General features: G+C 71.3%; 53 protein-coding genes (1 of these 53 only partly in view). 35 read left to right on the top strand and 18 right to left on the bottom strand.

Annotated elements, in window-relative coordinates; translation table 11 throughout:
* From groL to ACFQPD_RS05465, 5 genes are all read left to right on the top strand, one after another.
* Positions 1-1,536 carry the 3' portion of a chaperonin GroEL gene (gene groL, locus ACFQPD_RS05485; RefSeq protein WP_385899244.1) on the top strand. 48 nt of this gene lie to the left of the window's left edge, so only the last 1,536 of its 1,584 coding nucleotides appear in the window; the start codon falls outside the window, past its left edge; it ends in the stop codon at positions 1,534-1,536.
* A gap of 160 nt (positions 1,537-1,696) precedes the next feature.
* Positions 1,697-3,202: an IMP dehydrogenase gene (gene guaB / locus ACFQPD_RS05480; RefSeq protein WP_068751099.1), complete on the top strand. Its 1,506-nt coding sequence runs from the start codon at positions 1,697-1,699 to the stop codon at positions 3,200-3,202.
* A gap of 16 nt (positions 3,203-3,218) precedes the next feature.
* A complete protein-coding gene (locus ACFQPD_RS05475; protein ID WP_068750751.1) occupies positions 3,219-4,319 on the top strand; it encodes a GuaB3 family IMP dehydrogenase-related protein in 1,101 nt (366 codons plus the stop codon).
* Positions 4,320-4,335: 16 nt separating this feature from the next.
* A complete protein-coding gene (locus ACFQPD_RS05470; RefSeq protein WP_068750753.1) occupies positions 4,336-4,629 on the top strand; it encodes a chorismate mutase in 294 nt (97 codons plus the stop codon).
* A gap of 3 nt (positions 4,630-4,632) precedes the next feature.
* Positions 4,633-5,814 (top strand): flavin monoamine oxidase family protein, encoded by a 1,182-nt coding sequence (locus ACFQPD_RS05465; protein WP_385899241.1) that lies wholly within the window; start codon positions 4,633-4,635, stop codon positions 5,812-5,814.
* Positions 5,815-5,818: 4 nt separating this feature from the next.
* Here the strand turns inward: ACFQPD_RS05465 and ACFQPD_RS05460 are convergent, their stop codons facing one another.
* Positions 5,819-6,652 (bottom strand): NAD-dependent epimerase/dehydratase family protein, encoded by an 834-nt coding sequence (locus tag ACFQPD_RS05460; RefSeq protein ID WP_385899238.1) that lies wholly within the window; start codon positions 6,650-6,652, stop codon positions 5,819-5,821.
* A gap of 67 nt (positions 6,653-6,719) precedes the next feature.
* Positions 6,720-7,649, bottom strand: coding sequence for a cysteine synthase A (gene cysK, locus ACFQPD_RS05455; protein WP_385899235.1), 930 nt, complete (start codon positions 7,647-7,649; stop codon positions 6,720-6,722).
* Positions 7,650-7,760: 111 nt separating this feature from the next.
* Between cysK and guaA the strand changes: the two genes are divergently transcribed.
* Positions 7,761-9,314, top strand: coding sequence for a glutamine-hydrolyzing GMP synthase (gene guaA, locus ACFQPD_RS05450; protein ID WP_385899232.1), 1,554 nt, complete (start codon positions 7,761-7,763; stop codon positions 9,312-9,314).
* A gap of 7 nt (positions 9,315-9,321) precedes the next feature.
* On the opposite strand, the gene ACFQPD_RS05445 is transcribed toward guaA, so the two are convergent.
* The 3 genes from ACFQPD_RS05445 to ACFQPD_RS05435 are packed head-to-tail and all read right to left on the bottom strand — an operon-like array spanning position 9,322 to position 10,909.
* Entirely contained in the window at positions 9,322-9,603 is a 282-nt protein-coding gene (locus ACFQPD_RS05445) for a PspC domain-containing protein (protein WP_068750763.1), read from the bottom strand.
* Entirely contained in the window at positions 9,600-9,794 is a 195-nt protein-coding gene (locus ACFQPD_RS05440) for a hypothetical protein (RefSeq protein ID WP_353081408.1), read from the bottom strand. The genes ACFQPD_RS05445 and ACFQPD_RS05440 overlap by 4 nt, the downstream gene beginning before the upstream one ends.
* Positions 9,795-9,796: 2 nt before the next feature.
* Positions 9,797-10,909 (bottom strand): PspC domain-containing protein, encoded by a 1,113-nt coding sequence (locus tag ACFQPD_RS05435; protein WP_385899228.1) that lies wholly within the window; start codon positions 10,907-10,909, stop codon positions 9,797-9,799.
* Positions 10,910-11,045: 136 nt separating this feature from the next.
* Between ACFQPD_RS05435 and ACFQPD_RS05430 the strand changes: the two genes are divergently transcribed.
* Positions 11,046-12,302 carry a PspC domain-containing protein gene (locus ACFQPD_RS05430; RefSeq protein WP_385899225.1) on the top strand — a complete coding sequence of 419 codons (1,257 nt, stop codon included), beginning with the start codon at positions 11,046-11,048 and terminating at the stop codon, positions 12,300-12,302.
* Entirely contained in the window at positions 12,299-12,958 is a 660-nt protein-coding gene (locus tag ACFQPD_RS05425) for a response regulator (protein WP_385899223.1), read from the top strand. Before ACFQPD_RS05430 ends, ACFQPD_RS05425 begins: the two co-directional genes overlap by 4 nt.
* Before the next feature lie 80 nt (positions 12,959-13,038).
* On the opposite strand, the gene ACFQPD_RS05420 is transcribed toward ACFQPD_RS05425, so the two are convergent.
* The gene (locus ACFQPD_RS05420) at positions 13,039-13,302 is read right to left on the bottom strand and encodes a GlsB/YeaQ/YmgE family stress response membrane protein (protein WP_068750773.1); all 264 of its coding nucleotides are present in this window, start codon (positions 13,300-13,302) and stop codon (positions 13,039-13,041) included.
* A gap of 110 nt (positions 13,303-13,412) precedes the next feature.
* On the opposite strand from ACFQPD_RS05420, the gene ACFQPD_RS05415 reads away from it, so the two are divergent.
* Positions 13,413-13,754: a hypothetical protein gene (locus ACFQPD_RS05415; protein ID WP_385899220.1), complete on the top strand. Its 342-nt coding sequence runs from the start codon at positions 13,413-13,415 to the stop codon at positions 13,752-13,754.
* Positions 13,755-13,757: 3 nt separating this feature from the next.
* Here the strand turns inward: ACFQPD_RS05415 and ACFQPD_RS05410 are convergent, their stop codons facing one another.
* Positions 13,758-14,987, bottom strand: coding sequence for a phosphatidylserine/phosphatidylglycerophosphate/cardiolipin synthase family protein (locus ACFQPD_RS05410; RefSeq protein WP_385899218.1), 1,230 nt, complete (start codon positions 14,985-14,987; stop codon positions 13,758-13,760).
* 56 nt (positions 14,988-15,043) lie between these two features.
* Between ACFQPD_RS05410 and pcrA the strand changes: the two genes are divergently transcribed.
* The gene (gene pcrA / locus ACFQPD_RS05405; RefSeq protein ID WP_385899215.1) at positions 15,044-17,458 is read left to right on the top strand and encodes a DNA helicase PcrA; all 2,415 of its coding nucleotides are present in this window, start codon (positions 15,044-15,046) and stop codon (positions 17,456-17,458) included.
* A gap of 1 nt (position 17,459) precedes the next feature.
* Here the strand turns inward: pcrA and ACFQPD_RS05400 are convergent, their stop codons facing one another.
* The gene (locus ACFQPD_RS05400) at positions 17,460-18,473 is read right to left on the bottom strand and encodes a M23 family metallopeptidase (protein WP_385899212.1); all 1,014 of its coding nucleotides are present in this window, start codon (positions 18,471-18,473) and stop codon (positions 17,460-17,462) included.
* A gap of 323 nt (positions 18,474-18,796) precedes the next feature.
* Here ACFQPD_RS05400 and sucC point away from each other — a divergent pair, with 323 nt between their 5' ends.
* Together sucC and sucD are read left to right on the top strand one after the other, a co-directional pair.
* Complete coding sequence (sucC, locus tag ACFQPD_RS05395; protein WP_068750781.1) at positions 18,797-19,972, top strand: ADP-forming succinate--CoA ligase subunit beta; 1,176 nt, start codon at positions 18,797-18,799, stop codon at positions 19,970-19,972.
* 10 nt (positions 19,973-19,982) lie between these two features.
* Positions 19,983-20,879 carry a succinate--CoA ligase subunit alpha gene (sucD, locus tag ACFQPD_RS05390; protein ID WP_068750783.1) on the top strand — a complete coding sequence of 299 codons (897 nt, stop codon included), beginning with the start codon at positions 19,983-19,985 and terminating at the stop codon, positions 20,877-20,879.
* 15 nt (positions 20,880-20,894) lie between these two features.
* Here the strand turns inward: sucD and ACFQPD_RS05385 are convergent, their stop codons facing one another.
* On the bottom strand, positions 20,895-22,463 hold the full coding sequence (locus tag ACFQPD_RS05385; protein WP_385899208.1) for a hypothetical protein: 1,569 nt from the start codon (positions 22,461-22,463) through the stop codon (positions 20,895-20,897).
* A 97-nt stretch (positions 22,464-22,560) separates the two neighbouring features.
* Here ACFQPD_RS05385 and ACFQPD_RS05380 point away from each other — a divergent pair, with 97 nt between their 5' ends.
* From ACFQPD_RS05380 to ACFQPD_RS05350, 7 genes are all read left to right on the top strand, one after another.
* Positions 22,561-23,763, top strand: a complete 1,203-nt coding sequence (locus ACFQPD_RS05380) for a DUF6350 family protein (protein ID WP_385899205.1) — start codon at positions 22,561-22,563, stop codon at positions 23,761-23,763.
* Positions 23,764-23,782: 19 nt separating this feature from the next.
* A complete protein-coding gene (gene purN / locus ACFQPD_RS05375) occupies positions 23,783-24,358 on the top strand; it encodes a phosphoribosylglycinamide formyltransferase (protein ID WP_385899203.1) in 576 nt (191 codons plus the stop codon).
* Complete coding sequence (purH, locus tag ACFQPD_RS05370; protein ID WP_228383436.1) at positions 24,355-25,914, top strand: bifunctional phosphoribosylaminoimidazolecarboxamide formyltransferase/IMP cyclohydrolase; 1,560 nt, start codon at positions 24,355-24,357, stop codon at positions 25,912-25,914. The genes purN and purH overlap by 4 nt, the downstream gene beginning before the upstream one ends.
* Positions 25,915-25,936: 22 nt before the next feature.
* Complete coding sequence (locus tag ACFQPD_RS05365) at positions 25,937-26,791, top strand: bifunctional methylenetetrahydrofolate dehydrogenase/methenyltetrahydrofolate cyclohydrolase (protein WP_068750792.1); 855 nt, start codon at positions 25,937-25,939, stop codon at positions 26,789-26,791.
* Positions 26,781-27,074, top strand: coding sequence for a DUF3017 domain-containing protein (locus tag ACFQPD_RS05360; RefSeq protein WP_385899199.1), 294 nt, complete (start codon positions 26,781-26,783; stop codon positions 27,072-27,074). The genes ACFQPD_RS05365 and ACFQPD_RS05360 overlap by 11 nt, the downstream gene beginning before the upstream one ends.
* 35 nt (positions 27,075-27,109) lie before the next feature.
* Positions 27,110-27,751, top strand: coding sequence for a vitamin K epoxide reductase family protein (locus ACFQPD_RS05355; RefSeq protein ID WP_385899197.1), 642 nt, complete (start codon positions 27,110-27,112; stop codon positions 27,749-27,751).
* Between the two features lie 83 nt (positions 27,752-27,834).
* Positions 27,835-28,824 carry a malate dehydrogenase gene (locus ACFQPD_RS05350; protein ID WP_228383435.1) on the top strand — a complete coding sequence of 330 codons (990 nt, stop codon included), beginning with the start codon at positions 27,835-27,837 and terminating at the stop codon, positions 28,822-28,824.
* A 75-nt stretch (positions 28,825-28,899) separates the two neighbouring features.
* Here ACFQPD_RS05350 and ACFQPD_RS05345 read toward each other — a convergent pair whose 3' ends face one another.
* Both ACFQPD_RS05345 and ACFQPD_RS05340 read right to left on the bottom strand, forming a co-directional pair.
* Positions 28,900-30,510 carry a cation acetate symporter gene (locus ACFQPD_RS05345; RefSeq protein ID WP_068750800.1) on the bottom strand — a complete coding sequence of 537 codons (1,611 nt, stop codon included), beginning with the start codon at positions 30,508-30,510 and terminating at the stop codon, positions 28,900-28,902.
* Positions 30,507-30,857, bottom strand: coding sequence for a DUF485 domain-containing protein (locus ACFQPD_RS05340; RefSeq protein ID WP_068750802.1), 351 nt, complete (start codon positions 30,855-30,857; stop codon positions 30,507-30,509). The genes ACFQPD_RS05345 and ACFQPD_RS05340 overlap by 4 nt, the downstream gene beginning before the upstream one ends.
* Before the next feature lie 118 nt (positions 30,858-30,975).
* Between ACFQPD_RS05340 and ACFQPD_RS05335 the strand changes: the two genes are divergently transcribed.
* The 13 genes from ACFQPD_RS05335 (at position 30,976) to ACFQPD_RS05275 (ending at position 43,743) form a co-directional block, all read left to right on the top strand.
* Positions 30,976-31,815, top strand: coding sequence for a formyltetrahydrofolate deformylase (locus ACFQPD_RS05335; protein ID WP_385899194.1), 840 nt, complete (start codon positions 30,976-30,978; stop codon positions 31,813-31,815).
* A 16-nt stretch (positions 31,816-31,831) separates the two neighbouring features.
* On the top strand, positions 31,832-33,142 hold the full coding sequence (locus ACFQPD_RS05330) for a hemolysin family protein (protein WP_385899191.1): 1,311 nt from the start codon (positions 31,832-31,834) through the stop codon (positions 33,140-33,142).
* Positions 33,135-34,355 carry a phosphotransferase gene (locus ACFQPD_RS05325; RefSeq protein ID WP_385899188.1) on the top strand — a complete coding sequence of 407 codons (1,221 nt, stop codon included), beginning with the start codon at positions 33,135-33,137 and terminating at the stop codon, positions 34,353-34,355. The genes ACFQPD_RS05330 and ACFQPD_RS05325 overlap by 8 nt, the downstream gene beginning before the upstream one ends.
* Positions 34,356-34,462: 107 nt before the next feature.
* On the top strand, positions 34,463-35,602 hold the full coding sequence (locus ACFQPD_RS05320; protein WP_068750809.1) for a BMP family protein: 1,140 nt from the start codon (positions 34,463-34,465) through the stop codon (positions 35,600-35,602).
* A gap of 71 nt (positions 35,603-35,673) precedes the next feature.
* Positions 35,674-37,230 (top strand): ABC transporter ATP-binding protein, encoded by a 1,557-nt coding sequence (locus ACFQPD_RS05315; protein ID WP_385899185.1) that lies wholly within the window; start codon positions 35,674-35,676, stop codon positions 37,228-37,230.
* Complete coding sequence (locus tag ACFQPD_RS05310; protein ID WP_385899183.1) at positions 37,227-38,414, top strand: ABC transporter permease; 1,188 nt, start codon at positions 37,227-37,229, stop codon at positions 38,412-38,414. Before ACFQPD_RS05315 ends, ACFQPD_RS05310 begins: the two co-directional genes overlap by 4 nt.
* Positions 38,411-39,703 (top strand): ABC transporter permease, encoded by a 1,293-nt coding sequence (locus ACFQPD_RS05305; RefSeq protein ID WP_385899181.1) that lies wholly within the window; start codon positions 38,411-38,413, stop codon positions 39,701-39,703. The genes ACFQPD_RS05310 and ACFQPD_RS05305 overlap by 4 nt, the downstream gene beginning before the upstream one ends.
* Entirely contained in the window at positions 39,703-40,098 is a 396-nt protein-coding gene (locus ACFQPD_RS05300) for a cytidine deaminase (protein ID WP_385899178.1), read from the top strand. The genes ACFQPD_RS05305 and ACFQPD_RS05300 overlap by 1 nt, the downstream gene beginning before the upstream one ends.
* Before the next feature lie 2 nt (positions 40,099-40,100).
* Positions 40,101-41,171, top strand: coding sequence for an adenosine deaminase (locus ACFQPD_RS05295; RefSeq protein WP_385899257.1), 1,071 nt, complete (start codon positions 40,101-40,103; stop codon positions 41,169-41,171).
* Positions 41,168-41,776 (top strand): hypothetical protein, encoded by a 609-nt coding sequence (locus tag ACFQPD_RS05290; RefSeq protein WP_385899176.1) that lies wholly within the window; start codon positions 41,168-41,170, stop codon positions 41,774-41,776. The genes ACFQPD_RS05295 and ACFQPD_RS05290 overlap by 4 nt, the downstream gene beginning before the upstream one ends.
* Before the next feature lie 10 nt (positions 41,777-41,786).
* On the top strand, positions 41,787-41,942 hold the full coding sequence (locus ACFQPD_RS05285) for a hypothetical protein (protein ID WP_385899254.1): 156 nt from the start codon (positions 41,787-41,789) through the stop codon (positions 41,940-41,942).
* Positions 41,939-43,126 (top strand): sensor histidine kinase, encoded by a 1,188-nt coding sequence (locus ACFQPD_RS05280; protein ID WP_385899173.1) that lies wholly within the window; start codon positions 41,939-41,941, stop codon positions 43,124-43,126. Before ACFQPD_RS05285 ends, ACFQPD_RS05280 begins: the two co-directional genes overlap by 4 nt.
* On the top strand, positions 43,123-43,743 hold the full coding sequence (locus ACFQPD_RS05275) for a response regulator (protein WP_385899171.1): 621 nt from the start codon (positions 43,123-43,125) through the stop codon (positions 43,741-43,743). Before ACFQPD_RS05280 ends, ACFQPD_RS05275 begins: the two co-directional genes overlap by 4 nt.
* A gap of 4 nt (positions 43,744-43,747) precedes the next feature.
* Here the strand turns inward: ACFQPD_RS05275 and ACFQPD_RS05270 are convergent, their stop codons facing one another.
* Positions 43,748-44,296 carry a DinB family protein gene (locus ACFQPD_RS05270; RefSeq protein WP_385899168.1) on the bottom strand — a complete coding sequence of 183 codons (549 nt, stop codon included), beginning with the start codon at positions 44,294-44,296 and terminating at the stop codon, positions 43,748-43,750.
* Between the two features lie 90 nt (positions 44,297-44,386).
* On the opposite strand from ACFQPD_RS05270, the gene ACFQPD_RS05265 reads away from it, so the two are divergent.
* Both ACFQPD_RS05265 and metG read left to right on the top strand, forming a co-directional pair.
* Positions 44,387-45,256, top strand: a complete 870-nt coding sequence (locus ACFQPD_RS05265; RefSeq protein ID WP_385899166.1) for an RNase H family protein — start codon at positions 44,387-44,389, stop codon at positions 45,254-45,256.
* A gap of 10 nt (positions 45,257-45,266) precedes the next feature.
* Positions 45,267-47,051, top strand: coding sequence for a methionine--tRNA ligase (metG, locus tag ACFQPD_RS05260; RefSeq protein WP_385899164.1), 1,785 nt, complete (start codon positions 45,267-45,269; stop codon positions 47,049-47,051).
* Here metG and ACFQPD_RS05255 read toward each other — a convergent pair.
* Genes ACFQPD_RS05255 through ACFQPD_RS05240 form a run of 4 tightly spaced genes read right to left on the bottom strand, consistent with a single transcriptional unit; the run spans position 47,017 to position 51,988 of the window.
* Positions 47,017-47,628 carry a uridine kinase gene (locus ACFQPD_RS05255; protein WP_385899161.1) on the bottom strand — a complete coding sequence of 204 codons (612 nt, stop codon included), beginning with the start codon at positions 47,626-47,628 and terminating at the stop codon, positions 47,017-47,019. The genes metG and ACFQPD_RS05255 overlap by 35 nt on opposite strands.
* 31 nt (positions 47,629-47,659) lie before the next feature.
* A complete protein-coding gene (locus ACFQPD_RS05250) occupies positions 47,660-49,477 on the bottom strand; it encodes a DUF2207 domain-containing protein (RefSeq protein WP_385899159.1) in 1,818 nt (605 codons plus the stop codon).
* 43 nt (positions 49,478-49,520) lie between these two features.
* Positions 49,521-51,185 carry a phospho-sugar mutase gene (locus ACFQPD_RS05245; protein WP_385899157.1) on the bottom strand — a complete coding sequence of 555 codons (1,665 nt, stop codon included), beginning with the start codon at positions 51,183-51,185 and terminating at the stop codon, positions 49,521-49,523.
* A 5-nt stretch (positions 51,186-51,190) separates the two neighbouring features.
* The gene (locus ACFQPD_RS05240; protein ID WP_385899155.1) at positions 51,191-51,988 is read right to left on the bottom strand and encodes a purine-nucleoside phosphorylase; all 798 of its coding nucleotides are present in this window, start codon (positions 51,986-51,988) and stop codon (positions 51,191-51,193) included.
* 54 nt (positions 51,989-52,042) lie between these two features.
* Between ACFQPD_RS05240 and ACFQPD_RS05235 the strand changes: the two genes are divergently transcribed.
* Positions 52,043-53,446 (top strand): NAD(P)H-quinone dehydrogenase, encoded by a 1,404-nt coding sequence (locus tag ACFQPD_RS05235; protein ID WP_385899153.1) that lies wholly within the window; start codon positions 52,043-52,045, stop codon positions 53,444-53,446.
* Positions 53,447-53,452: 6 nt separating this feature from the next.
* On the opposite strand, the gene ACFQPD_RS05230 is transcribed toward ACFQPD_RS05235, so the two are convergent.
* Positions 53,453-54,229, bottom strand: a complete 777-nt coding sequence (locus tag ACFQPD_RS05230; protein ID WP_385899151.1) for a hypothetical protein — start codon at positions 54,227-54,229, stop codon at positions 53,453-53,455.
* A gap of 34 nt (positions 54,230-54,263) precedes the next feature.
* Positions 54,264-56,039, bottom strand: a complete 1,776-nt coding sequence (locus tag ACFQPD_RS05225) for a biotin carboxylase N-terminal domain-containing protein (RefSeq protein WP_385899149.1) — start codon at positions 56,037-56,039, stop codon at positions 54,264-54,266.
* Between the last annotated feature and the right edge of the window lie 256 nt (positions 56,040-56,295).

The following is a 56,295-nucleotide window of genomic DNA, read 5'->3' as shown; positions in this document are numbered from 1 at the left end:
CGCGGCGTTGACATCCTCGCCAACACGGTCAAGGTGACCCTCGGCCCCAAGGGCCGCTACGTCGTCCTCGACAAGAAGTGGGGCGCCCCGACCATCACCAACGACGGCGTGACCGTCGCCAAGGAGGTCGAGCTCGACGATCCCTACGAGGACCTCGGCGCGCAGCTCGCCAAGGAAGTCGCCACCAAGACCAACGACGTCGCCGGTGACGGCACCACGACGGCCACCGTCCTCGCCCAGGCCATGGTCCACCAGGGTCTGCGCGCGGTCGCCGCGGGCGTCAACCCCATCGGGCTCAAGCGCGGCATCGACAAGGCCGTGGAGGCCGTCGTCGAGCGGCTGCGGGAGAACGCCCGCCCGGTCGACACCACCGCCGACATGGCGTCGGTCGCCACCATCTCCTCGCGCGACGAGCAGATCGGCGACCTGATCGCCGAGGCGTTCGACAAGGTCGGCAAGGACGGCGTCATCACCGTCGACGAGTCCAACACCATGGGCACCGAGCTCGAGTTCACCGAGGGCATGCAGTTCGACAAGGGCTACCTGTCCCCGTACTTCGTGACCGACGCGGACCGCATGGAGGCCATCCTCGACGATCCGTACATCCTCATCCACAGCGGCAAGATCTCGTCGATGAACGACCTGCTGCCCCTGCTGGAGAAGGTCATCGCGGCCAAGGGCACGCTGTTCATCGTGGCCGAGGACGTCGACGGCGAGGCGCTGTCGACGCTCGTGGTCAACAAGATCCGCGGCACGTTCACCTCGGTGGCCGTCAAGGCCCCCGCGTTCGGCGACCGTCGCAAGGCCATGCTCGAGGACATCGCGATCCTCACCGGCGGCCAGGTCGTGGCGCCCGAGGTGGGCCTCAAGCTCGACCAGGTCGGTCTGGAGGTGCTCGGCCGCGCCCGTCGCGTCGTCGTCACCAAGGACAACACGACCATCGTCGACGGTGCGGGCGACCACGCCGAGGTCACCGGCCGCGTGTCGCAGCTGCAGGCCGAGATCGCGCGCACCGATTCCGACTGGGACCGCGAGAAGCTCCAGGAGCGGGTCGCGAAGCTGGCCGGCGGCGTGTGCGTCATCAAGGTCGGCGCCGCCACCGAGGTGGAGCTCAAGGAGAAGAAGCACCGCATCGAGGACGCCGTGTCCGCGACGCGCGCTGCCATCGAGGAGGGCATCGTCGCCGGTGGCGGCTCGGCCCTCATCCACGCCGGCGCGGTCCTGGGGGACCACCTCGGCCTCGAGGGCGACGAGAAGGCCGGCGTCGACGTGGTGGCCAAGGCCCTCGTCGAGCCGCTGCGCTGGATCGCCGAGAACGGCGGCGTGTCGGGCTACGTCATCACGTCCAAGGTCGCCGAGCTGGAGGTCGGCCACGGCTACAACGCCCGCACCGACGAGTACCAGAACCTCGTCGAGCACGGCGTCATCGACCCGGTCAAGGTGACGCGTTCCGCGCTCGCCAACGCCGCGTCGATCGCGTCGCTTCTGCTCACCACCGAGACCCTGGTGGTGGACAAGCGCGAGGACGAGAGCTGAGTCTCCCGGCCTGACTGCATGCGGGGCCCCGTCTGGTTCGTCCGGGCGGGGCCCCGCCGCGTCCCCGGCGGGCGGAAGCGCGGTCGGCGCGCAGGCGTCGGCGGCGTAGACTGGCCCCCGACGTGCCGGTTGAGTGAAGGGTGGATGCGTGTTCGAGGAACTGACCGGAGCCGGGGTGCCCAGCCCGTTCGCCGCCCTGGGGCTGACGTTCGACGATGTGCTGCTGCAGCCCAACCAGTCCGACATCATCCCCTCGGCTGTCGACACCGGCACCCAGCTGACCCGCCGGGTCCGCCTGGGGGTCCCGCTGGCCTCCGCCGCGATGGACACCGTCACCGAATCCCGGATGGCCGTCGCCATGGCCCGCGAGGGCGGCATCGGCATCCTGCACCGCAACCTCGCCATCGCGGATCAGGCGCAGATGGTGGACCAGGTCAAGCGGTCCGAGGCCGGGATGGTCGGCAACCCCATCACCGTCCGCCCCGACGCCACGCTCGGTGAGGTCGACGAGATGTGCGGCGCCTACCGCATCTCCGGCGCCCCCGTCGTCGACGACGACGGCCGCCTGCTGGGCATCATCACCAACCGGGACATGCGTTTCGAGGACGACCCGAGCCGCCCGGTGTCCGAGGTCATGACCCGCATGCCCCTGGTCACCGCACGAGTCGGAGTCAGCTCCGACGAGGCCCTTGCCCTGCTGGCCCGGCACAAGGTCGAGAAGCTGCCCATCGTCGACGACGAGGGGCGCCTGACCGGGCTGATCACGCTCAAGGACTTCGTCAAGGCCGACAAATACCCCAACGCCGCCAAGGACGACCAGGGCCGGCTGCGCGTCGGCGCCGCCGTCGGGTTCTTCGGGGACTCGTGGGAGCGGGCGATGTCGCTGGTCGAGGCCGGCGTGGACGTCATCATCGTCGACACGGCACACGGGCACAGCAAGGGCGTCGTCGACATGATCAAGCGGCTCAAGGCGGATCCCGCCGCGGCCGCCGTCGACATCATCGGCGGCAACGTCGCGACCTATGCCGGCGCCAAGGCGCTGGTCGAGGCGGGCGCCGACGGCGTCAAGGTGGGCGTCGGCCCCGGCTCCATCTGCACGACGCGCGTGGTCGCCGGCGTCGGGGTCCCGCAGGTCACGGCCATCTACGACGCCGCGCGCGCCTGCCGTCCGGCCGGGGTGCCGGTCATCGGCGACGGCGGGCTCCAGTACTCCGGGGACATCGCCAAGGCCATCGTCGCGGGCGCCTCGTCGGTGATGCTCGGCTCGCTGCTCGCCGGCTGCGAAGAGAGCCCCGGCGAGCTTGTGTTCATCAACGGCAAGCAGTTCAAGAGCTACCGCGGCATGGGGTCGCTGGGCGCCATGGCCGCACGCGGCCGGAAGGCTTCGTATTCGAAGGACCGCTACTTCCAGGGCGACGTCACCACCGACGACAAGCTCATCCCCGAGGGCATCGAGGGGCAGGTCGCCTACCGCGGCCCCCTGGCCGCCGTCGCGTACCAGCTGGTCGGCGGGCTGCGGCAGTCGATGTTCTACTCCGGCGCCGGCACCATCCCCGAGCTGCAGGAGCGGGGCCGGTTCGTGCGCATCACGCCCGCCGGTCTGCGAGAATCGCACCCGCACGACATCCAGCTCACCGCCGAAGCCCCCAACTACTGGTCGCGCTGAGGCCGAAGGAGAACCCATGTACGAGCTTGGGCGCAGCAAGCGCGCCAGCCACGCCTACTCGTTCGACGACGTCGCCATCGCGCCCACGCGGCGCACGCGCGGCGAGGACGAGGTGGACCTCACGTGGAAGATCGACGCGGTGTCCTTCGACGTCCCCATCGTCGCGGCGCCCATGGATTCGGTCATGAGTCCGGCCACGGCGATCCGGATGGGCGAGCTCGGCGGCCTGGGCGTGCTCAACCTCGAGGGCCTCTGGACGCGCTACGAGGATCCGCAGGCCCAGTACGAGCAGATCACGCAGCAGTCGGACCAGGTCGTGGCGACCAAGCGGCTGCAGGAGATCTACGCCGAACCGGTCAAGGCCGAACTGATCCGGGACCGGCTGGCGGAGCTCCGGACGGCCGGCGTCCCGGTCGCCGGGTCCCTGTCGCCCGCCCGGACGCTCGAGTTCGCCCCCGTGCTGGAGAAGGCGGGGATGGACTTCTTCGTCGTGCGCGGCACCACGGTCTCGGCCGAGCACGTCGGTGGCGAGGACACGCTCAACCTCAAGGACTTCATCTACCGCTTCGACGTGCCCGTCCTCGTGGGCGGGGTCGCGACCTACCGCGCCGCACTGCACCTCATGCGCTCCGGCGCGGCCGGTGTGCTGGTCGGGTTCGGCGGCGGAGCCACCCACACCACGGCCTCCGTGCTCGGCATCGAGGTTCCCATGGCGTCGGCGGTCGCGGACGTCGCGGAGGCGCGCCGCGACTACCTGGAGGAGTCTGGCGGTCGCTATGTGCACCTCATCGCCGACGGCGCCGTCGGCCGCTCCGGCGACATCGCCAAGGCCATCGCCTGCGGTGCGGACGCGGTGATGGTGGGCTCGCCGCTCGCGCGGGCGACGGAGGCCCCCGGCCGCGGGTGGCACTGGGGCAGCGAGGCGTGGCACGCCCGCCTGCCGCGCGGTGAGCGCTCCTTCTTCGAGCAGGTCGGGACCCTCGAGGAGGTCGTGCTCGGCCCGTCGCGGGTGCCCGACGGCACGATGAACCTCGCGGGCGGCCTGCGCAAGGCCATGGCGCTGACCGGCTACACCGACATCAAGTCCTTCCAGCGGATCGACCTGATCCTCCACTGAGCCCCGAGGAGCGCCGATGGACGACGCACTGACCGAACTCAACCGCCTGCGCGGCAGCATCGACAACATGGACTCCGCGCTGATCCATCTCCTGGCGGAGCGGTTCAAGGTGACCCAACGCGTCGGCGAGCTCAAGGCCCGCGCCGGGCTGCCGGCCGCGGACCCGGACCGCGAGGCGCGACAGATCTCCCGGCTGCGGGCGCTCGCGGTGGAGGCGGAACTCGACCCGGAGCTGGCGGAGAAGTTCCTCACGTTCATCGTCGCCGAGGTGGTACGGCATCACGAGAAGATCGCCCGAGGGGAGGGCTGACCCATGGGTCGTGTCATCGTGGTGGGCGCGGGGCTCGCCGGGTTGCGGGCCGCCGGCCGGCTCGCCGCGTCGGGGTCAGAGGTGCTCGTCCTCGAGGCAGCCGGCCGCGTGGGCGGCCGGGTTACCACCGAGGAGGTGGACGGTTTCCGCTGTGACCGCGGCTTCCAGCTGCTCAACCCCGGCTACCCGGCCGCACGCAGGGCCCTCGACCTGGCCAGGCTCGACCTCCACCGGTTCGGACGCGGCGCGGTGCTGCGCGCGGATGCGGGGCGCTCCGTCCTGGCGGACCCGACGCGGCACCCGGCCCACGCCGTCGACCTGCTCCGCGGTCCGCTGACGGGCGCCGACCTGGCCGCGGTGGTGCGCTGGCTGCGCGGCGCCGGGGACGACGCGGCCACCCTCGCCGAGGCGGTGGCCCGCGCGGGGTTCTCGCCCGTCGTCGGGCGCGCGCTGCTGACGTTCTTCGCCGGCGTCACGCTCGACCCGACGGGGGCGACTGCGGCGGCGCAGGTGCGCCGCCTGGCCGGCTACTTCGCGCTCGCGACGCCGGGAGTACCCGCGCAGGGCATGGCGGCGGTGCCGTTGCAGCTCGCCGAGCCCCTGGCCGGGCGCATCCAGCTCGGCACGCCCGTGACCGCGGTGGCGCCGGATGCCGCCGGCGTCATCGTGCACCGCGCGGACGGCCGGGAGGAGCGCGCGGCCGGAGTGGTGCTGGCGGCCGGGCCGGTCGGCAACGCGGCCCTGCTGGGGCTGGAGCCCCCGCGCATGCTCGGCGCGACCACCTGGTGGTTCGCGGCGGACGAGGCGCCGAGCAGGTCGCCGTTCCTGCACCTCGACGTGCGGGCCGAGGCGCGGATCGCCAACACCTGCGTGCAGTCGAACGCGGTGCCCTCCTACGCGCCGGCCGGGCGGCACCTCGTCCAGGTCACCGCCGTGGGGGCGCACGGACTGTCCGACGGCGACGCCGCGCGGGAATCCGGCGACGTGCTGGGCGCCGACCCGAGGTCGTGGCAGCTGCTGGTCCGCCACGACGTCACGCACGCCCTGCCGGCCATGGCACCCGGCGCGCACGCGCTGGCTCCCGTGCCGGCCCGGACCGCCGTCGCCGACGACCTGCCGGGGGCGTCCATCCAGGACGCCCTGGCCGCCGGGGAGCGGGCGGCGAGCGCGGTCGCCACCGTCTGACGGGTCAGCCGCCGACCTCGTCGCGCCACGTGTGCTGCGGGTGGAAGCCCATCTGGTCCTTGGCGGCCTGGTTGCTCAGCAGGGTTCCGTACTCCGCGACGGAGTCGGGGACCTCCATGCCCGGGTGAATGACCTCCAGTGCCTCCCGGGTGGGCACGTCGAGGATCGTGTCGTCGGCCGCGATGACGAACGCGTGCGAGCCGGACAGGCTCGCCGTCAGGGCGGCCTCGCACGAGCGGGCGACGTCGCGGGCGTCGATGTAGCCGAACAGGTTCCAGCGCCGGGCCTCCGGATCCCGGGCGAACGCCGGCTGCTGCGCGTAGTCCTCCACGGTGAAGATGTTGCTCAGCCGCAGCCCGATGAACGGGATCCCCGCCCAGCGCGAGAACTGCTCGGCCATCGTCTCGGTCATCACCTTCGACAGCGAGTACGTGGAGTTCGGCAGGGGGTAGTGGCCCTCGTCGACCGGGAGGTAGTTGACCTCGTCGAACGGCAACCCCAGCGTGGTCTCGCTCGAGGCGTAGACGACGCGCTTGAGCTTGAGCTTCCACGCCGCCAGGAACACGTTGTTGTTCATCAGCATGTTCGCGTTGAGGGTGTGCGAGTCCGTGTGGATCCGGTCGGCCGGGATGTTGGCCAGGTGGATGACGGCGTCCGCGCCCGCGAGGACATCCATGGCCTCGCCGAACTGCGTCAGGTCAGCGCGGTAGAAGCGGCCGGCGTACCACGACGGCCTGGCGGCGATGTCCGTGGCGACGATGTCGTGGTCGGTGTCGGAGAAGTGGCGGAGGGTGGCCTGGCCGGCTTTGCCCGAGGCCCCCGTGATGACGATGCGCATGCGCCCAGTCTAGGGAGGCGCATAGCGGGCAGGGGCGCCGCGTCGTGACGCCCCCGCCCGCCATGACTCACTTGTCCAGCAGGCCCTCGAACAGCACGGTCGAGAGGTAGCGCTCGCCGAACGACGGGATGATCACCACGATCGTCTTGCCGGCGTTCTCCGGCCGCGAGGCGACCTCGATGGCCGCCGACAGCGCCGCGCCGGACGACAGGCCGACCAGCAGGCCCTCCTCCTGGGCAGCGCGGCGAGCGAACTCCACCGCCTGGTCGATGTTGCGCGGCAGGACCTCGTCGATGACCGACCGGTCCAGGATTTCGGGCACGAAGTTGGCGCCGATGCCCTGGATCTTGTGCGGGCCGGGTTGCCCGCCCGAGAGGATCGGGGACTCCTGCGGCTCGACCGCCACGATCCGCACCTCAGGCTTGCGCTCCTTGAGCACCTGCCCGACGCCGGTGATCGTGCCGCCGGTGCCGACGCCGGCCACGACGATGTCGACCGTGCCGTCGGTGTCGTTCCAGATCTCCTCGGCGGTGGTCCTGCGGTGGATCTCCACGTTGGCCGGATTGGCGAACTGACGCGCCAGCACCCCGCCGCGCTCCGCGGCGATCTCCTCGGCCTTCTCGACAGCGCCCCGCATGCCCTGCGGGCCGGGGGTGAGGACGAGCTCAGCACCGTAGGCCTTCAGCAGAGCGCGCCGCTCCAGGGACATCGTCTCGGGCATGGTCAGCACCACCTTGTAGCCGCGCGCGGCCCCCACCATGGCCAGGGCGATGCCGGTGTTGCCGGAGGTGCCCTCGACGATCGTTCCGCCGGGCTGCAGCTGGCCCGACGCCTCGGCGGCGTCGATGATGGACACGCCGATGCGGTCCTTGACGGAGTTGGCGGGGTTGTAGAACTCGAGCTTCGCCAGGACCGTGGCGTTGTCGCCGGCGATGCGGTTGAGCTTCACGAGGGGGGTGCGGCCGATCAGGGCGGTCACGTCAGAGTAGATGTTCATGCCGTCGCCAACCTCGCGCGACCGTCGCTTTATTCCCGCGGCGCGCCATGAATCTCACGCGGCGGGGCCGCGGATGGGAGTTCCCGGCGGCGACGCAATAGACTGCCGCGCATGACCGTCCAGCACGAGAAGGTTCTCGTCGTCGATTTCGGCGCCCAGTACGCCCAGCTCATCGCGCGCCGGGTCCGCGAGGCAGCCGTCTACTCGGAGATCGTCAGCTCGAAGATCGACGCCGACGCCATCCTCGCCCAGCGCCCCGCCGCCATCATCCTCTCCGGCGGGCCGTCGTCGGTGTACGAGGAAGGCGCGCCGCAGCTCGACCCGCGGCTGCTGGAGGCCGGCATCCCCGTGCTCGGGATCTGCTACGGCTTCCAGGCCATGGCCCAGGCGCTCGGGGGTACCGTGAACCGGACGGGCCAGCGCGAGTACGGCCGCACGCCGCTGTCGATCCACGACGGCGGGTGCCTGCTCGGCAGCTTCCCCAACACCCTCAACGTCTGGATGAGCCACGGCGACTCCGTCAGCCGCGCGCCCAAGGGCTTCCAGGTCCTCGCCCGCACCGCGGGCGCCCCCGTCGCGGCCTTCGAGGACGTCTCGCGCAAGCTGGCCGGCGTGCAGTGGCACCCCGAGGTGCTGCACTCGCAGTGGGGGCAGCAGGTGCTGGAGCACTTCCTGTTCGACATCGCCCACCTGACGCCCGACTGGACGCCCGCCAACCTGGTGACCGAGACCGTCGACGCGGTCCGCAGGCAGGTGGGGGACCGGCACGTGCTGTGCGCGCTCTCCGGCGGCGTCGACTCGGCGGTGGCGGCCGCCTTGATGCAGCGCGCCATCGGATCGCAGCTCACGTGTGTCTTCGTCGACCACGGCCTGCTCCGCGAGGGGGAGGCCGAGCAGGTCAAGGAGGACTTCGTCGCGGCCACGGGCGTGGACCTGGTCGTCGCCGACGAGCGGGAGCGTTTCCTGGGTGCGCTGGCCGGGGTGACCGACCCCGAGGAGAAGCGCAAGATCATCGGCCGCGAGTTCATCCGCACCTTCGAGGCAGCCGCCCGGGAGCTCGCCGGCGAACGGGGGATCGACTTCCTGGTCCAGGGAACGCTGTACCCGGATGTCGTGGAGTCGGGCGGCGGCGAGGGCGCGGCCAACATCAAGAGCCACCACAACGTCGGCGGCCTGCCCGACGATCTGCAGTTCACGCTCATCGAGCCCCTGCGTCGGATGTTCAAAGACGAGGTGCGGGCGGTCGGTCTCGAGCTGGGCCTGCCGGAAGAGATCGTGTGGCGGCACCCGTTCCCCGGCCCGGGGCTCGCGATCCGGATCATCGGGGAAGTCACCGAGGATCGCCTCACGACCCTCCGCCAGGCCGACGCGATCGCCCGCCACGAGTTGGCGGAGGCCCGCCTCGAGCGGGAGATCTGGCAGTTCCCGGTGGTGCTGCTCGCGGACGTCCGCTCGGTCGGGGTGCAGGGCGACGGGCGGACGTACGGCCACCCGATCGTGCTGCGGCCGGTGGTGTCCGACGACGCCATGACGGCCGACTGGGCCCGGCTGCCCTACGACGTGCTCGAGAAGATCTCCTCACGGATCACCAACGAGTGCGTCGAGGTCAACCGGGTCGTCGTCGACATCACCAGCAAGCCGCCGGGCACCATCGAGTGGGAGTGATACCCGCTCAGATGTCGTAGCGGGGGCCGCCCTCGGGCGGCTGCGGGTTGTTGCGCGAGTCGTACCAGCGCTTCGCCTTGTCGAAGCCCTCCTCGGCCAGCGACCCGCCGTCCTCCTCGCGGGGGATGACGGCCCACAGGACCAGGTAGATCAGCACGCCGCTGCCGGCGAAGATGGCGACGAGCACGAACGCGATGCGCACGAGCGTCGCGTCGACGCCCAGGTAGCGGGCCAGGCCGGCGCAGACGCCGCCGATCATGGCGCCGGAGCGGGGGCGGGTGAGTTTCATGGGAGTTCCTTTCGGGGGGTTCGGCCGCGGGAGGCGAGGAGTCCGATCGCGCCGGCCGCGGCCAGGATCACGGCGAGGATCGGTTGCATGAAGGGCGCCGCGAGCAGCGGCGCGGTGATGAGCACGATGCCGAAGCCGACGGCGGCGAGGCCGACGGCCAGGGCGGACAGGTCCAGCGGGGGCCGGGACATGGTCACTCCTCAATTCTGACGCGGCTGAGCGTCGCGTCGACGATGACGTCGACATCGAGGCGTTCCCGCCCGCGCTCGCTCGGCCAGGCCGGGTCAAGCGTCACCTCGCTCAGCACGTTGGTGTGGTCCGCGACACCTCCGGTGGGCCAGGCGGGGAGGAGCACGGTGACGTCGGAGGCGACGGCCTCGACGCGGAGCTCCGTGATGTCGGTGAAGTCGGTGTCTGTGAGGTCGATGACGCGGCTGTCGGCCACCGTCTTGACGGTCAGGACGCCCGGGTCCGGGGCCGTCAGCTCGCCGGCCGCCTGCGTCGACAGCCACCCGGAGGCAGCCATGCCGGCCACCAGCGCGATCAGCAGCGGCCGAGGCACGCGTCGCTCCCGCGTCACGAGGGCGTACCCGACCGTCAGCAGTCCTGCGGTGACCATGCCGGAGCCCAACGCGGCGGGGACGCTGCCGAGCAGGACGAAGGCCGCGGCCGACGCGACGACCGCTACGCCGAGGATCGTCGCGCCCGTCCCCCACGCTGCCGGTGGGCGGGGAGCCTGCGGGCGGGCGGGCGCGGGGGAGTAGAGATCAACGACGGGCAGACTCGCGGCGAGGCGGTCCTGCCCTGCCGCCGCCTCCATGGTGGAGCGCCACCGCGCCACCAGGTGGTCGTCGCTTTCGGCCACCGGCTGCTCCGCCGGCGCGTCCGGGGCGGCAGTCCGGCCGCCCAGCTTGCCGCGGCGGGCCAGGACCAGGATGCCGAGGAGCAGGACGCCGGGACCCCACGGCAGGGGGGTGGCGGAGCTAACCAGCATCACGAGGGCGAGCGAACTGCCCACCACCGTGGCCTGCTGGGCGAGCCGGCTCCATGTCGCGAAGGTGGGCAGGTGTGCGTCGATGGGCCGGATGCCGTCGCGGCCCGGGGTGAGGGCGCTGCCCCAGAGGTAGAGCGCCGCGCCGATGCCGCCGCTGAGCGCCAGGAGGGCGAACGCGACGCGCACCAGCACGACGTCGACGCCGAGCCGTGCCGCGATGGCACGGGAGAGCCCGGTGCCGGGCCCCGCCTCCTGACGCCGGAGTCCGCGGAGGCCGGGATCGAGCCAACCCAGGTCGAGGTGCGTGGTCATGGAACCAGTCTCCCGCGGCCGGGGCGTCGGGGGCATCGGGTGACCCCCTGAGGGGCACCTGAGATGCGCGCCCGGGACCCCTGGAAACGGCCCGCGGCCCTGGTGGGGGCGCGCGCGTGCGTGACAGGGTGGGGGCATGACCGATCTCCCCGTGCCGACCGCGCCCCCGCGCGCGCCGCTGCAGCGACGCCCGGAGGGCCGGGTGATCGCCGGGGTGGCGGCCGGGTTGGCGGCGCACCTCGGCGTCCCCGTGGCGCAGGTCCGTCTCGCCTTCCTGGTGCTGGCCCTGTTCTCCGGCGCCGGCGTGCTGGCCTACGGGGCGCTGTGGGTCCTGCTACCGCGTGCCGCGGCGCAGGCCGAGGCGGCCGGCCTGGAGGCTGCCACCCGCAGCGGCATGCGGCCGCAGGCCGAGCCAGCCGCGTGGGGGGTCGACTCGGGCCTCATGGTTGCCGGCGGCATGGTCGTCGTCGGCCTGCTGTGGCTGTTCGTCGCCGGCGGCGTGGTACCCGCGGGGCTGTTCTGGCCGGTGGTCATCGGCGGCATCGGCGTCATCGTCATCTGGCTGCAGGTGGACGAGCGTGTCGGCCGCTCCGGGGTGGCGCCGGGGGCCGGCTGGTGGGGGCGGGTGAGCCGAGGCGGGGGGACCATGAGCCTGGTCCGTCTCGTCGGAGGCCTGCTCCTGGTCGGCGCCGGGACAAGCTGGATCCTCGCCACGCAGGTCGGTCTCACGCAGTTGCCGGGCGTGCTCGGCGCGTCGGGGGTGCTGTTGGCCGGGCTGGTGGTGGTGGCTGCCCCGTGGCTGGCCCAGCAGCGCACCCGTGTCCGGCAGGCGGACGCGGAGCGGCTGCGGGCCGAGGCCCGCGCCGACATGGCGGCGCACCTGCACGACTCGGTGCTCCAGACGCTGGCGCTCATCCAGCGCCAGGCCGGCGACGCCCAGACAGTCGCGACGTTGGCGCGCCGCCAGGAACGCGAGCTGCGAACCTGGCTGTACGGCGAGGCCACGCGCGCGGCGTCGCTGCGGTCCGCCCTGCGTGAGGTGGCCGCCGACGTCGAGGGCCGGTTCGCCGTCGACGTCGAGCTGGTCTGCGTCGGCGACGCGGACATCGACGACCGGGTCCAGGCGCTGGTGCAGGCCACGCGCGAGGCCGTCACCAATGCCGCGAAGCACTCGGGTGCGCCGCGGGTGGACGTGTACGCGGAGGTGGACGACGGACGCGTCGAGGTGTTCGTGCGCGACCGCGGCGCCGGCTTCGACCCCGACGACGTGCCTGAGGGGCGCATGGGCGTGCGAGAATCGATCCGGGGCAGGATGGAGCGGTACGGCGGCAGCGCCACGGTCCGGTCCTCGCCCGGAGATGGTACCGAGGTGAAGGTGGAGATCGCCCTATGAGCGACGAGGCGGCCGGTGCGCCCCTGCGGGTGGTGATCGTCGACGATCACGCGATGTTCCGGGCGGGGGTCCGGCATGAGATCGGTCAGCGCTGTGCGGTGGTGGGTGAGGGCGAGGATGTGGCGACGGCGGTCGCCGCCATCGTCGCGACGCAGCCCGACGTCGTGCTCTTGGACGTGCACCTGCCCGGCGGGGGAGGCGCGGAGGTCATCAAACAGGTCCTCCCGGTCGCGCCGCAGGTGAAGTTCCTGGCGCTGTCGGTCTCGGACGCAGCGCAGGACGTCATCGGCGTCATCCGCGCCGGCGCCCGGGGCTACGTCACCAAGTCCATCAGCTCCGAGGAACTCCTGGAGGGCATCGCGCGGGTGGCCGGCGGCGACGCCGTGTTCTCGCCGCGGCTGGCGGGGTTTGTCCTCGACGCGTTCTCCGGGGCCGTCGACCTGTCGGGCATCGACGAGGAGCTGGACCGACTCAGCGCCCGGGAGCGGGAGGTCCTCAAGCTCATCGCCCGCGGCTATTCCTACAAGGAGGTGGCGCGGGAGCTGTTCATCTCCATCAAGACGGTCGAGACCCACGTCTCCAGCGTCCTGCGGAAACTCCAGCTGTCCAACCGGCACCAATTGACGAAGTGGGCCACCGACCGGCATCTGATCTGACGGCGGAATAGGGGCGGAAATAGAAACGGGCGGGCCCGGTGTGAAACCGAGCCCGCCCCTTGTCGAATGCCGAGTGGCGATCAGGCCTTGCGCTTCTGCATCCAGCCGTAGATGACGAGGATGAGCAGGGCGCCCAGGACCGAGAAGATCAGCCCGGACACGGAGAAGATGTCGGAGTAGGAGACGTTGAAGATGAGGCCGCCGAGGAAGCCGCCCAGAAGGGCGCCGGCGATGCCGAGCAGGATCGTGGCGAGCCAGCCGCCGCCCTGCTTACCGGGGAGGATGGCCTTGGCGATAGCGCCGCCGATGAGACCGATGACGATGTACGCAATGATTGTTCCCATGCCCCCATCATGCCCGGCATGGGGTGCACTGTAAACTTGGCGCGCCGAGTTCTGCCCTCGGTGAAATCCGGTTTAGAAGATCCTCGCGCCGGTGGGCTAGCCTCGGGGACATGGAATTCCTGCGCGATCTTCTCGTCCTTCTCCACTTCGTCGGGTTCGCCGCATTGTTCGGCGGCGCATTCGTTCAGGTGAAGGGCCCCGGACGGGTGGTCAACGCCGCCATGGTGCACGGTGCGTTGACCCAGCTCGTGACCGGGCTGCTGCTGGTGGGGCTCGCGGAGATGGGTGACGCGGACGTCAACCACATGAAGGTCGGCATCAAGCTGGTGGTGCTGCTGGTCGTCGGCGCGCTCGTGTTCGTCGGCCGCCGTCGCGACCCGCTGCCCGCTGGCTGGTTCTGGGGGATCCTCGGCCTCACGCTCCTCAACGCCGCGGTGGCCGTGTTCGTCTGATCCTCAGAAGAGGGGCCGCCAGGGGCTGAGGAACATCTCGGTCGCCTTGGCGACGATCGACCGCTCGCGCCAGCGCTCCTCGGTGAGCTCGATGCAGTTCGACTCGTCGGTGAGGAAGACGTCCTCCATGTGGGCGGCCACGTCGTCGTCGGTGATCTCGATGTTGACCTCGTAATTGCCGAGCAGGCTCAGCCGGTCGAGGTTGGCGGTCCCGATGGTGGACCAGCGCCCGTCGATCGTGGCGGTCTTGGAGTGCACCATCGCGCCCTGGTAGAGAAACAGGCGGATGCCGGAGCGCAGGAGAGTCGTGTAATAGCCGCGAGACAACCAGTCGGCCACCACGTGGTTGGAGCGCGCCGGAACGATGATCCGGACGTCCACGCCGCGCCGCACGGCGTCGCGCAACGCGCCGACCAGGTCGTCGTCGGGGATGAGGTAAGCGTGGGTCAGCCAGATGTGGTGGCTCGCCCGGTCGATTGCCTCGAGGTACATGTTGCGGATCGGGTAGACCTGCAGGCGCGGGGTGTTGCGGTGCAGCCGCACCGTCGGCTCCCAGTCACGCTTCGGATCGGCTTCGATCCGGTCGCGGACCTTGGGGTGCAGGTTCCAGAAGTCGATGAAGGCGTTCTCCAGCTCCGCGACTCCCTCGCCCTCGATCCGGGCATGCGTGTCGCGCCAGCCGGTGGCGTACAGCGAACCGATGTTGTACCCGCCGACGAAGCCGACGCGGCCGTCGACGGTGAGGAGCTTGCGGTGGTCGCGGCCCCAGCTGCGCGGCGACCACGGCAGGGGGAACGCCGGGTGCGGCATCGTGATAACGCGCTCGGAGATCGCGGCGTAGAACCGGCGGGGCACGACGAGGTTGGCGAACTCGTCCCACACCACGTAGACCGCGACCCCCCGCTCCGCGGCTCTGCCGAGGGCCTCCCGGAAGCGAACGCCCTCCTCGTCGCCCTTCCAGATGAAGGTCTCGAAGTAGATGTGATGCTGCGCGGCGTCGATCGACTCGATCATGGCGTCGTAAACGTGCTCGCCGTAGGTGTAGACCGTGACCTGGTCGTCGCCGACGGGTATCAGCTCCGGCTTGGTGACGGGAAACTTGCGGGTGCGGCGCTTCTTCTTGCGCAGCGACTCCACGGCGGTGAGCAGCACCATCGCGAGAACCTGGAGGAGGAGCACCGCGGTGGTGACCCGGCCGAAGATGTTCCGGGCGCGGGCGAACGCGTCACGCATGCCCGCAGCATAGCGAGGGGGACGCCGCCGGGCGGACGGTAGGCTTGACCCCCGACATGACTGACTCCCTCTTCCCCGACCTGTTCGCGGCCTTCCAGCCGGACGAGCCACCCCGCCCGGCCCCCGAGCGGGATCAGCGGCGCGCCTCGGCCAAGCGCGTCTCGGAGGAGGAACTCCTGGCCGGGCTGAACCCGCCGCAGCGCGAGGCGGTGCTGCACGCCGGCGGCCCGGTGCTCGTCGTGGCCGGCGCCGGTTCCGGCAAGACGCGCGTGCTCACACGCCGAATCGCCCACCTGGTGTCGCAGCGCGACGTCCATCCCGGGTCCATCCTCGCCATCACGTTCACCAACAAGGCGGCCGCCGAGATGCGTGAGCGGGTCGTGGACCTGGTGGGGAACCGGGCCAAGCTCATGTGGGTCTCGACGTTCCACTCGGCGTGCGTGCGCATCCTGCGCCAGGACATCGACCGCTTCGGCATGGCCAAGACGTTCTCCATCTACGACGACGCCGACTCGAAGCGCCTCATGTCGCTGGTGTGCCGGGACCTGGAGCTAGACCCCAAGCGTTACCCGGTGCGGGCCGTGATGAACAAGGTCAGCGGCTTCAAGAACGAACTCGTCGACTACGAGCAGGCCCTCGCGGAGGCGTCGACGCCGCCGCAGAAGGTCTTCGCGGAGGCGTACGCGGACTACCAGTCCCGCCTGCACGCCGCGCACGCACTGGACTTCGACGACCTCATCATGACGACCGTGCACCTGTTTCAGGCCTTCCCGGACGTGCGGGAGAAGTACCGGCGGCGCTTCCGGCACGTGCTCGTCGACGAGTACCAGGACACCAACCACGCCCAGTACGCCCTGGTGCGGGAGCTGTGTGCGGGCGAGGTGGAGGGTGTGGTGCCGGGCTCCCCGACCGTGGAGCCGGCCGAGCTCATGGTCGTCGGCGACTCCGACCAGTCGATCTACGCCTTCCGCGGAGCCACGATCCGCAACATCCTCGACTTCGAGGCCGACTTCCCAGGCGCCCGCACCGTCGTGCTGGACCAGAACTACCGCTCGACGCAGAACGTGCTGACCGCCGCGAACTCGGTGATCTCCCGCAATCAGGGCCGGCGCGAGAAGCACTTGTGGTCCGAGCTCGGCGAGGGGGAGCTCATCGTCGGCTGGGTGGCGGACACGGAGATGGACGAGGCCCAGTTCGTCGCCGACGAGATCGACCGGCTGAGCGACGCCGGCGAGTCGCAGTACGGCGACACGGCCGTCTTCTACCGCACCAATGCGCAGTCGCGTGCGTTCGAGGAGGTGTTCATCCGTGTCGGGATGCCCTACAAGGTGGTCGGCGGCGTGCGCTTCTACGAGCGGCGCGAGATTCGCGACGCGCTCGCGTACCTACGGGCGCTCGCGAACCCCGCCGACGACGTGTCCGTCCGCCGCATCCTCAACGTGCCCAAGCGTGGCATCGGGGACCGGGCCGAGGCGGCCATCGCGACGCTCGCCTCGGCGGAACGGATCAGCTTCTTCGATGCTCTGCAGCGCGCCGCCGAGGCCCCCGGGCTGGCCAGCCGGTCCGTGAAGCTCATCCAGGGCTTCGTCGATGTCATGAACCTGCACCGCGCGATGGTGGCGCAGGGCCGCCCGGCCGACGAGGTGCTCACCTCCATCCTCAAGGAGTCAGGCTACCTGCCTGAGTTGGAGGCGTCGACCGACCCGCAGGACGAGACGCGGGTGGAGAACCTCATCGAGCTGGTATCGGTGGCGGCGGAGTTCGTGGCGGCCGCCACCACCGTCGACCTCGACGACGCAGGGGCCGAGTCCGGGCTCGTCGCCGGTATGCCGGAGCCCGACGACTCCCTGGCCGCATTCCTGGAGCGGGTCGCGCTGGTCGCGGACTCGGACCAGGTCCCGGACCGCGACGAGAGCAAGGGCGTCGTCACGCTCATGACGCTACACACCGCGAAGGGTCTGGAGTTCGACACGGTGTTCCTCACCGGCATGGAGGAGGGGATGTTCCCGCACATGCGGGCGCTCACCGACCCCCAGGAGCTGGAGGAGGAGCGGCGGTTGGCCTATGTGGGCATCACGCGGGCGCGCAAGCGCCTCTACCTCACCCGGTCGCAGGTGCGGGTCACGTTCGGCGCGCCGGCGTACAACCCGCAGTCGCGGTTCTTCGAGGAGATCCCCCCGCACGTGCTCGACTGGCGCCGCACGGGCGCCGCGACGACGACGTGGGCCAGCTCGGCTGCCACGCGCAACCGGCAGACGTCGGCGTCGATCCAGAGCTTCGGGACCGGCAGCGGGCCGAAGTTCACGCTGCCGTCGCTGACGGCGGGGGACCGGGTGCTGCACGCCAGCTTCGGCATGGGCAGCGTCGTCGCGGTGCACGGCGCGGGGGAGGCCACGAAGGTGGACGTGGACTTCGGGTCAGCTGGCACGAAGAGGCTGAGCCTCAAGCATGCCCCGATGGAGAAGCTCTAGCTCAGCGGACTCCGAGTGACCGCAGGAAGGTCATCGGGTTCGACGCCGCGTACACGTCGCCGGGGGTCACACCCGGCTTGTAGTACTCGAGGTGCAGGTGCGCGCCGAAGGAGCGCCCGGTGTTGCCGACGTAGCCGATGAGCTGACCGGCCTTGACCGTCTGCCCGGGGCGGACCTTCTTGCCGCTCATGTGGGCGTAGAGCGTCGAGCCGCCGTTGCTGTGCTGGATCACGACGTTGATACCGGCCCAGCCGCCGGCGGTGGGGCTGAGGACGACGCCGGAGGCGACGGCGTAGATCGGGGTGCCGACGGGTGCCGGGAAATCCTGGCCCGTGTGGTAGCGGGACCAGCTGCCGGTGGCGCCGAAGCCGGCGCCGATGCGGTAGTTCGACTTGACCGGCATGGAGCCGCCCTTGGTCGTGAGGTCCTCGATCTCCTTGGCTGACATGCCGGTGGTCGAGACGCCCATGGCCTCCGCGGCCTTCTTGGCCTCGGCGAGCTTGCGGGCGGCCTCCTCGGCCTCCTTCTTCAGCTTCGCGCTCTGGGCGGCCACGAGCTGCATGTCCGCGTCCATGAGGCGCTGGCGCTCGCTGGCGTTGGTCATCCACTCGGCCTCTGCGGCGGACTCCACGGACGCGCCCATCGCTGCGGCGCGCTCCTGTGCGTTCTCGTCGGCGACGGCGGCGGTGAGGTTGTCGCGCACGCTGGAGCGGCTGACTTCCTGCGAGCGGTCGGCGAATCCGGCGGCGGCGGCGGACGCGGCTGCCGCGGGGACCGCGATCTCGGCCGATTCGCCCGCGGCGTCGACGTCACCGCCGCGGGAGGCGTAGGCGAATGCGAACAGAGCGCCGACGGACAGCGCGCTCGAGACGGCCAGCGCGACGACGCGGCGGCTGAACGAGAAGACGGGGGTGGAGGAGCGGCGGGCCGGGGAGGCGGCGGGGGTCAGTTCGACGAGGTCGTCGGCGGCGTCTGCTGCGCGTCGCGCGGCGCGTGCTGTGGTCTCGTCGTACACCTGACTCCTCGTGTGACCCTGGATCTTCCGGCTGTCCGCTGGAAACCTTAACAGTTCTCAGGAATCTCTCAAAGTCGGGGTGGGTGTTGTCTCCCGGAGTGGACGAGGGGATGAGCCTGCGCCTCGTGTCAACGTCACTTTGATCGATCAATCTGGTGTGTCATGGCAACGATTCCCGGCGCAGGCTCGTCGAGGGCCCGCAAGCCGCGTGTCAGGCTCAACCGCCGGTACCGGGGGCGGCCCCGGCCGCCGCGATGCCCTTCCGGTGGGCACCCCGCCCGGGTAGTCTGGCGGAGTTTGATCGACCCAACCGAAGGACCAACGTGGATCTCCTCGAGTATCAAGCGCGCGATCTGTTCGAGCAGTTCGGAGTGCCCGTTCTGCCCGGCCGCATCGCCACGACCCCCGCCGAGGCGCGCGCAGCGTACGACGACCTCGGCGTCGACCTCGTCGTCATCAAGGCCCAGGTGCGCACGGGGGGCCGCGGCAAGGCCGGCGGCGTCAAGCTCGCCCGCGGCGCGGACGCCGTCGAGAAGACCGCCGCGGAGATCCTCGCCCTGGACATCAAGGGGCACCGCGTCGAGACCGTGATGCTGAGCCCGGGCGCAGACATCGCCGAGGAGTACTACTTCTCCATCCTGCTCGACCGTGCCGCGGGCGGCTACCTCGCCATGGTCAGCATCGAGGGGGGCATGGACATCGAGACGCTCGCCGTCGAGCGCCCCGAGGCGCTGGTGAAGGTGCCGCTCGACCCCGTCGAGGGGATCACGCCCACCGTCGCCCAACGCATCGTGACCGAGGCCGGGTTCCTCCCCGACGATCACCGCGCCGTCGGCGAGGTGCTCCAGACTCTGTGGCGCGTGTTCCACGAGTCCGACGCGACGCTGGTGGAGGTCAACCCGCTGGTCAAGACGGGCTCGGGCGACATCATCGCGCTCGACGGCAAGGTCACCCTCGACGGCAACGCCGACTTCCGCCATCCCGAATGGGAGCAGTACTCGGAGACGACGGGCGACGTGGACCTCGAGCGCCAGGCCCGCGAATTGGACCTCAACTACGTGAAGCTCGACGGCAGCATCGGCGTCATCGGCAACGGGGCGGGCCTCGTGATGAGCAGCCTCGACGTCGTCGCAGCCGCCGGCGCGGACCTGCCGGGCGCGCCGAAGCCGGCGAACTTCCTCGACATCGGCGGCGGCGCCTCGGCCACCGTCATGGCCAACGGGCTGCGCATCATCATGAGCGACCCGCAGGTCAAGAGCGTGTTCGTCAACATCTTCGGCGGCATCACGGCCTGCAACGACGTCGCCAACGGCATCGTGCACGCCCTGGACATGCTGGGCGACGAGGCGCGGCTGCCGATCGTCGTGCGGCTCGACGGCAACTCCGTCGACGTGGGCAAGGCCATCCTGGCGGAGGCGCGGCATCCGCTCATCATCGTGAAGAACACCATGGACGAGGCCGCGCGGGCCGCCGCGCAACTCGCCGCCGAAGGGAACTGAGACAACTCCGATGTCGATCTACATCAACGCATCGTCCCGCGTCCTGGTCCAGGGCATGACGGGCCGTGAGGGACGCAAGCACACGCAGCGCATGATCATGTCCGGCACCCGCATCGTCGGGGGCGTGACCCCGGGGAAGTCCGGCGAGTCCGTGCTCTTCGAGGAGGATCCGGTCCCGGTCTTCGGCAGCGTCACGGAGGCCGTCGACGCCACCCATGCCGACGTCTCGGTGGTGTTCGTGCCGCCGAAGTTCGCCAAGGCGGCCGTCCTCGAGGCGGTCGAGGCCGGCATCGGGCTGTGCGTCGTTATCACCGAGGGCATCCCCGTCCGTGACGCCGTGGAGTTCCATGCCGCGGCCCGCGACTCCGGGACCCGCATCATCGGCCCCAACTGCCCGGGCCTCATCTCCCCCGGGAAGTCGAACGTCGGCATCATCCCGGCGCACATCTCCGGGCCGGGGCGGATCGGTTTGGTGTCGAAGTCCGGCACGCTGACCTACCAGATGATGTACGAGCTGCGCGACCACGGCTTCTCCACGGCGGTGGGCATCGGCGGTGACCCGGTGATCGGGACCCGGCACATCGACGTCCTGCAGGCCTTCGAGGAGGACCCGGACACCGACCTCATCGTCATGATCGGCGAGATCGGTGGCGACGCCGAGGAGCGGGCGGCCGCCTACATCGCCGATCACATCACCAAGCCGGTCATCGGCTACGTGGCCGGCTTCACGGCACCGGCGGGGAAGACCATGGGCCACGCGGGCGCCATCATCACCGGTTCGGCCGGCACGGCGCAGGCGAAGAAGAAGGCCCTTGAAGCCGCCGGGGTCATGGTCGGCGAGACGCCGTCCCTGACGGCGGCGCTGGCCCGCGAGGCCATCGCGGAACTGCGGCACGCCCGCGCCTGAGCGGCGCCGTCCGCGTCAGCCCTGGCTGGCGCGGACGGGGATCCGCACGCCCAGCTCGGCAAGTTGCGGGTCGGTGAACTTGTAGGCGTCGGTCACGGTGATGATCGTGTACGTCACCGTCGGCCCCGCGACGCTCACGGCCAGCTGGTACGGCACGGCCGCGTTGTCGGCCGTTGCCTGCCGGATGGAGAACAATCGCGAGCTCACCGCGACGCCGTCCTGCCCCGTCCCGCTGACAGCCGGCAGCTCGCTGACGGTGGCCGTGTTGACTCGGTCCTTGCACGAGGCGAGGGCCGTGCCCAGCTTGCCGGCGAAGGCGGTGGCCGCGGCGGCGTCCGCGAATGTGAACCTCATTTCGTCCACCCCGAACGTCGCCGGCGCCTGATCATCCTGAGTCATCAGGTAGGTCGCCTGCTCCCGGCCCGTCGGCCCCGGCTCGCTGACCAGGGTCATGTTCTCGCAGCCCATGCCCTGGCTCGTGAGGTCACCGGGCTCCGAGGCCGTCCATCGTCCGGCGCCCAGGCGGATCCGCGGGAGATCTGCGGGGATGAGCCAGCCCACGGGCTCCACGGGCGGCACGACGGCGGCGGCGACCGCCGGTTGGACGGTGCACGTCGCGTCCTCCGCCGCGCACAGCGCCGTCTGGGTACGGGCCGCCGCGGTGGCCAACAACCCCGGCTCGACGGCAGCCCCGTTCCGGGCGACGTCGAGCATCTGGATCGACGTTCCGACCCTGGTCACGAGCACGGTGTGGAACTGGACGGGCTGGTTCTCGAACGCCACGGTGATCTGGAACGCGCTGTCACCGAGCCCGGTCACCGCGCTCGACCGCACGATCCGCGCCGGGAGCTCGGCGCAGCCGGAGAGGGCGGTGGTGCGTTCGGTGAACATCTGCTCCGCTGCGGCCTCGGTGGCGTAGACGTCGATGCGGTGCAGCGCGGCCAGTTGGTCGGCGTCGGACGTGGCCAGCGTGCGCTGCAGCGACGTGGTCGGGTTGTGTGCCGGGTTCTCGGTGCTCAGGCACGCCACGCGACCCTCGTGGTCGGCCGCGGTGGTGCTCGTTGCAGTCACCGCCCACGACGCCGCGGCCGCGATGCCCGTGAGGTCAGAGCCGGACACCAGATCCGCGTCGGTGACGGCCGGCACCGACGGGGAGGCGGACGCGGAGGGGGAGGACGGGGCGGAGGGGCCGGGGTCCCCGTCCAGCGGCGCGCGCGTCGCGACGAAGGACACGGTGCCGACGACGAGCGCGCCGATCACGCCCCCGACGGCCCACCGGGCGAGCGATCCACCCAGCGCCGACCGGAGTCCGGGCGCGGAGGCCGGCGCGGCCGGCTCCGGCGGGGAACTGGAGGACAGCGCCGAGCGGCGCGGGGCGGGGCTGGGGCTCTCGGCGTACTCGCCGGCCGACCGCGGGAACACGGGCGGAGGAATGGGAGTGACGCCCTCGACTTCGGCCGCCGAGCCGCGTCGCGGGCGGAACAGGTCGTGCCCTGAGGTATCGTCCGACTCCGGCGGGGTCGTGGCGGGGTCCTCGTCGGACTGCCAGGCCCGGCGGGGGCGGGATCGCTCGTCCTCACTCATCCTCACTCACCTCCCAGAGCGGTCAGTCGCAGCGGTATCGATGCGCAACACTACCGCCGGACCCAAACACCCGCGACGATCAGGAGAGGGAAGCGCCATGTCACGACGCAGCGTAGGCCACCGCACAGTGGCGGTCGACGTCGACGCCCCCAGCGCCCGAACCCCCAGGTCATGGCCCTGGCCGTGGTACCTGCCCGCGCTCGTCGGCCCCCTGGCGGTGCTCGCCGCCGTCTGGCTGCTGCTCGCGGCGGCGGCGGTCGTCGGCTGGTTGACGTCGCCGGAAGCCGACGCAGGTGCCGCGCTCCGGTTGGCGGGCCAGGTCCTGATCCTGGCGCACGGCGGACCCGTCGACATCGCCGGCGTGCTGGTGTCGATGGCCCCGTTGGGGCTCACCGCGCTACTGGTGTTCCTCGCCCTGCCGGTGGTGGGGGTCGCGGCTCGTCAGGCCTCGGAGGCGTGGCCGCACCTGGACGCTGAGGGCACCGTCCTGCGGGTGGCCGGCGCGTTCGGTGGCACCTACGCCCTCGCCGTGACCGTACTGGGCGCGCTCCTGGGCAGTGCCTCGCCGCGGCTCGCGGCCGGCGGGCTCACCGTCGGCGCGATCGCGGGGCTGTGGGGCGCCTCCCGCGCCCTCGCCTACGACCCGACGGCCGTCTGGCCCGGCTGGCTGCGTGCCGTGCCGCGGGCCCTCGCCGCCGCCACCCTCACCGTGCTGGCCGGCGCGGCGGTGGCGCTGGCGGTGGGTCTCGTCCTCGGGCGCGACGCCGTCACCGCCATCGTCGAGGGCCTCGACGGTGGCCCAGCGGGCGTGACGCTCCTTGTCGTGCTCCACCTCCTCTACCTGCCGAACCTGGTCCTCGCAGCGGCCTCCTGGATCCTGGGCGCCGGCGTGACGCTCGGCGACGGGTCGCTGCTGAGCATGGCGGGCGCCGACGTCGGGCTCCTGCCGGCCATCCCGGCGTTCGGGATCGTGCCGCCCGGAGAGGGCTCGTGGAGCGCGCTGTGGTGGCTGACCGTCGGCGTCGTGGCGGGCGCTCTGGCCGGCGTGGCGGTGGCGTGGGCCCGGCCCCGCGCGCGGTTCGACGAGACCGCGCTGGTGGGGGGCCTGTCGGGCGTGGCCGCGGGGCTGCTCCTCACCGTCCTGGCCGCGCTGGGTGCCGGCGGCCTCGGCGCCGACCGGCTCGCGCACCTGGGGGCCCGTGTGGGCGAGTTGGCCGTCTTCGCCCCGACGCTCCTGGGTCTGGCCGGACTGGTCAGCGGGCTGTTCGTGGGACTCGCCCGCCGCCCCCGCGCGGACTGACGCCCCTTAGGATGTCCGGGTGACCACTCGCGTTGTCGTCCTCCTGTCCGGCTCGGGCACTCTCTGCCAGGCGCTGTTCGACGCGATCGACGCGGGGGGCGTGGACGCTGAGGTCGTCGCGGTCGTCTCCGATCGATACGACGCGCAGGGTCTGGATCGGGCCGCGGCGCGCGGCGTTCCCGCTGTCGCCCACCCCCTCGAGCGGGGTGGCGACCGCGCGGCGTGGGACAGCGAACTCACTGACATCGTCGCCGGGTTCGAGCCTGACCTCGTCGCCTCCGCCGGCTTCATGAAATTGCTGGGCCCAGCGTTCCTCGGGCGCTTCGGGGGCCGCACCATCAACACGCACCCGGCGCTGCTGCCGAGCTTCCCGGGCATGCATGGCCCGAGGGACGCGCTGCTGGCGGGGGTCAAGGTCACCGGGGCCACGGTCTTCGTGGTCGACGCCGGCGTCGACACCGGTAGGATCCTGCTGCAGGGCGCCGTCGACGTGCTACCGGACGACGACGTGGCCTCACTCCACGAACGCATCAAGGTGGTCGAACGCCGACTCCTGATCCAGGCCGTGGCCGAATGGAAAGAAGGGAACCCGTGACAGACCTCATCCCGCTCCGCCGAGCCCTGGTCTCGGTCTACGACAAGACCGGACTGGTCGACCTCGGGCGCGGCCTGCACGAGGCCGGCGTCGAGATCGTCTCCACCGGCTCCACGGCGAGGACGTTGGCCGATGCCGGCGTCCCCGTGACGCCCGTCGAGCAGGTGACCGGCTTCCCCGAGTGCCTGGACGGGCGGGTCAAGACGCTGCACCCGCACGTGCACGCCGGCATCCTGGCCGACCGCCGCCTGGAGTCGCACCGCACGCAGCTGGACGAGCTCGGCGTGGCGCCGTTCGACCTGGTCATCACCAACCTCTACCCCTTCGCCGCGACCGTGGCGTCCGGGGCGTCCGAGGACGAGTGCGTCGAGCAGATCGACATCGGCGGGCCCACGATGGTGCGGGCGGCCGCGAAGAACCACCAGTCGGTGGCCGTGGTGACGTCGGCTGAGCAGTACCCCATGCTGCGGGCCGCGCTCGCCGCGGGCGGGTTCACGCTCGACCAGCGCAAGGCGCTCGCCGCCGCCGCGTTCGTGCACACCGCCACCTACGACGTCGCCGTGGCGTCCTGGATGGGCAACGTCGTCACCGACACCTCCGGCGGCTCCGGCTTCCCGGGCTGGGTCGGAGCGGCCTGGCTCAAGGTCGCGGACCTGCGCTACGGCGAGAACTCGCACCAGAAGGCCGCCGTCTACCGCAACGCCGACGGCACGGACGGTCTGGCGGCCGCCACGCAGCTGCACGGCAAGGAGATGAGCTACAACAACTACGTCGACGCGGACGCGGCGCGCCGGGCGGCCTACGACTTCACCGAGCCCGCCGTCGCCATCATCAAGCACGCCAACCCGTGCGGCATCGCCGTGGGCTCCGACGTCGCGGACGCGCATCGACGCGCCCACGCCTGCGACCCGGTGTCGGCGTTCGGCGGCGTCATCGCGGCCAACCGGCCCGTGAGCGTCGAGATGGCGCATCAGGTGTCGGAGGTCTTCACCGAGGTCATCGTCGCGCCCGGCTACGAGGACGGCGCGGTCGACGTACTGGCGGCCAAGAAGAACCTGCGGATCCTCATCGCCGGCGACGCGGACAACTCCGGCATCTCGCTGCGCGAGATCGACGGCGGGCTCCTCCTGCAGGAGTCCGACGCCATCGACGCCCCCGGGGACGACCCGGCCTCCTGGACGCTGGTCGCCGGCGAGCCGGCGGACGACGGCACGCTCGCGGACCTGGCCTTCGCCTGGCGGGCCGTGCGGGCCGTCAAGTCCAACGCCATCCTGCTCGCCGCCGACGGAGCATCCGTGGGCGTGGGCATGGGACAGGTGAACCGGGTGGACTCGTGCCACCTCGCGGTGGACCGGGCGGGGGAGCGGGCCGCCGGCTCGGTGGCCGCGTCCGACGCCTTCTTCCCGTTCGCCGACGGGGCGCAGGTCCTGCTCGACGCCGGAGTCCGGGCCATCGTGCAGCCCGGCGGCTCGGTGCGCGACCAGGAGGTCATCGACGCCGTCACCCGCGCCGGCGTGACGATGTACTTCACCGGCACCCGCCACTTCTTCCACTGACCCAGGCTCCCAGGAGGCACCCGTGACCGCGCAGAAGCTCGACGGCAAGGCCACCGCGGCCGCCATCAAGTCCGAACTGACCCAGCGGGTCGCGGCGCTGCGGGAGCGCGGCGTCGTCCCCGGCTTGGCGACGGTCCTCGTGGGGGAGGACCCCGCGAGCCAGAGCTACGTGAGGATGAAGCACCGCGACTGCGAGGAGGTGGGCATCGCGTCCATCCGCGTGCACCTGCCCGCGGACGCGTCGGCCGCCCAGTTGCAGGAGGCCATCGAGTCGCTCAACGCCGACGAGGCGGTCACCGGCTACATCGTGCAGCTGCCCATCCCGCGGCACCTGGACGAGAACTGGGCGCTCGGGCTGATCCACCCGGACAAGGACGCCGACGGCCTGCACCCCATCAACCTGGGGCGTCTGGTGCTCAACGAGCCCGCGACGCTGCCGTGCACGCCGCGCGGCATCGTCGAGCTGCTGCGGCGCCACGGCGTGGAACTGCGCGGAGCGGAGGTGTGCGTGGTCGGCCGCGGCATCACGGTCGGGCGGCCCCTGGGCCTCATCCTCACCCGGCGCAGCGAGAACTCCACCGTCACCCTGTGCCACACCGGCACTCGGGACCTGGCGGAGCACACCAGGCGGGCCGACATCGTCGTGGCCGCGGCCGGCGTGCCGCACATGATCACGGCCGACATGATCCGCGACGGCGCCGTGCTCGTCGACGTCGGCGTCAGCCGGGTCGACGGCAAGACGGTGGGTGACCTGGCCCCCGACGTGTGGGACAAGGCCTCCTTCGTCACGCCCAACCCGGGCGGCGTGGGACCCATGACCCGGGCCATGCTGCTGAGCAACGTCGTGGACCGGGCCGAAGCCCTTCATGCCCGGTAAGCCGGACAAGCCTGCCGACTCCTACCCGGACAACCCCTGGCCGCTGGCTGCCGCCCTGGCCATCGTGGCCGTCGGGGCGGGGTTCGCGGCGTTCGGCCACTGGCGGCGGGCGTCGCTGCTCATCGGAGGCGCGCTGCTGCTGGCGGCCATGCTGCGGCTCGTGCTGCCCATGACGATGGCGGGGCTCCTGGTGGTGCGGCGCCGCTGGATCGATGTCGCCGTGCTCGCGCTCCTGGGCGCCGCGGTCCTGACGGTGACCCTGGTGGTGCCGCCCTCGCGCTGATGGGCGCGTCCTCGGGCCCCGGTACGATGTGGCGCATGCAGTCGACCGAGCTCCTCGACGAGGACGCCACCCACACGATCGAGCAGCCGAGTCGGCGCTCCCGCACCATCCTCTTCCTCGAGATGCTGGTGTTCGCGACCCTGAGCCTGCTGGCGTCCTTCGTGCTCAGCTACGACGCCATCCTCATCGCCCAGAACCCCGACGTGGTCCTCAGCTGCTCCATCAACGCGGTCTTCGACTGTGTGAAGGTCGGCGCCACACCACAGGCCAACGTGTTCGGGTTCCCCAACGCGTTCCTGGGCCTGATCGCCGAGCCCGTGGTCATGACGATCGCGGTGGCGTCCCTGGCGGGCACCCGGTTCCCCCGGTGGTTCATGTTCACGGCCAACGTCGTGTACTTCCTGGGCGTGATCTTCGCGTACTGGCTGCTGTTCCAGTCCACGTTCGTCATCGGGGCGCTGTGCCCCTGGTGCATCCTCGTCACCGTCGCCACCACGTTCGTGTTCTGGTCGATGACGCAGTGGAACATCCTGGAGGGCAACCTCTTCCTCCCTCCGGCCGCCCAGGAGAGGGCGCTCGCCTTCGTTCGCGGCGGCTGGCTGACCATCGCGCTCATGGTGTGGCTGGCCGTCGTCGTGTTGATCGAGATCCTCCACTGGGTGTTCCGCGTCATCTGATCTCGACCCCTCGGCGGCGCGGGCGCGCCGGGCGGTAGAGTCGGGTCCGCAAGCGGATGAACGACCATCGAGAGGAATCGAAAGTGAGCACTGCTGCTCCCGTCAAGATCGCCGTCACCGGCGCCGCAGGCCAGATCTGCTACAGCCTGCTGTTCCGCATCGCCAGCGGGTCGCTCCTGGGCGACACCCCCATCGAGCTGCGCCTGCTCGAGATCACGCCGGCGCTGAAGGCGCTGGAGGGCGTCGTCATGGAGCTGGACGACTGCGCGTTCGGCAACCTGGTCAACATCGAGATCGGCGACGATCCCCGCAAGGTCTTCGACGGCGTCAACCTGGCGATGCTCGTCGGCGCCATGCCGCGCAAGGCCGGCATGGAGCGCAGCGACCTCCTCTCCGCCAACGGCGCCATCTTCACCGCGCAGGGCAAGGCGCTCAACGACGTGGCCGCCGATGACGTGAAGGTCCTCGTGACCGGCAACCCGGCCAACACCAACGCGCTCATCGCGCAGCAGAACGCCCCCGACATCCCCGCGGAGCGCTTCAACGCCCTCACCCGCCTCGACCACAACCGCGCCATCTCGCAGCTGGCCGCCAAGGTGGGCCGCCCCGTCGGCGAGATCACCCACATGACCATCTGGGGCAACCACTCCGCCACGCAGTACCCGGACCTGTTCAACGCCAAGGTGGGCGGCCAGAACGCCGCCGAGCTGGTGGGGGACCAGGAGTGGCTCGAGCACACCTTCATCCCGACGGTCGCCAAGCGCGGCGCGGCGATCATCGAGGCCCGCGGGCTGTCGTCGGCGGCGTCGGCGGCCAACGCCACCGTCGAGCACATGCGCGACTGGGTGCTCGGCACCCCCGAGGGCGACTGGGTGTCGATGTCGGTGCCGTCGGACGGCTCCTACGGCGTCCCCGAGGGTCTGATCTCGTCGTTCCCGTGCACCGTCAAGGACGGCAAGTACGAGATCGTCCAGGGCCTCGAGCTCAACGAGTTCTCGCGCGCCAAGATCGACGCGTCGGTCGCGGAACTGGTCGACGAGCGCAACGCCGTCACCGAGCTCGGACTCATCTGAGCCGCGCCGCCCGCACGTGACGAGGCCCGCCCCCTGATCCGGGGGCGGGCCTCGTCACGTGTACGACGACCGGGGTCAGTGGTCGATGGCGCCCTCGGCGCCGGCGCCGGTCATGGAGCGGACCTCCATCTCGGCCCCCTGGTCGGCGAAGCGGTCGCCGTCGGGCCGCACGACGGAGCCCAGCCAGCCCAGGAAGAACCCGACGGGCACCGAGACGATGGCCGGTGAATCGACGGGGAACCACGCGAAGTCGACGGTGGGGAACATCGAGCCCTTCGCGCCGGAGACCGCGGGGGAGAAGATGATCAGCACCACGGCGGTGATGAGGCCGCCGAAGATGGACCACACCGCACCCGCGGTCGAGAACCTCTTCCAGTACAGCGAGTACAGGATCGACGGCAGGTTCGCCGACGCCGCGACCGCGAACGCCAACGCCACCAGGAACGCCACGTTCTGGCCGTTGGCGGCGATGCCGCCGACGATGGCGACCAGGCCGATCGTCACCGAGGTCCAGCGCGCGACCTTCACCTCCTTGGCCGGGTCGGCCTTGCCGTCCTTGAGCACCGAGTTGTAGATGTCGTGGGCGAACGACGCCGAGGCCGTGATGGTGAGGCCGGCGACGACGGCCAGGATGGTGGCGAACGCCACACCCGCGATGACGGCCATCAGGATGGTGCCGCCCAGCTCGTAGGCCAGCGCCGGGGCCGCTGCGTTCGCGCCGCCGGGCATCTCGCCGATCGCCGCGGGGCCGACCAGCCACGCCGCGCCGTACCCCAACACCATCGTGAAGAGGTAGAACGCGCCGATGAGCCCGATTGCCCAGGTCACGGAACGCCGGGCCTCCTTCGCCGTCGGGACCGTGTAGAAGCGCATCAGCACGTGCGGCAGCCCGGAGGCGCCGAGCACGAGGGCCATGCCCATGGAGATGAGGGCGATGGGGTCCTTGTAGCGCTCCATGGGGGCCAGAAGGTTGGTGGTCGAGCCGTCGGCGGCCGACTTGTCGATCGCGTTGCCCAGGAGCTCGGACAGGTTGAACCCGACCATGGCGAGCACCCACACCGTCATGAGACCCGCGCCCAGGATCAGCAGAACGGCCTTGATCATCTGCACCCACGTGGTGCCCTTCATGCCGCCGATGAGCACGTAGCCCACCATGAGCAGGCCGACGATGGCGATGACGATGTTCTGCCCCAGTGGCGACGAGATGCCGAGCAGCAGCGACACCAGCGCCCCCGCACCCGCCATCTGGGCGAGCAGATAGAAGAAGGACACCGCCAGCGTCGAGGTCGCGGCGGCGAGCCGGACCGGTCGCTGCTGCATCCGGAAGCTCAGTACGTCCGCCATCGTGTACTTGCCCGTGTTGCGCAGGGGTTCCGCGACGAGCAGCAGCGCCACGAGCCAGGCCACGAGGAACCCGACCGAGTACAACAGGCCGTCGTACCCGTAGAGCGCCACCGCGCCCACGATGCCGAGGAACGACGCCGCCGACAGGTAGTCTCCCGCGATCGCGAAGCCGTTCTGCCGGCCGTCGAACTGGGCCCCGCCGGTGTAGAAGTCGCTGGCCTTCTTCTTCCCGCCGCGCGTCACGCGGATGACCACCGCCATCGTGATGACGACGAAGGCGGCGAAGATGCCGATGTTGATGAACGGATTGCCCAGCTGCTGGGTCTCGAGGAGGCCGATCATCGGCGGGTTCCCTCCAGGTCCTCGCGCAGGCCGGCTGCGATCGGGTCGACCTTCTTGTTCATGTGACGGATGTAGAGCCAGGTGATGAGGAAGGTGCTGACGAACTGGGCCAGCCCGAACAGGATGCCGACCGTGAGGTTGCCGGCGACGCTGGTCATCATGAGGTCCTTGGCGAAGATCGAGCCCAGCACGTACGCGAGGTACCAGGCCAGGAACACCGCGGTCATGGGGAACGCGAAGGAACGGAACGTCTTCTTCAGCGTGGCGAACTCGGGTGAGCGTTGCACCCGGTGGAAGTCCTCCGCGGGGATGACCGCCGGCCGGTCGATGGGGTCGTGAGTAGTCATGGGTGGATGATTTCTCCTCTACCGTGTCGCGCGTCGTTGCGCGGACAGGAGCGTAACAAGAATCCGGGCCACCCTGCGTCCCCGTTCGGCCGTGGGACGACCCGCTAGAGTTCGTCGCATGCATCAGCTCGTCGTCACGCTCGACTGCCCAGACCGCCCGGGAATCGTGCACGCGATCTCCGGCGGCATCGTGGCCGCCCGCGGGAACATCACCGAGCTGCAGCAGTTCTCCTCGCCCGACACCGGGCACTTCTTCACGCGCATCGAGGTCCAGGGCGCGGACCCCGCCGAGCTGGAGGCCGAGATCGCCGCCGTCGCGTCGGACCTCGGTGCCCGGTTCCGGGTCGACGACGCGACGCGTCCCACCCGCACCTTGATCCTGGCCTCCAAGGCCGGCCACGTCGTCAACGACCTGCTGTTCCGCTGGCGGGGCGGGGATCTGCCGATCGACGTGGTGGGGATCATGGCCAACCACGACGTCCTGGCACCCATGGCCGCGTTCTACGGCGTGGAGTTCACGCACCGCGTGGTGACGGCCGAGAGCAAGGCGGACTTCGAGGCGGAGGTCCGGCGCGCCGTCGAAGAGCAGGACGTGGAGCTGGTCGTGCTGGCCCGCTACATGCAGATCCTGAGCCCCGAGCTGTGTGCGTTCCTCGCCGGCCGCGCCGTCAACATCCACCACTCGTTCCTGCCGGGATTCAAGGGCGCCAACCCCTACCGGCAGGCGCACACCCGCGGGGTGAAGCTCATCGGCGCCACGGCCCACTTCGTCACCAGCGATCTGGACGAGGGGCCCATCATCGAGCAGAACGTGGTGCGCGTCGACCACACGATGGACGTGGCCAAGCTCGTGCGCAAGGGACAGGCGCAGGAGTCCCAGACCCTTGCCGAGGCCGTGCGGCTCCTGGCCGAGCACCGCGTGCTGGCCGACGGGGACCGCACCGTCATCTTCCGCTAGGCGGGCCGAGGCCTCCATGCTGACCGACATCGCGCTTATCGCGCTGTTCATCGTGATCGGCGGCACGTTCGCCGCCGCCGAGATGGCGCTCGTCACGCTGCGGGAGAGCCAGGTCAGGCAGCTCGCCGGCCGCGGGAAACGCGGCCGGGCCATCGAGCGGCTGACCGGCAACCCCAACCTGTTCCTGTCCGCCGTCCAGATCGGGGTCACCCTCTCGGGCTTCCTCTCGGCCGCTTTCGGTGGCGCGACGATCGCGGACGCGGTCACGCCGACGGTGGTCGCCTGGGGCGTCCCGGAGGCCGTGGCCGGCACCGTGTCCCTGGTGGCGGTGACCGTGGTGATTTCGTACTTCTCCATCGTCGTGGGGGAGCTCACGGCGAAGCGGCTGGCGATGCAGCGCGCCGAGGGGTTCGCCATGGCGCTCGCGCCGCTGGTGTCCGGCATCGCCACGCTGACCCGGCCCATCATCTGGTTCCTGGGGGTGTCGACCGATGCGCTGGTGCGCATCCTCGGCGGCGACCCCTCGCTGTCGCGCGACGCCGTCACCGACGAGGAACTCCGGGCCATGGTCATCTCGTCGTCGACGCTCGGCACGGAGGAGCGCCGCATCGTCGACGAGGTGTTCGACGCCGGCGAGCGGTCGCTGCGCGAGGTGATGGTCCCGCGCACGGAGGTCGACTTCCTCCCCGGCGACATGCCCATCGGGCTGGCCTACCGTGAGGTCAGGGGGGCGCCCCACTCCCGGTACCCGGTGACCGACGGGTCGCCGGACCGGATCGTCGGCTTCCTGCACGTGCGCGACCTCATGGACATCGAGGGCGCGGCCCGCGACGGCGACGTCCGCAGCATCGCCCGCGACGTCCTCTTCCTGCCCGAGACCGTGAAGATCCTGCGAGCGCTCACCGCGATGCGCGCCGGGCGGTCGCACCTGGCGATCGTCCGCGACGAGTACGGCGGCACCGCGGGCATCGTCACGCTGGAGGACCTCATGGAGGAGCTCATCGGCGACATCACCGACGAGTACGACGTCGCCGACGACGAGGCGCCGCGGCACGTCGACGAGCTCGACGGGCTGACCACCATCGAGGAGTTCGCGGACCTGACCGGCTTCGTCATCCCCGAGGGTCCCTACGACACGGTCGCGGGGTTCTTCATGGCGCGCCTCGGCCGGCTCCCCAGGCTGGGCGACCAGGTCACCGTGGCGCTGCGGCCGGAACGCGACCTCGACGGCGCGGACGCCCGGTTCACGCTCGAGGCCACGCAGATGGACGGCCGGCGGGCCGCCTGGTTCGCCCTGCGGCCCGAACCGGCTGACGCCGATGCCTGACGACGGGCTCGGCCTGCTCACCGGCCCCAACGTCGAACCGCTGCTGCGCGCCGCCGTCGAGCACCGCGGCGGGCGGCTGGTGGACTGGTCGCTCGACCACGTCGACGCCACCCCGCACCAGTCGACGACGGCGACGTACGCGGCGACCGTGGAATGGCCGCACGGCCGGCGCAGTGAACTGCTGGGCGTCAGCGCCCGCACCGGCGACCTCACACCGGCGGATGCGCGGGCGGAGATCTTCGCCGACGGACAACGCCGCGTCGCGGTGTGGCTCTACCCCGACGACCCCGACCTGCTCGGCCTGCCGACGGCCGCCTTCCCGGAGCGCATGGCCGAGGTGCTGAACTCGGGTGGCGTGCTGCCCGGCCCCGTGGCCGCCGACGACCTGACCCTCACGATGGTCGGATACCGGCCGCGCCGCCGCGCGGTCGTGCGGGTCGAGGTGGCGACCGATCCGCCCGAGGTGCTCTACGTCAAGGTGCTGCGCGAGCGCGTGTTCGCCGACATCCACTCCAAGCACATCATGCTGCGGCAGGCGGGTGTTCCCGCGCCGGCGGTCGCGCTCGCGACGGCCGACCATCTGCTGGTGCTGCGGGCCCTGCCCGGCATGCCCATGGCCCGGGCTCTGTTCGAGCCCGGGGACCCGTGCCCCCCGGAGGCGCTCATCGACACGCTCGACGCCATGCCCGCGGCGGTTGCGGCCCTGGAGCGCCGCCCGCCCTGGGCCGACGCGGTCGGCCACTACGCCACCGTCATCTCCGCGACGATGCCGGAGCTGGCCGACGAGCTGGGCTGGCTGGCCGAGCGCATCGGCTCGGGGCTGGCAGGCATGCCCCCGGGCGACGAACCGACGCACGGCGACTTCCACGAGGGCCAGCTCCACGTCGCCGACGGGAAGGTCGTCGGCGTGCTCGACGTCGACACCATCGGGCCCGGCCGGCGGGCCGACGACCTCGCCTGCCTCATCGGGCACCTGTCCACCATCCAGCGGATGACCCCAGGCCAGGAGGAGAAGATCCGCGACCTGCTGGCGCGCTGGGTCCCCGTGTTCGACCGGCGCGTCGACCCCGTGGAACTACGGCTCCGGGCGGCCGCCGTCGTCATCTCGCTGGCCACCGGCCCGTACCGCAGCCAGGACGTCGACTGGCGCCAGCAGACCCTCACCATGGTGCGGTCGGCGGGTGCCCTCGTGCGGCAGGTCACGACGGCGTAGTCACACGCATTATTGCGGGTGTATAACGATCAAGTTTTCGGCTGGGCGTTGCGCGGCGGGCGACGCTATGGTCGGGATGCCCGTTCCATCGTCTAGGAGGATCCTTCGTGAAGAAGCCCCTGTTGAGCACGATGTCGCTCGCCGCGGCATCCGCCTTCGCCCTGGCCGGCTGTGCGCAGCCGCCGAGCACCACCACCCAGTCCCCGGCGGCCTCCGAGGCCACCAGCTCGTCCGCGTCGGCCAGCGCGACCGAGTCGTCGGCGGCCCCCACCACCGACTTCACCGCCTGCATGGTCTCCGACGCCGGCGGCTTCGACGACAAGTCGTTCAACGAGACGGCCTACGCGGGCATGATGCGCGCCAAGGACGAACTGGGTGTCCAGACCAAGCAGATCGAGTCGAACGCGGAGGCCGAGTACGCCGGCAACGTGCAGTCGATGATCGACGCCAACTGCGACATCATCGTCACGGTCGGCTTCGCTCTGGCCAACGCGACCGAGGCCGCGGCCAAGCAGAACCCCGAGGTGGACTTCGCCATCGTCGACTACTCCTCCTTCGAGGGCGTCGACAACGCCAAGGGCCTCATCTTCAACACGGCGCAGCCCGCCTTCATGGCCGGCTACCTGGCCGCGGGCATGAGCCAGACCGGGACCGTCGGCACGTTCGGTGGCGCCAAGTACCCGACCGTGACCATCTTCATGGACGGCTTCGCGCAGGGCATCTCGTACTACAACGAGCAGAAGGGCGGCGACGTCAAGCTGATCGGCTGGGACGAGGCCAAGCAGGACGGCCAGTTCGTCGGCGGCAACAACCCGTTCGGCGACATCCCCGGCGGCAAGAACACCGCCAGCACCCTCATCGCGCAGGGCGCCGACATCATCCTCCCCGTCGCGGGCCCGGCCGGCCTCGGCGCGCTGCAGGCGGCGCAGGAGTCCGGCGGCAAGGTCAACGCCATCTGGGTCGACACCGACGGCTACGTCTCCGCGCCGGAGTACGGCTCGACCATCATCACGTCGGTGGAGAAGGGCATGGACGTCGCCGTCTTCGAGGCCATCAAGGCGTCGCTCGAGGGTTCGTTCTCCTCTGACCCCTACGTCGGCACGCTCGACAACGACGGCGTGTCGCTGGCGCCGTTCCACGACTTCGAGGACAAGGTGTCGGACGAGCTGAAGGCGGAGCTGGAGCAGATCAAGGCTGACATCATCAGCGGCACGATCACCATCACCTCGCCGAGCCAGCCCAAGTGAGCTGACCCGACCAGCTGATTCCGGGAGGGGTGCGTCCAGCGCCCCTCCCGCATCACACCCCAGGAGGACCCGTGCCCGTGACCGCTCAGCACGATGCCCCGGTGCTCAGGCTCCGCGGCATCACCAAGAGGTTCGGCTCGCTCACCGCCAACGACTCGATCAGCATCGAGGCGGTGCCCGGCCGGATCCACTGCCTGCTGGGCGAGAACGGCGCGGGCAAGTCGACGCTGATGAACATCCTCTTCGGGCTGCTGGAACCCGATGAGGGCGAGATCCTGCTCGGGGACACGGCACTCACCCTCACCAACCCGAAGCAGGCGATGGCCGCCGGCATCGGCATGGTGCACCAGCACTTCATGCTCATCCCCGTGTTCACGGTCGCCGAGAACATGGTGCTCGGTCACGAGCCGGGCCGGGCCGGCATGCTCGACCTCGCGTCGGCGCGGGCGCTCGTGCGCGACCTCAGCGCCCGCTACAAACTCGACGTCGACCCGGACGCGCTCGTCGAGGACCTCCCCGTCGGCATCCAGCAGCGGGTCGAGATCCTCAAGGCGCTCGCGCACGACGCCACGTACCTCATCTTCGACGAGCCCACCGCCGTGCTCACCCCGCAGGAGATCGACGAACTCATGGCCGTCATGCGCACGCTGCGCGACGAGGGACGGGCCATCATCTTCATCACGCACAAGCTCCGCGAGGTGCGCGAGGTCGCCGACGACATCACGGTCATCCGGCGCGGGAAGGTCGTGGGTCAGGCGGCGCCGGAGACGTCCGAGGCCGAGCTCGCCTCGATGATGGTCGGCCGCGCCGTGGACCTGAAGGTCCACAAGGCGCCCGCGCAGCCGGGGGACGACCGCCTCGTCGTCGAGGACCTCGTCGTCGCCAGCCCCACCGGGGCGATCGCCGTCGACCACCTGTCGCTCACGGTCCGCGGCGGCGAGATCGTCTGCATCGCCGGCGTCCAGGGCAACGGCCAGACCGAGCTCGCGGAGGCGCTGCTTGGCACGATGAGGCCGCTGTCCGGGCGGGTCACCCTCGACGGGGTCGACATCACGCACAGCAAGCCCGTCGACACCATCAAGGCCGGCCTCGGCTACGTGCCGGAGGATCGGCACCGGCACGGTTTCGTCGGCGAGTTCTCGATCGCGCACAACCTGGTGCTCAACAACTTGGACGAGTACTCGAAGTTCGGCGCCCTGGACCTCAAGAAGATCCGCGACAACGCCCAGGCGCGCATCAAGGAGTTCGACATCCGGCACGGCGGGAGCCACGACCAGGAGGTGCGCTCGCTCTCGGGCGGCAACCAGCAGAAGGTCGTCCTGGCCCGGGAGCTGTCGCGGCCGCTGTCGCTGTTGATCGCCAGCCAGCCGACGCGCGGCGTCGACGTCGGCGCCATCGAGTTCCTCCACGGGCGCATCGTCGAGGAGCGGGACCGCGGCACCGCCGTCCTCATCGTCTCCACCGAGCTGGAAGAGGTCGAGTCGCTCGCCGACCGGATCGCGGTCATGTACCGCGGGCGCATCGTGGGCATCGTCCCCCCGGACACACCGCGCGACGTGCTCGGCCTCATGATGGCCGGCGTCGCGTACGACGAGGCCGTCGCCACCACCAAGGGAGCCCCCGCATGAGTCAGACAACAGCGGCCCGGCCCCGCCCCGAGTGGGTGACGACGCTCATCACCACCGTCGCCTCGCTGATACTCGCGTTCCTGGTCAGCGCCGTCGTCATGGTGGTCTCCGACGCCGAGGTCGCCGCCACGTGGACCTACTTCTTCGCCCAACCCGGAGACGCGCTGTCGGCCAGCTGGGACAAGATCTCCTCCACCCTCTACGCGATGTACGTCGGCTCGCTGGGCTCATGGGTGGCCATCACGAACACCACCGCCGAGGCCGCGCCGCTCATCTGCGCCGGCCTCGGCGTCGCCGTCGCCTTCAGGGCGGGCCTGTTCAACATCGGCGCCCAGGGCCAGGCCATGGTCGGCGCGCTCACCGGAGCGTTCGTCGGGTTCACCATCAAGGGCCTGCCGCTGGCGATCCACCTGCCGCTGGTGATCATCGTCGGCCTGCTCGCCGGGGCCGTGTGGGGCGCCATCGTCGGGGTGCTCAAGGCCCGCACCGGCGCGCACGAGGTCATCGTGACCATCATGATGAACTACATCGCCGCCAACCTGCTGGCCTTCTTCATGCTGCAGAAGGCCTTCCAGGCTCCCGGCCGCGCCGACCCGATCTCGCCGGTGCTGGAGTGGAGCGCCACCATGCCGCGCATCGCCGACACCCGGCTGCATCTCGGCTTCCTGCTCGCCCTCCTGGCCGCCGTCCTCGTGTGGTGGCTGCTGGACCGGACCAAGTTCGGCATCCACCTCAAGGCCGTGGGCCTCAACCCGTACGCGGCGGCGACGGCCGGCGCCAGTGTGTCGACCGTCACCATCCTCACCATGGGCCTGGCCGGCGGGCTCGCCGGGCTGGCCGGGGTCCAGGTGGTGACGGCCCCCGAGCTGCTCACCGGCTTCCCGCCGCAGATGACCGGCACCATCATCGGCACCCTGGGCTTCGACGCCATCACCGTCGCGCTCCTCGGCCGCTCGCGGCCCCTGGGGGTCGTCCTGGCCGGCCTGCTGTTCGGCGGCCTCAAGGCGTCCCGCCGCGCCATGGTCACCATGGCCGACACGCCCGACAAGCTGACCGACCTCATCCAGGCCCTGATCGTGCTGTTCGTCGCGGCACCGGCCTTCGTCGCCTGGCTCCTGCCGTTCCTCCGGGAGCGCACGGTCAAGCGGGCATCCGTTCCGATCGCGAAGGTGGCTGAAGCGTGAGCGTCGACATCGTCCCCGGCACCGTCGAGAGGGCTCGCGTCGAGTCGCCGGAGAGGCGCACCCAGCGCATCTCCACCGGAGTCCTCATCACCGTCATCGGCGTCCTGCTGCTGTGGATGGCGTTCACGGTCGACAAGTCCGGCCAGATCGCGCTGTCCGACGCATTCGCCGACGTCACGCTGCCCACCCTGGACGTGCCCGGCACTGCCACGGTCCTGCTCAGCGCGCTGCTGGTACTCGGCGCCGGCGTCGGCTTCATCACCGGACGGCTCAGCGCCCGCCTGCGCGTCGTCGCCGGCGTGGCGGCGGGCGCGGGGGTGTTGGTCGGCTTCATCGTGTGGGCCGCGGCCAGCTCGTCGCTGCCGTTCACGCTGACGAGCCAGCTCAACCTGACGCTCGAGTACGCCACCCCGCTGCTCTTCGGCGTCCTCAGCGGCGTGCTCGCAGAGCGGGCCGGCGTCGTCAACATCGCCATCGAGGGCATGTTCCTCACGGCCGCGTTCGCCGCTTCACTCACGTTCTCGCTCACGCACTCCTTCGTCGCCGCGCTGTTCGCGGCCGCGCTGGCCGGCGTGATGATGGCCGGCGTCCTCGCGCTGTTCACGCTGCGGTACCTCGTCGACCACGTCATCATCGGCGTCGTGATCAACCTGCTGGCCTCGGGCCTCACCGGCTTCATCTACCAGCAGCTGGTCGCCAAGAACCTCGCCGCCTACGGCACCGTGCAGCCCATGCAGGCGTGGCAGATCCCGGGGCTGGAGTCGATCCCCTTCCTCGGGCCGATCCTGTTCACGCAGAAGCCGTTGACGTACCTGGGAATCGTGGCGGTGCCGCTGGTCTGGTTCCTGCTGTTCCGCACCACGTGGGGTCTGCGCGTCCGATCGGTCGGCGAGCACCCCCACGCCGCGGACACCGTCGGCATCAACGTGGTGTGGACCAAGGCCTCCGCGGTGTTGTTGGGCGGCCTCTTCGCGGGCCTGGGCGGCGCCTACTTCACCGTCGGGTCCGTCGGCGCCTTCCAGGACAACAACCCCACCGCCGGCAACGGCTTCATTGCGCTGGCCGCCGTCATCATGGGCCGCTGGAATCCGGTGCGTGCGGCCCTGATGGCGCTGTTCTTCGGGTTCGCCCGGGCGCTCGCCCAGACCACCAAGCTCATGCAGCTGCCGATCCCCAGCGACTTCATCGAGATGCTGCCGTACCTCGCCACGATCATCGCGGTCGCCGGCCTGGTCGGGCGGGTCAGGGCGCCGGCGGCCGACGGCATGCACTTCGTCAAGAGCCACTGATGGACGTCGACTGGGCACAGCTGCGCACCTCCGCCGTCGCCATGGCGGGACGCGCCTACGCGCCGTACTCGCAGTACCGCGTCGGAGCCGCCGCCCTGGTCGACGACGGGCGGGTGGTGGCCGGCTGCAACGTCGAGAACGCGGGCTACGGCGTGACCCTGTGCGCCGAATGCGGGCTCGTGTCCGACCTCGTCGCCGGGGGAGGGGGACGGCTGGTGGCCTTCACGTGCGTCAACGGGAACGGCGACGTGATCACCCCCTGCGGGCGCTGCAGGCAGTTGCTGTTCGAGCACGGGGGCCGCGGGCTGCTCATGGAGACCCCGGCGGGCATCCGCACGCTCGACGACATGCTCCCGCAGGCCTTCGGGCCGGACGACCTCGACTCAGGAACGTGACCATGCTGACGATCGACGACCTGCGCCCGCTGCCCAAGGTGGCGCTCCACGACCACCTCGACGGCGGGCTCCGCCCCGAGACCGTCATCGACCACTGCGGCGCCAACGGGCATTCCCTCCCCAGCACGGACCCCGACGAGCTACGCCGCTGGTTCTTCGAGGCCGCCGACTCGGGGTCGCTGGTGCGCTACCTGGAGACGTTCGAGCACACCGTCGCCGCGATGCAGACGCCCGCGCAGCTGAGCCGCGTGGCACACGAGTGGGTGCTCGACCAGGCCGCCGACGGCGTCGTCTACGCCGAGGCGCGCTACGCCCCGCGCCAGCATCAGCGCCTCGGGTTGACCCTGGAGGCCATCGTGGAGGCCGTGCGTGACGGGTTGGCGTCGGGCATGGCCGAGGCCGTCGCCGCGGGTCAGCCCATCGTCGCCCGCCAGATCCTCACCTCCATGCGCCACACGGAGCCGTCCACCGACATCGCCGAGCTGGCCCTCCGCTACCGCGACGACTCCGTGTGCGGCTTCGACATCGCCGGCGCCGAAGATGGCTTCCCGCCGTCGCGGTTCGAGCCCGCCTTCCGCCGGCTCAAGCGCGACAACATGTTCTTCACGATCCACGCGGGCGAGGCCCACGGTCTGCCATCCATCTGGGAGGCCGTGCAGGTCTGCGCCGCGTCCCGGCTGGGGCACGGCGTGCGGATCGTCGAGGACATCGACGTCACCGGCGGCACGGCCCGCCTCGGCCGGCTCGCGGCCTACGTGCGCGACGCCCGCATCCCCCTCGAGGTCTCGCCCTCGTCGAACCTGCAGACCGGCATCGCCCAGCAGATGGCCGACCACCCCGTCGACCTCCTCCACCGCCTCGACTTCACCGTCACCGTCAACTGCGACAACCGGCTGATGAGCGCCACGACGATGTCGCGTGAGTTCGCCCTCCTGGTCGAGACCTTCGGGTGGACGCTCGACGACGTGGAGCAGGTCACCGTCAACGCGATGCGCGCCGCGTTCCTCCACCACGACGAGCGGGAGCGGATGGTCGCCGACGTGATCAGGCCCGCCTACGCCGCGCTCCGGTGATCCTCGAGCTGCCCGCCACGGCGCGCCGGGTCAGCCTGCGCTGGCGGGCCGACGACGGCGTCCGCGACCTCGTCGGGCACCTGGTGGCCGCCAACGACCAGTGGTACGTCGTGCTGCCCGAGGACCGGCCGGCGGCCTGGGTCCCGAGGGACCGGGCCGAAGCGGTGCGGCAGGTCCCGGAGCGCACGGTCCTGCCGAGCTCGACCCCCGCGGACGTGGAGCGCGCCGTGGAACGGTCCCGACCTGCGCTCCGGCGGGCGCGGCTCGGGGGATGGCGGCTGGCAGACGACTCCGTCCTCGCCCTCGGTGACCCCGGGCCCGCCCCCGACGACGCGCTCGACGCCGTCGATCGGTTCGCCGGGGCGCGGGTGGCCGTCCGGACCATGCCCGGCGCCCCCGTCGCGGAGCTGACCGAGCTAGCCGCCGCGCGGACGGGCGTCCGGGTGGTGCTGACGGCCTCGTCCCCGAGCGACCCACTCGGGGGCGTGCCGCTCTCGCGCGGCTGGGCGCTGGACCTCGCCGCGGAGGACGTGGCGGCGCTGTCGGCGGCGGAGGCCGCCGGGTTCACCGAGCACCATCGCGCTCTCCTGATGGTGCGCGACTGAGCAGGGAACGCTGCAGGTACTCGGCGTCGACCTGGCCACCTCGCCCATGTGGGCCGGGATCGGCGGCCTCGGCCACATGGTCCTGACCGGCACGTTCGTCTACCTCTTCATCATCCTGCGCCGCGCCCTCAGCGCCGCGCCCGCTCCGGCTACCGTGGGGGCGTGACCACGACCACCGCCCCGCGCTGGTCCGCCGCCTGGTGGCTCCGGCTCGGGCAGGCGGTCCTCTTCGTCGGCCTCCTCGCGCTGGCCACCGGCTTCGCGCTGGCCGACGGCGCCGACTGGCCGCTGCTGATCGTGGACGCCGCGGTCCTCGTCGTGTTCGTCGGCGGCCTCGCGGCCCACGGGCGGTTGGGCGCCACCGGGCGCGCTGCCTGGGTCGGGCTGCTGTTCCTCGGCACCGTGTGGCTGATGTGGGCGTCCCCGGACTTCCTGTGGGTGGCGTTCCCCCTGTGGCTGCTGGCCGGGGCCGTGCTCCCGCTGCTGGCCGCGCTGCTGTTGACGGCCGTGACCCTGGCGGTGATCATCACGGTGCTGAGCATGACGGGCGGCGAGACCGTCGGCGCGGTGCTCGGCCCGCTGGTCGGGGCGCTCGTGGCCCTCGGCCTGGCGCGGGGCACCCTGCTGTTCGAGCACGAGGCGTCCGAGCACCGTCGCCTCCTCGCGGAGGTGCTGCGCGTCCAGGACCAGACCGCCCGGCTGCAGCGCGAGGCGGGCGTCCTGGCGGAGCGGCAGCGGCTCGCCCACGACATCCATGACACGCTCGCCCAGGGCTTCTCCTCGATCCTCCTGCTCGCGCGGGCCGCCCAGCGGGAGACCGACCAGGAGGCGGCGGTGCGCCTCCTGGCCCAGATCGAGGCGACGGCGGCCCACAACCTCGCCGAGTCGCGGCGCGTGGTCCTGGCCCTGGCGCCCGACGAGCCCGGCGCGGGCGGCCTCGCGGCGCCCCTGCGACGCCTCACCGGCGAGGTGGCCGACGCCCTCGGGGCCCGGTGGCAGGTGACGGTGGACCCCGACCTCCCGCGGCTGGCCACGCCCGTGGAGGTCGCGCTGCTGCGCGGAGTCCAGGGGGCCCTGTCCAACGTCCGCACGCACTCGCGGGCCGGTCACGTCGCCGTGGAGCTGGCCCGGGCCGGGGACGAGGTCCACCTCGACGTCGTCGACGACGGCGTGGGCTTCGATCCCGCCCTGGCCGTCGTCGCCGGGCCCGACGGCGGCTTCGGCCTGCGTGCGCTGCGCGAGCGGTTCACCGAACTGGGCGGGGGCGTCGACATCGAGAGCGAGCCGGGCGCCGGCACGGCCGTGACGCTGCGCCTGCCGCTGGTGCGCGCCGAGGAGCGGGCGCTGTGATCCGGGTGCTGATCGTCGACGACCACCCCGTGGTGCGGTCGGGGCTCCAGGCGCTACTCGACGGCGCGCCCGACCTCGCCGTCGTCGGGACGGCGGCCTCCGGGGAGGAGGCGCTGCGCCTGACGGATCAGGTGGGTCCGGACGTGGTCCTGTGCGACCTGCGCCTCGGCCCCGGCCTCGACGGCGTCGGGGTCACGACGGCGCTGCGAGCGCACACGGGCGGCCCCGCCGTGCTGATCCTCACGACCTACGACAACGATTCCGACATCACCCGCGCCGTCCTCGCGGGCGCCGCGGGCTACCTGCTCAAGGACGCCCAGCCGGCGGAGATCATCGCGGGGATCGCGGACGCCGCCGCCGGACGCCTCGTGCTGTCCACCGAGTTGGAGGGCCGCGTCGTGGAGCGCATGACGCAGGGGGTGCCGTCGCTCAGCGCCCGCGAGCTGGACGTGCTGCGCCTGGTGGCGGAGGGGGTGACCAACCGCGGCATCGCGAAGCGGCTGTACATCTCGGAGGGCACGGTGAAGACCCACCTGGTGCACGCGTTCGCGAAGCTCGGCGCCGAGTCCCGCACGGCGGCTGTCGCGGCGGCGAGGCGCCACGGTCTCCTGGAGTGACGGCTCAGGCGTCCACGTCTCGGAGGTGGTGCACCCACTCGTGGGCGAAGTAGCGCCCCAGCGACAGGGTCGTGAACTCCGCGCCGTCGCCGCGACGACCGACCCAGTCCCATTGGGGCCCCTCGGGCTCGGCCCAGGCCTTCGCCGCGCCCTCGGCCCGCTCGGCGATGAGGATCCGCGTGGCATTGGCGTCGGAGAGCCAGTACTCGTCCTCGACGGCGGCCGCGTCCTGGTCCCAGGAGGGGAAGTCGACCGGCTCGCCACCGCCGTCGAGGATCAGGCCGAGGCGGGTGGTCATCACTTCGGTGACGTCGGCGATGTGCCGGCCGTACTCGATGACCGACCAAGTGGTGGGCGCGGGGCGGGCCGCGGCGCCGCGGCCTTCCACGGCCTTCTGGAAACGGGCGGAGAACTCCCGCACCAGCCCGGGCAGCGTCTCGGGCGTGACCGCGCCGGGATCGAAGCCGCAGTCGGGGCAGGGACGCTCGGTGACCCACGTCCAGTCCGTGTCGTCCGGAACGGTGGGCTCGGGCGGGATCGGCGACTCGCTCATGGCCGCGAGCCTAACCGATCCTGCCCATGGGACCGGTTCACCCGGTGCTGCGCCGCTGGGCCACATCAGGATTCCACTACGCTCAGGCCCGTGATCGTTGCCGCCGCGGATGGCTCCGCACTCTCGAACCCCGGACCCGCCGGCTGGGCCTGGTACATCAGCGACGACATCTGGGCGGCCGGCGGGTGGGACCACGGCACCAACAACATGGGCGAACTCATGGCCGTGCTCGACCTCCTGCGTTCGACGGCGCACCTGGACGAACCGCTGCGCGTCCTGTGCGACTCGCAGTACGTCATCAACTCGCTGACGAAGTGGCTGCCGGGCTGGAAGCGCCAGGGGTGGAAGAAGAGCGACGGCAAGCCCGTGATGAACGTCGAGCTCATGAAGGACCTCGACGCGGCGCTGCGCGGCCGGAAGGTCGACTTCGAGTGGGTCAAGGGCCACGCCGGCCACGCCATGAACGAGGCCGCCGACGAGCGCGCCCGCGCCGTCGCCACGGCCATCCAGCGCGGCGAGCCCTACGACTCGGGACCCGGGTTCCCGGCCACGCCCCGGCCGAGCGCCCGGACCGACTTCAGCGTCGGCAAGACCGAACCCGAGCCCGACCTGTTCTCCCTCGACGCCCCCGCCGACCCGCCCCCGGCGGTCCCCGGGTCCGCCACGCCGCGCATGAAGGCCACACTCAGCACGCTCACGCGAGCCGCCGCGGCGCGCCCGGCTGACGCCCAACTCCATCCGGACTACCAGGGGGTGACGGCCGACGGGGGCGAGGCGCGCACGCCCGTGTGGCCCGCGGAGCCCGAGCCCACGCTGCACCGCGTGGACACCCTCGCACCCGGGGTGGGCCTCGTGCGGTGGTCCGGGGGCGACGTCACCGTCTCGGCGATCTGGGTCGAGGTGCCGGCGGGATGGCGCCTCCGATTCGCCCAGGCGAGCGCACCCGCGGCGCGCCGATAGGATGACGCGCATGAGTCACGTTCTTGCCGCCGTCGCCTGGCCCTACGCCAACGGCCCCCGCCACATCGGTCACGTCTCGGGCTTCGGTGTCCCCTCCGACGTGTTCGCGCGCTACATGCGCATGGCCGGTCACGACGTGCTCATGGTGTCCGGCTCCGACGAACACGGCACCGCGATCCAGGTGAAGGCCGACTCCGAGGGCCTGACGCCGAGGGAGACCGCCGACAAGTACCACCGCCAGATCGTCGAGGATCTGCAGGGCCTGGGGCTGTCCTACGACCTGTACACCCGGACGACGACGCCGAACCACTACCGCGTGGTGCAGGACATCTTCACCGCCCTCTACGACAACGGCTACGTCCGCGCCGAGACGCAGATGGGCGCGATCTCCCCGTCCACCGGGCGCACCCTGCCGGACCGGTTCATCGAGGGCACGTGCCCGCTGTGCGGCTACCACAACGCCCGCGGTGACCAGTGCGACAACTGTGGCAACCAGCTCGACCCGGCCGACCTCATCGATCCGAAGTCCAAGATCAACGGGGAGACGCCCGAGTTCGTCGAGACCGAGCACTTCTTCCTCGACCTGCCGGCCCTGGCCCCCATGCTGGGTCAGTGGATCGACAGCCGCGAGGACTGGCGGCCCAACGTGCTGAAGTTCTCCCACAACCTGCTCGCGGAGATCCGGCCGCGCGCCATCACCCGCGACCTCGACTGGGGCGTCCCCGTCCCGCTCGAGGGGTGGCGCGACGCCCCCATGAAGCGCATCTACGTGTGGTTCGACGCCGTCATCGGCTACCTGTCGGCCTCCGTCGAGTGGGCGAAGCGCTCCGGCGATCCGGAGGCGTGGCGCACCTTCTGGAACTCGACGGCGGCGCGCTCCTACTACTTCATGGGCAAGGACAACATCGTCTTCCACTCCGTCATCTGGCCCGGCATCCTGCTCGGCGCCAACGGGCAGGGGGTCCACGGCGGCCACGTGCGGGAGTCGCTGGGCGAACTGCAGCTCCCCACCGAGGTGGTCAGCTCCGAGTTCATGACGATGAAGGGCTCCAAGGTCTCCAGTTCGCGGGGCGCGTCCATCTTCGTGGGGGACTTCCTCGCCGAGTTCGGCCCCGACGCCCTGCGCTACTACATCGCCGTGGCCGGTCCCGAGAACCAGGACACGGACTTCACCTGGGAGGAGTTCGTCCGCCGGATCAACTTCGAGCTGGCCAACGAGTGGGGCAACCTCGTCAACCGGTCCGTGTCGATGGCCCACAAGAATGTGGGCGCCGTGCCCGCGGCGGGGGAGCTGACCCCGGCCGATCAGGCCCTGCTGGACGAGAGCCGCGCCGCGTTCGCCGTCGTGGGCGAACACATCGCCGCGCGCCGGTTCAAGGCCGGCATCACCGAGGCGATGCGCATCGTCGGCCTGGCCAACAAGTACCTCTCGGATCAGGAGCCCTGGAAGCTCAAGGACGACCCCGCCCGCCGCGACACCGTCCTCCACGTCGCGCTGCAGGTGGTCTCCGACTGCAACACGCTGCTCACCCCCTACCTGCCGCATTCAGCGCAGAAGGTCTTCGAGCTCCTGGGGGGCGAGGGCGTGTGGGCGGCGCAGCCCCAGATCGTCGACGTGACCGACGAGGACCTGACCTACCCGACGCTGCAGGGCGACTACGCCGCGCAGCAGGCCGTGTGGCAGCCCCGCCCCCTCCAGGTGGGGGCACCGCTCAGCAAGCCGACGCCGCTGTTCACCAAGCTCGATGAGGCGCTGGGCGTCACCGGGCCGAGCTGGGCGCCGATCGCCGACTGACCATCGTCAGGGCCCGCCGCATCGGGGCCGGCGCGAAGCCGGAGTCCAGTGCGGCGCGGCGCAGGGCGGGTTCCGCGCGGTAGAGCGCCAGCCCGCGGCGCACCAACACCGACGGGGCCTTGCGGCGCTCCTCCAGGTCGCGCGCCAGGCGCCGCACGAAGTTCGCCCACCGGCGGCGGTCCAGCCATACGGCCTCGACCGGCATCCCGGCCTCCCGCGCCGCGGCGAGCGTCTGCGGGGCGAAGATGCCCTCCGCGACGACGACGGCGGCACCGCCCAGCTCGATCCGCCGGGCGCCGACTCGGCGCGACAGCGAGATGTCGTACACCGGGACGTCCGCCTCCCCGTGCTCGAGGAGGCGGCCCAGCGTCGCCAGCGCCAGATCGAGGTCCCAGCATCGGACGTCGTCCCAGTCGGGGATCCCCAGGTCAGTGGTGGGGAGGTCCGGGTGGTCCGCGTCCCGGTAGAAGTCGTCGAGGGACAGCGCGACGGCGCTCCCGTCCGCCGTGGCGAGGCGGGTGAGGCGCGACTTTCCGCTGCCGGACGGGCCGGCGATGAGCAGGAGCGTCCGGGTCATTGGAGAATGCTAACGCCCCGCCGGCGGGCGGCTACCAGGAGCCGCCGCCACCACCGCCGAAGCCGCCGCCGCCGCCGCTGAAGCCGGAGAACCCGCTGGAACCGCCGGTGGCCTGGCTCATGCCGTCCATGCGGGCCGCCTGCATGGCCTCCGACATCGAATGCGTGAGGTTGTTCATGGCGCTCATGAAGTAGTAGCCGTGCAGCAGGTCCGCACCGACGTACCAGGAGGTGTCAGCCTGGTAGATGCCCTGCGCGCCGAGGTCGGCGAACAGTTTCGTCCAGCGGTCCGCCACCCCGAACACCATGGCGTAGGGCAGGTACTTGCTGAAGATGTCCTGGCCCTCCTCGAACTGGAGGGTCTCCTTCTCGGCGGTCCGCAGATACAACTCGAAGCCCTTGGCCTGCGCCAGGTACGCCGACCCCGTGGCGGTGCGCTTGCGGAACTTGCCCGACATGGCGATGAGGCCCAGCCCGAAAACGGCCAGCGGGATGCCGATGAGCCCCCAGCCGAACCCGGCCGCCATGAACGTCAGCAGCAGGCCGCCGCCGATGGCGAGGGCGCCCAGGACCACCGGCACCATCTGCGCCGTCGTCGGGTTGCCCTTGAACCAGCCCTTCTGCACCACGGAGTTGTACAGGCCCGCCCGGGCATGGGGCAGCACTTCGGCGAACTTGGCCGTGCGCAGCTCCTGTGACGTGCGCACGGCCCGGCCCTGAAAGAGGTCGCGCAGCAGCGCGTCCTCATACGGCTCGAGGCGTCCCCCCGGGCGGTTGAGGGCCTCGAGAGTGAACTCGTTCTTGGACTGCGAGTGGATCCGCAGGTAGCCGCGCACCGCGAGGTCGACGATGGTGGCCGACACGTCGATGTTGTCGGCCGTGGTGTCCATGAGCGTCCCGATCTCACCGGGCGTCGCGCCCTTCGGCGGATGGAACTGCACGGTCACCGGGAACTTGCCCGCCCGCGGGCCGACGCGGGCCTGATCGGCCGCGGTGGGGGTGAGGCCGGGGGTGAGCCCGAGGTAGACCTCGTCGCGGGCGTGCCGACGGCGCACGGCCACGAGCGCGGCGATCGCGGCGAGCAGCCCGGCCCCGGTGACGGCGCCCGTGGCAGCGTTGAGCTCGAACGCGTTGGCGAGGGTCACCCGCCGCGCCTTCTCCTGCGTCACGCCGGGGAACGTGCCGGCGGGGAAGCCCGCGACCACCTGCATGGTCGTCTTGGGAGGCAGCGCGTCGAGAGCGTAGGTCGCGGTCGTGCCCTCTGCCTGCGCGGTGCACGGCGTGGTCACGTCGGGGCCGTAGAAGCAGGCTGCGTCGGCCAGCTCGGCCGGGCCCGTGACGGTGACCGTGATGTCCGAGAAGCGTGACTCCCAGGCGCGGCCGATGACGTCCCAGTTGAACTCGTCGAGGCCGCTCTCCGGATGGTCGGGCGCGATGAGGCCGGTCACGTCGTAGGTGACGACGTAGTCCTCGGGTGTGCGGTTCCAGATGTTCTCGTTGCCGATGCGCAGGCTGAGGATTCCGTTGGATTCCTCGGCGTAGACCTCGGCGTTGGCCCCGCTGGTGGAGCTCACGCTGATGTCGGAGTACGTGAAGACGTAGTTCTCGTCCGGGTTGGCGCCGTCCTCCTGCTCGAGCGGCAGCAGGATGTAGGGGCCGCGGCCCTCGAGCGCGGCGAAGTCCATGGTGAAGTCGATGGTGACCTCGGCCACACCCTCGCGCGTCAGATTGACGTCGACGTCGAAGCGGGTGATGGGCGCCGAGTCGTCCGCCGCCGCGGGGATCACCGCGACCCAGACTGTCGCGAGGACCAGCATGAGAGCGAGGAGACCGGCACGCAGCTTCGTCATGCGTCCACTGTATCCGGCGTGGTGAAGCCGAGGTGGGCCGGGATCAGGCCTCCACCCCCAGGGCGTCCGCCATCTCCGCGCGCAGCCGCGCGAGCCGGCCGGCCGCGACCTCGCGCGCCGCCCGCACGTCGGCCGACTCCGCCGCGTCGAGCCGGACCTCCAGGTAGCACTTGAGCTTGGGCTCGGTGCCCGAGGGGCGGGCCACGACGTGCACGGTGCTGCCGGTGAGCTCGACGGCGTCGGTGGGCGGCAGCGTCGGGGACCCCTCCGCCAGATCGAGCACGGTCACCGGCTCGCCGAGGAGAGTCACGGGTGGCCGGGCGCGCAGGCGCGCCATCGCGTCGGCGATGAGGGAGAGATCCGCGACCCGCACCGACAGCTGTGCCGTGGCCGTGAGGCCGAAGCCGCGGGCGATGTCGTCGAGCAGGTCCGCGAGCGTGCGGCCCTCGGCCTTGAGGCCCGCCACGATCCGCAGCACGGTCACGGCCGCGGAGATGCCGTCCTTGTCCGGGACGGCGCGCGCGTCGACGCAGTAGCCGATGGCCTCCTCGTACCCGAACGCCAGGTCCGGCACGCGCCCGATCCACTTGAAGCCGGTGAGGGTGGTCACGTGGCGGCGGCCGGCGGCCTCGGCCATGCGGCGCAGCAGCGTCGACGAGACGACGGAGTTGGCGAAGGTGCCCGGAACGCCGCGGGTGATGGCGTCATGGCCCAGCACCGCGCCCAGCTCATCGCCGGTGAGCATGCGCCACGACCCGTCGATCACGGCCGCGACCGCACACCGGTCCGCGTCGGGATCGTTGGCGATCACCACATCGGCGCCCTCGGCCTCGGCCAACGCCAGGGCCAGGTCGATCGCGCCCGGCTCCTCCGGGTTGGGGAAGGAGACCGTGGGGAAGTCCGGGTTGGGGTCCGCCTGCTCGGCCACCTCCACGGGCGCGGGCAGGCCGGCGGCGGCCGCGACCCGGCGGACGGTCTCTGCACCGACGCCGTGCAGGGCGGTGTGCACCCAGGTGACGTCGCGCGGGGCGCCGTCGGGGTAGAGCGAGGCGACCCGCGCCACGTACGCGTCCAGGAGGTCGGTCGTCACGTCGCGGCGCTCGTCCGAGCGGGGCAGTGAGGCCCATCCCTGCGCCGCCACGCGCGCGATCTCGGCCGCGATCTCGCCGTCAGCGGGCGGCACGATCTGGGAGCCGTCGCCGAGGTAGACCTTGTAGCCGTTGTCCGCCGGCGGGTTGTGCGACGCCGTCACGACGACGCCCGCGACGCAGCCGAAGTGTCGGATCCCGAAGGCGACGACGGGGGTCGGGACCGGGCCGTCGGTCCACAGGACCTCGAAGCCGGCGCCGGCGAGGACCTCGGCGGTGTCGCGGGCGAAGTCGTCGGACTTGTGGCGTGCGTCGTGTCCGACGATGACGCGCCCGCCGCCCTGTCCGGCGGCGTTCAGCCAGGCGGCGAAGCCGGCCGCGGCCTGCGTGACGACGACGCGGTTCATCCGGGACGGGCCGGGGCCGATGGGGCCGCGCAGGCCCGCGGTGCCGAACTCGAGGGGGCCGGCGAACGCGGAGCGCAGCTCCGCCAGGGCGGGCTCACGGATGGCCCCGTCGTTGGCCTGCGCGCGCACGATCAGCTCGTCGAGTCGGCCGGCGGTGTCCGGATCCGGGTCGGCGTCGCGCCAGGCCTGCGCGCGGGTGAGCAGCTCGTCCATCTGCCTCAGAGCTCCCCGACGATTCCGGCGAGCAGCGCCGCCAGGCGGGGGCCGGCGTCCCGCCCCGCCTGCAGCACCTCGGCGTGGTTCAGCGCCGACTCGCTCAGCCCGGCCGCCGCGTTGGTGACGAGCGACAGGCCCAGGACCTCCATGCCCGCTTCGCGCGCGGCGATGGTCTCGAGCGCCGTCGACATGCCGACGAGGTCGCCACCGAGGATCCCGGCCATCCGGACCTCGGCGGGTGTCTCGTACTGCGGTCCGCGGAACTGCACGTACACGCCCTCGGGCAGCGCGGGGTCGACGCGGTGCGCCAGGTCGCGCAGCCGGCGAGAGTACGCCTCCGACATGTCGATGAAGGTGGCGCCCAGGAGGGGGGTGTCGCCCGTGAGGTTGATGTGGTCGGCCAGCAGGACCACGGTGCCCGGCGCCCATGCGGGGTTGAGGCCGCCGCATCCGTTGGTGAGCACGAGCGTCCCGGCGCCCCAGGCGGCGGCGGTGCGCACGCCGTGGACCACCGGCGCGACACCGCGCCCCTCGTAGTAGTGCGTGCGGCCCGTGAACGTCGCGGCGACCTTGCCGGCCGGCGTGCGGCTGAGGAGCAGATGTCCGCCGTGTCCCGAGACCACCGGCGTGCTGAAACCGGGAACGACGGCCAGCTCCACGTCGCCCAGCGGCTCACCGAGCCGGTCCGCGCCCGACGACCAGCCCGAGCCGAGCACCAGGGCCAGATCGATGCGGTCGACGTCGAAGCGCGAACGGAGGAAGTCGGCGGCCTCGGCCGCCAGCGCGAACGGTTCAGTCACCCCGCCAGCATAGTGACGGCCGCGGCGCCCGGGGGGCTGTGGAAAGATGGGCCCGTGACCAAGGTTGTGATCATCGGTGGCGGACCCGGCGGATACGAGGCGGCCCTGGTGGCCAACCAACTCGGGGGCGAGGTCACCCTCATCGAGCGCGAAGGGCTCGGCGGCGCCGCCGTGCTGAGCGACTGCGTCCCGTCCAAGACCCTCATCGCGACGGCCGAGGTCATGGTCCGGATCGAGAACGCCCGCCAGCTGGGGCTCCACATCGCCGCCCCGGACGTCACCGACGTCGTCCGGGTGGACCTGGGCGAGGTCAACGAGCGGGTCCTGCACCTGGCGCGCGCCCAGTCCGCCGACATCGCACAGCGGCTCCGGCAGGACGGCGTCCATCTCGTGTCGGGCTCGGCGCGGCTCGACGGGCCGCACCGCGTCGTCGCCACCACCGAGAGCGGCGAGAAGACCTTCGACGCCGACATCGTGCTGGTCGCCACCGGCACGACGCCCCGCGAGCTGCCGGAGGCCCGCTGCGACGGCGAGCGCATCCTCAACTGGAAGCAGGTCTACAACCTCACCGAGGTGCCGAAGCGGCTCATCGTCGTCGGCTCGGGCGTCACGGGGGCCGAGTTCGCGTCGGCCTACGACGGGCTCGGCTGCGACGTCGTGCTGGTGTCCTCGCGCCGGCAGGTCCTGCCTGGCCAGGACCAGGACGCGGCCGCCGTCCTGCAGCGGGCGTTCGAGCGCCGGGGCATGGAGATCATGAGCGAGTCCCGCGCCTACGCGGCGCGCCGGGAGGGCGACGAGGTTGTCGTCTCGCTGGAGGACGGGCGCGAGGTCCGCGGCTCGCACTGTCTGATGGCGGTCGGCGCCATCCCCAACTCGGCGGGCCTGGGTCTGGAGGACGTCGGGGTCGCGCTGACGCCGTCGGGGCACATCTCGGTGGACCGGGTGTCGCGCACCAGCGTCCGGAGCATCTACGCCGCCGGCGACGTCACCGGCGTGTTCGCTCTGGCGTCCGTGGCCGCCATGCAGGGCCGCATCGCCATGTGGCACGCGCTGGGCGACGCCGTCACGCCGCTCGATCTTCGGCGGGTGTCGTCGAACGTGTTCACCACGCCCGAGATCGCCACCGTCGGCATCACGCAGCAGGAGGCCGATGACGGTGACGTCCGTGTGGCGTCGGTGCTGCTGCCGCTGGCGTCGAACGCACGATCCAAGATGCAGGGCTTCACCGACGGCTTCGTCAAGCTGTTCTGCCTGCCGACGACCGGCATCATCATCGGCGGCGTCGTCGTCGCACCGCGCGCCTCCGAGCTCATCCACGCGGTCTCGATCGCCGTGGCGCAGAAGATCACCGTCGACGACTTCAGCCAGGCTTTCACGGTCTACCCGTCGATGTCGGGGTCGATCGCCGAGGCAGCGCGGCGGCTGCACAACCGGGACGAGGCGCTGCTGACGACCTGACGGGCGCTAGTCGTCGAAGAGGCCCATGAGCAGCGAGAAGCCGCCGATCATGAGGGCGCCGTGCGTGATCTGCCGCAGCGCGGGGTCCATGCCGTAGCGGCCGTAGTACCCCTGGGCCCACGGTGCATACTGCTGGTTCTCCCAATACGGCACCTGGCGGGCCCCCATGGGAACGAGCCGGATCGACGGGTCGTGACCGGTCATGACGCGCTGCGCGTCGGCGGCGCAGGCGGGGACGTCGCGCACGGCGCCGCCGGGCGGGGCCCAGCGGACGTTCTGCGTGCTGGGCCCGTGCGCCGGGTCGAAGAAGCACGGCGGCCGCTTCTCGGGCAGCGGCTGGCCGGTGACCCGGGCCTTGACGCAGGCCACGGCGTACCGGCCGTCCTCGAGGATCTCCGCGATGCGGCGCACGTCGGCGTCGGTCTGGGCCCGCTCCAGCTGGTTCTTGGCGCCGTCGTAGGCGTCGAGGGCGCGGGTGTAGTCCGCGTGCGCGGCGGCGTCCAGCTCGCGGCCCACGACGTCGAGGTCGAGGTCGCGCAGTTCGCCGCCGAAGGTGGTGATGTCGCTGTCCAGGGCGGCCCGGGCCCCGGGGGTGATCGGGTGGACCGGCTGACCGTACGGCTGCGGGTAGCCCATGGCCGGGTGGATCTGCTGCCGTGGCGCGTACGGGTCTCCCCAGCCGTGCAGTTGCTGCGGCGGGGGAGCGGACCGGCGCGACGTCATGGACACGATCGCGCCGACCACCATCATCACCATGAGCATGGTGAGGAAGCCTGACATCATGCTCCCCACGATAACCCCCGGGGCAAGGCTCAGCTCACTCGGCGTCGACGATCTCGCAGATCACCTCGCCCGCGGAGACGGGCTGGCCGGCCGCGACCTTGAGCCCGACGATCACGCCGTCGCGATGGGCGTTGAGGGGCTGTTCCATCTTCATGGCTTCGATGACCGCCACGGTCTCGCCCTCACCGACCTGCTGGCCCTCCTCGACGGCGACCTTGACGATCGTGCCCTGCATCGGGGTGGTCAGGGCGTTGCCCGACGGCGCCGACACCTTCGCACCGCCGCGGTCCCGCTTGGTGGGCTTCCTGACCGCCTTCGTGGCCGACGGACGCGCCCCGAAGCCGCCGGGCAACTTGACCTCGACCCGCTTGCCGTTGACCTCGACCGTGAGGACCTCCGGCTCCGGCTGGTCGTCCGGCTCCCCGATGACGCCGGTGTAGGGCGCGATCTCACCGGCGAACTCGGTCTCGATCCAGCGGGTGTGCACGCCGAAGCGACCGTCGGCCGCGGTGAAGTCCGGCTCGTCCAGCACCGCCCGGTGGAACGGCACCACGGTCGGCATGCCCTCCACCCGCAGCTCGGCCAGCGCCCTCCGCGACCGCGCCATGGCCTGGTCGCGGTCCGCCCCGGTGACGATGAGCTTGGCCACGAGGGAGTCGAACGCTCCCGGGACCGTCATCCCCACGTGGTACCCCTCGTCGACGCGGACACCCGGCCCCGTGGGGGCGTGCCACTTCACCAGCGTCCCGGGAGCGGGCATGAAATTGCGGGCCGCGTCCTCGGCGTTGATGCGGTACTCGATGGAGTGGCCGCGGACCTCGGGGTCGCCGTAGCCGAGTTCCTCGCCCGCGGCGATGCGGAACATCTCCCGGACCAGGTCCAGGCGCGTGACCTCTTCCGAGACGGGGTGCTCGACCTGGAGCCGCGTGTTGACCTCGAGGAAGGAGATGGTGCCGTCGAGGCCGACGAGGAACTCGCATGTGCCGGCGCCGACGTAGCCGGCCTCCCTGAGGATCGCCTTGCTGGACTCGTACAGGCGGGCGACCTGGTCGTCGGTCAGGTACGGCGCGGGGGCCTCCTCGACCAGCTTCTGGTGCCGGCGCTGCAGCGAGCAGTCGCGGGTGGACACCACGACGACGTTGCCGTGCCGGTCCGCCAGACACTGGGTCTCGACGTGGCGCGGCTTGTCGAGGTAGCGCTCGACGAAGCACTCGCCGCGGCCGAAGGCGGTGACCGCCTCGCGGGTCGCCGACTCGAACAGCTCGGGCACCTCCTCCATCGTGCGGGCCACCTTGAGGCCGCGGCCGCCGCCGCCGAACGCGGCCTTGATGGCGATGGGGAGCCCGTGCGCCTCGGCGAACGCCAGCACCTCTCCGGCGTCCGCGACCGGGTCCGCGGTGCCGGGCACCAGGGGCGCCCCGACCTTCTGCGCGATGTGGCGCGCCCTGACCTTGTCGCCGAGGGCCTCGATGGCCGACGGCGGGGGGCCGATCCAGATGAGGCCGGCGTCCAGGACGGCCTGGGCGAAGTGCGCGTTCTCGGCGAGGAACCCGTAACCCGGGTGCACTGCGTCCGCTCCGGAGCGGGCCGCGACGTCCAGCAGCTTGTCGATGTTCAGGTACGTGTCGGCGGGGGTCGCGCCGTTGAGCGCGAAGGCCTCGTCCGCGAGGGTGACGAAGAGTGACTCCGAGTCCGAGTCCGCGTACACCGCGACCGAGTCGATGCCCGCGTCGCGCGCCGCGCGGATGACACGGACGGCGATCTCGCCGCGGTTGGCGATCAGAACCTTGGAGATGGCGTCGTTGCCCACTGGGGTCCTCCTGTATTCGGCTTTGCGCCGCAGTCTAGTACCGCGGCCATCAACCTTTGCCCTGTTGGCTGACACACCGGGCAGGGTCCGCTGCTGGGTTGCGGGGACGCGGGATCGTGTGGAGGTCAGTTCCTGTTCTTCCCCTCAGGAGTGTCGTGATGGCCGAACGTGTTCGGGTCCGGGAAATCACCAACGACGAGGGCAACCGGCTGTTGCGCATAGTACGGCGCGACTCAGGGTCGGTTGTCACCTGGCG

The organism is Tessaracoccus sp. O5.2 (genome assembly GCF_964266725.1).
GTDB classification, from domain to species: domain Bacteria; phylum Actinomycetota; class Actinomycetes; order Propionibacteriales; family Propionibacteriaceae; genus Arachnia; species Arachnia lapidicapta.
Note: the sequence above shows the minus strand (reverse complement) of the source record. Positions and strands in the feature narration are given on the sequence as shown.

What these genes read in the sequence shown, in the direction of transcription:
- ACFQPD_RS05475 (WP_068750751.1), top strand. Translation starts at nt 3,219, where the DNA reads ATGTACGAGCTTGGGCGCAGCAAGCGCGCCAGCCACGCCTACTCGTTC.
- ACFQPD_RS05470 (WP_068750753.1), top strand. Translation starts at nt 4,336, where the DNA reads ATGGACGACGCACTGACCGAACTCAACCGCCTGCGCGGCAGCATCGAC.
- ACFQPD_RS05465 (WP_385899241.1), top strand. Translation starts at nt 4,633, where the DNA reads ATGGGTCGTGTCATCGTGGTGGGCGCGGGGCTCGCCGGGTTGCGGGCC.
- ACFQPD_RS05460 (WP_385899238.1), bottom strand. Translation starts at nt 6,652, where the DNA reads ATGCGCATCGTCATCACGGGGGCCTCGGGCAAAGCCGGCCAGGCCACC.
- cysK (WP_385899235.1), bottom strand. Translation starts at nt 7,649, where the DNA reads ATGAACATCTACTCTGACGTGACCGCCCTGATCGGCCGCACCCCCCTC.
- guaA (WP_385899232.1), top strand. Translation starts at nt 7,761, where the DNA reads ATGACCGTCCAGCACGAGAAGGTTCTCGTCGTCGATTTCGGCGCCCAG.
- ACFQPD_RS05445 (WP_068750763.1), bottom strand. Translation starts at nt 9,603, where the DNA reads ATGAAACTCACCCGCCCCCGCTCCGGCGCCATGATCGGCGGCGTCTGC.
- ACFQPD_RS05440 (WP_353081408.1), bottom strand. Translation starts at nt 9,794, where the DNA reads ATGTCCCGGCCCCCGCTGGACCTGTCCGCCCTGGCCGTCGGCCTCGCC.
- ACFQPD_RS05435 (WP_385899228.1), bottom strand. Translation starts at nt 10,909, where the DNA reads ATGACCACGCACCTCGACCTGGGTTGGCTCGATCCCGGCCTCCGCGGA.
- ACFQPD_RS05430 (WP_385899225.1), top strand. Translation starts at nt 11,046, where the DNA reads ATGACCGATCTCCCCGTGCCGACCGCGCCCCCGCGCGCGCCGCTGCAG.
- ACFQPD_RS05425 (WP_385899223.1), top strand. Translation starts at nt 12,299, where the DNA reads ATGAGCGACGAGGCGGCCGGTGCGCCCCTGCGGGTGGTGATCGTCGAC.
- ACFQPD_RS05420 (WP_068750773.1), bottom strand. Translation starts at nt 13,302, where the DNA reads ATGGGAACAATCATTGCGTACATCGTCATCGGTCTCATCGGCGGCGCT.
- ACFQPD_RS05415 (WP_385899220.1), top strand. Translation starts at nt 13,413, where the DNA reads ATGGAATTCCTGCGCGATCTTCTCGTCCTTCTCCACTTCGTCGGGTTC.
- ACFQPD_RS05410 (WP_385899218.1), bottom strand. Translation starts at nt 14,987, where the DNA reads ATGCGTGACGCGTTCGCCCGCGCCCGGAACATCTTCGGCCGGGTCACC.
- pcrA (WP_385899215.1), top strand. Translation starts at nt 15,044, where the DNA reads ATGACTGACTCCCTCTTCCCCGACCTGTTCGCGGCCTTCCAGCCGGAC.
- sucD (WP_068750783.1), top strand. Translation starts at nt 19,983, where the DNA reads ATGTCGATCTACATCAACGCATCGTCCCGCGTCCTGGTCCAGGGCATG.
- ACFQPD_RS05385 (WP_385899208.1), bottom strand. Translation starts at nt 22,463, where the DNA reads ATGAGTGAGGACGAGCGATCCCGCCCCCGCCGGGCCTGGCAGTCCGAC.
- ACFQPD_RS05380 (WP_385899205.1), top strand. Translation starts at nt 22,561, where the DNA reads ATGTCACGACGCAGCGTAGGCCACCGCACAGTGGCGGTCGACGTCGAC.
- ACFQPD_RS05360 (WP_385899199.1), top strand. Translation starts at nt 26,781, where the DNA reads ATGCCCGGTAAGCCGGACAAGCCTGCCGACTCCTACCCGGACAACCCC.
- ACFQPD_RS05355 (WP_385899197.1), top strand. Translation starts at nt 27,110, where the DNA reads ATGCAGTCGACCGAGCTCCTCGACGAGGACGCCACCCACACGATCGAG.
- ACFQPD_RS05345 (WP_068750800.1), bottom strand. Translation starts at nt 30,510, where the DNA reads ATGATCGGCCTCCTCGAGACCCAGCAGCTGGGCAATCCGTTCATCAAC.
- ACFQPD_RS05340 (WP_068750802.1), bottom strand. Translation starts at nt 30,857, where the DNA reads ATGACTACTCACGACCCCATCGACCGGCCGGCGGTCATCCCCGCGGAG.
- ACFQPD_RS05335 (WP_385899194.1), top strand. Translation starts at nt 30,976, where the DNA reads ATGCATCAGCTCGTCGTCACGCTCGACTGCCCAGACCGCCCGGGAATC.
- ACFQPD_RS05330 (WP_385899191.1), top strand. Translation starts at nt 31,832, where the DNA reads ATGCTGACCGACATCGCGCTTATCGCGCTGTTCATCGTGATCGGCGGC.
- ACFQPD_RS05325 (WP_385899188.1), top strand. Translation starts at nt 33,135, where the DNA reads ATGCCTGACGACGGGCTCGGCCTGCTCACCGGCCCCAACGTCGAACCG.
- ACFQPD_RS05310 (WP_385899183.1), top strand. Translation starts at nt 37,227, where the DNA reads ATGAGTCAGACAACAGCGGCCCGGCCCCGCCCCGAGTGGGTGACGACG.
- ACFQPD_RS05300 (WP_385899178.1), top strand. Translation starts at nt 39,703, where the DNA reads ATGGACGTCGACTGGGCACAGCTGCGCACCTCCGCCGTCGCCATGGCG.
- ACFQPD_RS05295 (WP_385899257.1), top strand. Translation starts at nt 40,101, where the DNA reads ATGCTGACGATCGACGACCTGCGCCCGCTGCCCAAGGTGGCGCTCCAC.
- ACFQPD_RS05270 (WP_385899168.1), bottom strand. Translation starts at nt 44,296, where the DNA reads ATGAGCGAGTCGCCGATCCCGCCCGAGCCCACCGTTCCGGACGACACG.
- metG (WP_385899164.1), top strand. Translation starts at nt 45,267, where the DNA reads ATGAGTCACGTTCTTGCCGCCGTCGCCTGGCCCTACGCCAACGGCCCC.
- ACFQPD_RS05255 (WP_385899161.1), bottom strand. Translation starts at nt 47,628, where the DNA reads ATGACCCGGACGCTCCTGCTCATCGCCGGCCCGTCCGGCAGCGGAAAG.
- ACFQPD_RS05250 (WP_385899159.1), bottom strand. Translation starts at nt 49,477, where the DNA reads ATGACGAAGCTGCGTGCCGGTCTCCTCGCTCTCATGCTGGTCCTCGCG.
- ACFQPD_RS05245 (WP_385899157.1), bottom strand. Translation starts at nt 51,185, where the DNA reads ATGGACGAGCTGCTCACCCGCGCGCAGGCCTGGCGCGACGCCGACCCG.
- ACFQPD_RS05230 (WP_385899151.1), bottom strand. Translation starts at nt 54,229, where the DNA reads ATGATGTCAGGCTTCCTCACCATGCTCATGGTGATGATGGTGGTCGGC.